At 59.5% G+C, this 57,671-nt stretch carries 45 protein-coding genes and 2 pseudogenes (2 of these 47 cut by a window edge); 13 read left to right on the top strand and 34 right to left on the bottom strand.

Translation table 11 applies throughout. The annotated features are described in order from the left end of the window. From ACUTSC_RS01765 to pspA, 5 genes are all read right to left on the bottom strand, one after another. On the bottom strand, window positions 1–398 hold the start of the coding sequence (locus ACUTSC_RS01765; RefSeq protein WP_038880359.1) for a YcjX family GTP-binding protein. It extends 1,000 nt beyond the left edge of the window; only the first 398 of its 1,398 coding nucleotides appear in the window; its start codon is at window positions 396–398; its stop codon lies beyond the left edge, outside the window. Then, the gene (pspD, locus tag ACUTSC_RS01760; protein ID WP_074181209.1) at window positions 379–645 is read right to left on the bottom strand and encodes a phage shock protein PspD; all 267 of its coding nucleotides are present in this window, start codon (window positions 643–645) and stop codon (window positions 379–381) included. Before pspD ends, ACUTSC_RS01765 begins: the two co-directional genes overlap by 20 nt. A gap of 96 nt (window positions 646–741) precedes the next feature. After that, window positions 742–1,101: an envelope stress response membrane protein PspC gene (gene pspC, locus ACUTSC_RS01755; protein WP_004930552.1), complete on the bottom strand. Its 360-nt coding sequence runs from the start codon at window positions 1,099–1,101 to the stop codon at window positions 742–744. Next, entirely contained in the window at window positions 1,101–1,328 is a 228-nt protein-coding gene (gene pspB, locus ACUTSC_RS01750; RefSeq protein WP_004930553.1) for an envelope stress response membrane protein PspB, read from the bottom strand. Before pspB ends, pspC begins: the two co-directional genes overlap by 1 nt. 63 nt (window positions 1,329–1,391) lie before the next feature. After that, window positions 1,392–2,057, bottom strand: coding sequence for a phage shock protein PspA (gene pspA, locus ACUTSC_RS01745; RefSeq protein WP_025303000.1), 666 nt, complete (start codon window positions 2,055–2,057; stop codon window positions 1,392–1,394). A gap of 184 nt (window positions 2,058–2,241) precedes the next feature. Here pspA and pspF point away from each other — a divergent pair, with 184 nt between their 5' ends. Next, window positions 2,242–3,249, top strand: a complete 1,008-nt coding sequence (pspF, locus tag ACUTSC_RS01740; RefSeq protein ID WP_197767331.1) for a phage shock protein operon transcriptional activator — start codon at window positions 2,242–2,244, stop codon at window positions 3,247–3,249. Between the two features lie 157 nt (window positions 3,250–3,406). Here the strand turns inward: pspF and ACUTSC_RS01735 are convergent, their stop codons facing one another. From ACUTSC_RS01735 to folE2, 5 genes are all read right to left on the bottom strand, one after another. After that, on the bottom strand, window positions 3,407–4,537 hold the full coding sequence (locus ACUTSC_RS01735; RefSeq protein WP_197767332.1) for an MFS transporter: 1,131 nt from the start codon (window positions 4,535–4,537) through the stop codon (window positions 3,407–3,409). A 30-nt stretch (window positions 4,538–4,567) separates the two neighbouring features. Further along, a complete protein-coding gene (locus tag ACUTSC_RS01730) occupies window positions 4,568–5,533 on the bottom strand; it encodes an SDR family NAD(P)-dependent oxidoreductase (RefSeq protein WP_445653050.1) in 966 nt (321 codons plus the stop codon). A 380-nt stretch (window positions 5,534–5,913) separates the two neighbouring features. After that, complete coding sequence (zigA, locus tag ACUTSC_RS01725; protein WP_197767334.1) at window positions 5,914–7,101, bottom strand: zinc metallochaperone GTPase ZigA; 1,188 nt, start codon at window positions 7,099–7,101, stop codon at window positions 5,914–5,916. A gap of 10 nt (window positions 7,102–7,111) precedes the next feature. Further along, window positions 7,112–7,672 carry a carbonate dehydratase gene (locus ACUTSC_RS01720; protein WP_049202409.1) on the bottom strand — a complete coding sequence of 187 codons (561 nt, stop codon included), beginning with the start codon at window positions 7,670–7,672 and terminating at the stop codon, window positions 7,112–7,114. Continuing rightward, window positions 7,662–8,588 carry a GTP cyclohydrolase FolE2 gene (folE2, locus tag ACUTSC_RS01715; protein WP_197767335.1) on the bottom strand — a complete coding sequence of 309 codons (927 nt, stop codon included), beginning with the start codon at window positions 8,586–8,588 and terminating at the stop codon, window positions 7,662–7,664. The genes ACUTSC_RS01720 and folE2 overlap by 11 nt, the downstream gene beginning before the upstream one ends. 204 nt (window positions 8,589–8,792) lie before the next feature. Between folE2 and sapA the strand changes: the two genes are divergently transcribed. From sapA to ACUTSC_RS01680, 7 genes are all read left to right on the top strand, one after another. Continuing rightward, window positions 8,793–10,442 (top strand): ABC transporter substrate-binding protein SapA, encoded by a 1,650-nt coding sequence (gene sapA / locus ACUTSC_RS01710; protein ID WP_197767336.1) that lies wholly within the window; start codon window positions 8,793–8,795, stop codon window positions 10,440–10,442. Further along, window positions 10,439–11,404 carry a putrescine export ABC transporter permease SapB gene (gene sapB, locus ACUTSC_RS01705; RefSeq protein WP_004930575.1) on the top strand — a complete coding sequence of 322 codons (966 nt, stop codon included), beginning with the start codon at window positions 10,439–10,441 and terminating at the stop codon, window positions 11,402–11,404. Before sapA ends, sapB begins: the two co-directional genes overlap by 4 nt. Further along, a complete protein-coding gene (gene sapC, locus ACUTSC_RS01700) occupies window positions 11,391–12,281 on the top strand; it encodes a putrescine export ABC transporter permease SapC (protein WP_004930580.1) in 891 nt (296 codons plus the stop codon). Before sapB ends, sapC begins: the two co-directional genes overlap by 14 nt. Continuing rightward, window positions 12,281–13,273, top strand: coding sequence for a putrescine export ABC transporter ATP-binding protein SapD (gene sapD, locus ACUTSC_RS01695; protein ID WP_019452674.1), 993 nt, complete (start codon window positions 12,281–12,283; stop codon window positions 13,271–13,273). Before sapC ends, sapD begins: the two co-directional genes overlap by 1 nt. 1 nt (window position 13,274) lies before the next feature. Beyond that, window positions 13,275–14,087 carry a putrescine export ABC transporter ATP-binding protein SapF gene (gene sapF, locus ACUTSC_RS01690; protein ID WP_197767337.1) on the top strand — a complete coding sequence of 271 codons (813 nt, stop codon included), beginning with the start codon at window positions 13,275–13,277 and terminating at the stop codon, window positions 14,085–14,087. Window positions 14,088–14,508: 421 nt separating this feature from the next. Next, complete coding sequence (locus ACUTSC_RS01685; RefSeq protein WP_197767338.1) at window positions 14,509–15,693, top strand: carboxymuconolactone decarboxylase family protein; 1,185 nt, start codon at window positions 14,509–14,511, stop codon at window positions 15,691–15,693. A gap of 454 nt (window positions 15,694–16,147) precedes the next feature. Beyond that, entirely contained in the window at window positions 16,148–16,696 is a 549-nt protein-coding gene (locus tag ACUTSC_RS01680) for an inclusion body family protein (RefSeq protein ID WP_033648460.1), read from the top strand. Between the two features lie 88 nt (window positions 16,697–16,784). On the opposite strand, the gene ACUTSC_RS01675 is transcribed toward ACUTSC_RS01680, so the two are convergent. Together ACUTSC_RS01675 and dacD are read right to left on the bottom strand one after the other, a co-directional pair. Continuing rightward, window positions 16,785–17,690: a LysR substrate-binding domain-containing protein gene (locus ACUTSC_RS01675; protein ID WP_197767339.1), complete on the bottom strand. Its 906-nt coding sequence runs from the start codon at window positions 17,688–17,690 to the stop codon at window positions 16,785–16,787. 64 nt (window positions 17,691–17,754) lie between these two features. Further along, entirely contained in the window at window positions 17,755–18,924 is a 1,170-nt protein-coding gene (gene dacD / locus ACUTSC_RS01670) for a serine-type D-Ala-D-Ala carboxypeptidase DacD (protein ID WP_197767340.1), read from the bottom strand. Window positions 18,925–19,206: 282 nt separating this feature from the next. Here dacD and ACUTSC_RS01665 point away from each other — a divergent pair, with 282 nt between their 5' ends. Continuing rightward, window positions 19,207–21,513 carry an FdhF/YdeP family oxidoreductase gene (locus ACUTSC_RS01665; protein WP_197767341.1) on the top strand — a complete coding sequence of 769 codons (2,307 nt, stop codon included), beginning with the start codon at window positions 19,207–19,209 and terminating at the stop codon, window positions 21,511–21,513. 15 nt (window positions 21,514–21,528) lie between these two features. On the opposite strand, the gene ACUTSC_RS01660 is transcribed toward ACUTSC_RS01665, so the two are convergent. Next, complete coding sequence (locus ACUTSC_RS01660; RefSeq protein WP_197767342.1) at window positions 21,529–22,383, bottom strand: LysR substrate-binding domain-containing protein; 855 nt, start codon at window positions 22,381–22,383, stop codon at window positions 21,529–21,531. 99 nt (window positions 22,384–22,482) lie between these two features. Here ACUTSC_RS01660 and gloA point away from each other — a divergent pair, with 99 nt between their 5' ends. Both gloA and ACUTSC_RS01650 read left to right on the top strand, forming a co-directional pair. Further along, window positions 22,483–23,010: a lactoylglutathione lyase gene (gloA, locus tag ACUTSC_RS01655; protein WP_197767343.1), complete on the top strand. Its 528-nt coding sequence runs from the start codon at window positions 22,483–22,485 to the stop codon at window positions 23,008–23,010. A 187-nt stretch (window positions 23,011–23,197) separates the two neighbouring features. Continuing rightward, window positions 23,198–25,132, top strand: coding sequence for an exoribonuclease II (locus tag ACUTSC_RS01650; protein ID WP_197767344.1), 1,935 nt, complete (start codon window positions 23,198–23,200; stop codon window positions 25,130–25,132). Window positions 25,133–25,196: 64 nt separating this feature from the next. On the opposite strand, the gene ACUTSC_RS01645 is transcribed toward ACUTSC_RS01650, so the two are convergent. Together ACUTSC_RS01645 and ACUTSC_RS01640 are read right to left on the bottom strand one after the other, a co-directional pair. Further along, on the bottom strand, window positions 25,197–26,507 hold the full coding sequence (locus ACUTSC_RS01645) for an MFS transporter (protein WP_197767419.1): 1,311 nt from the start codon (window positions 26,505–26,507) through the stop codon (window positions 25,197–25,199). A gap of 29 nt (window positions 26,508–26,536) precedes the next feature. Then, the gene (locus tag ACUTSC_RS01640) at window positions 26,537–27,700 is read right to left on the bottom strand and encodes an amidohydrolase (RefSeq protein ID WP_197767345.1); all 1,164 of its coding nucleotides are present in this window, start codon (window positions 27,698–27,700) and stop codon (window positions 26,537–26,539) included. A gap of 385 nt (window positions 27,701–28,085) precedes the next feature. Here ACUTSC_RS01640 and ACUTSC_RS01635 point away from each other — a divergent pair, with 385 nt between their 5' ends. After that, window positions 28,086–30,152 (top strand): carbon starvation CstA family protein, encoded by a 2,067-nt coding sequence (locus ACUTSC_RS01635; RefSeq protein ID WP_197767346.1) that lies wholly within the window; start codon window positions 28,086–28,088, stop codon window positions 30,150–30,152. A 104-nt stretch (window positions 30,153–30,256) separates the two neighbouring features. On the opposite strand, the pseudogene ACUTSC_RS01630 reads toward ACUTSC_RS01635, so the two are convergent. The 17 genes and pseudogenes from ACUTSC_RS01630 to ACUTSC_RS01550 all read right to left on the bottom strand — a co-directional run. Next, window positions 30,257–30,685, bottom strand: a pseudogene (locus ACUTSC_RS01630) (VENN motif pre-toxin domain-containing protein); the annotation flags it as partial. 137 nt (window positions 30,686–30,822) lie between these two features. Then, on the bottom strand, window positions 30,823–31,314 hold the full coding sequence (locus ACUTSC_RS01625) for an Imm42 family immunity protein (protein WP_443006776.1): 492 nt from the start codon (window positions 31,312–31,314) through the stop codon (window positions 30,823–30,825). Further along, window positions 31,299–32,252: pseudogene (locus tag ACUTSC_RS01620) on the bottom strand (VENN motif pre-toxin domain-containing protein); the annotation flags it as partial. The gene ACUTSC_RS01625 and the pseudogene ACUTSC_RS01620, both read right to left, overlap by 16 nt. A 36-nt stretch (window positions 32,253–32,288) precedes the next feature. Further along, window positions 32,289–32,591, bottom strand: coding sequence for a hypothetical protein (locus ACUTSC_RS01615; protein ID WP_197767348.1), 303 nt, complete (start codon window positions 32,589–32,591; stop codon window positions 32,289–32,291). Further along, complete coding sequence (locus tag ACUTSC_RS01610; protein WP_445653049.1) at window positions 32,588–43,186, bottom strand: hemagglutinin repeat-containing protein; 10,599 nt, start codon at window positions 43,184–43,186, stop codon at window positions 32,588–32,590. The genes ACUTSC_RS01615 and ACUTSC_RS01610 overlap by 4 nt, the downstream gene beginning before the upstream one ends. A gap of 67 nt (window positions 43,187–43,253) precedes the next feature. Continuing rightward, a complete protein-coding gene (locus tag ACUTSC_RS01605) occupies window positions 43,254–44,894 on the bottom strand; it encodes a ShlB/FhaC/HecB family hemolysin secretion/activation protein (RefSeq protein ID WP_445653048.1) in 1,641 nt (546 codons plus the stop codon). A gap of 337 nt (window positions 44,895–45,231) precedes the next feature. Next, window positions 45,232–45,600: a hypothetical protein gene (locus ACUTSC_RS01600; protein WP_443003738.1), complete on the bottom strand. Its 369-nt coding sequence runs from the start codon at window positions 45,598–45,600 to the stop codon at window positions 45,232–45,234. A gap of 415 nt (window positions 45,601–46,015) precedes the next feature. After that, window positions 46,016–46,420: an acetyltransferase gene (locus tag ACUTSC_RS01595; protein ID WP_443003739.1), complete on the bottom strand. Its 405-nt coding sequence runs from the start codon at window positions 46,418–46,420 to the stop codon at window positions 46,016–46,018. After that, on the bottom strand, window positions 46,417–49,272 hold the full coding sequence (locus ACUTSC_RS01590; protein WP_443003740.1) for a conjugative transfer ATPase: 2,856 nt from the start codon (window positions 49,270–49,272) through the stop codon (window positions 46,417–46,419). Before ACUTSC_RS01590 ends, ACUTSC_RS01595 begins: the two co-directional genes overlap by 4 nt. Next, a complete protein-coding gene (locus tag ACUTSC_RS01585; RefSeq protein ID WP_443003741.1) occupies window positions 49,272–49,697 on the bottom strand; it encodes a TIGR03751 family conjugal transfer lipoprotein in 426 nt (141 codons plus the stop codon). The genes ACUTSC_RS01590 and ACUTSC_RS01585 overlap by 1 nt, the downstream gene beginning before the upstream one ends. A gap of 149 nt (window positions 49,698–49,846) precedes the next feature. Then, window positions 49,847–51,340: a TIGR03752 family integrating conjugative element protein gene (locus ACUTSC_RS01580; RefSeq protein WP_443003742.1), complete on the bottom strand. Its 1,494-nt coding sequence runs from the start codon at window positions 51,338–51,340 to the stop codon at window positions 49,847–49,849. Beyond that, window positions 51,333–52,241: a TIGR03749 family integrating conjugative element protein gene (locus ACUTSC_RS01575; RefSeq protein WP_443003743.1), complete on the bottom strand. Its 909-nt coding sequence runs from the start codon at window positions 52,239–52,241 to the stop codon at window positions 51,333–51,335. Before ACUTSC_RS01575 ends, ACUTSC_RS01580 begins: the two co-directional genes overlap by 8 nt. Next, window positions 52,238–52,909, bottom strand: coding sequence for a PFL_4703 family integrating conjugative element protein (locus ACUTSC_RS01570; RefSeq protein WP_089181315.1), 672 nt, complete (start codon window positions 52,907–52,909; stop codon window positions 52,238–52,240). Before ACUTSC_RS01570 ends, ACUTSC_RS01575 begins: the two co-directional genes overlap by 4 nt. Further along, window positions 52,906–53,271: a TIGR03750 family conjugal transfer protein gene (locus tag ACUTSC_RS01565; RefSeq protein ID WP_086580534.1), complete on the bottom strand. Its 366-nt coding sequence runs from the start codon at window positions 53,269–53,271 to the stop codon at window positions 52,906–52,908. Before ACUTSC_RS01565 ends, ACUTSC_RS01570 begins: the two co-directional genes overlap by 4 nt. Before the next feature lie 11 nt (window positions 53,272–53,282). Continuing rightward, entirely contained in the window at window positions 53,283–53,648 is a 366-nt protein-coding gene (locus ACUTSC_RS01560; protein WP_197806342.1) for a TIGR03745 family integrating conjugative element membrane protein, read from the bottom strand. A gap of 63 nt (window positions 53,649–53,711) precedes the next feature. Continuing rightward, window positions 53,712–53,954 carry a TIGR03758 family integrating conjugative element protein gene (locus ACUTSC_RS01555; RefSeq protein WP_043143717.1) on the bottom strand — a complete coding sequence of 81 codons (243 nt, stop codon included), beginning with the start codon at window positions 53,952–53,954 and terminating at the stop codon, window positions 53,712–53,714. Next, entirely contained in the window at window positions 53,954–54,283 is a 330-nt protein-coding gene (locus ACUTSC_RS01550; RefSeq protein ID WP_445653047.1) for an integrative conjugative element protein, RAQPRD family, read from the bottom strand. Before ACUTSC_RS01550 ends, ACUTSC_RS01555 begins: the two co-directional genes overlap by 1 nt. Before the next feature lie 173 nt (window positions 54,284–54,456). Between ACUTSC_RS01550 and ACUTSC_RS01545 the strand changes: the two genes are divergently transcribed. Continuing rightward, window positions 54,457–55,086, top strand: coding sequence for a hypothetical protein (locus ACUTSC_RS01545; RefSeq protein ID WP_443003745.1), 630 nt, complete (start codon window positions 54,457–54,459; stop codon window positions 55,084–55,086). Window positions 55,087–55,184: 98 nt separating this feature from the next. Here ACUTSC_RS01545 and ACUTSC_RS01540 read toward each other — a convergent pair whose 3' ends face one another. Then, window positions 55,185–55,943, bottom strand: coding sequence for a TIGR03747 family integrating conjugative element membrane protein (locus ACUTSC_RS01540; RefSeq protein WP_443003746.1), 759 nt, complete (start codon window positions 55,941–55,943; stop codon window positions 55,185–55,187). After that, window positions 55,924–57,671, bottom strand: partial view of a type IV conjugative transfer system coupling protein TraD gene (gene traD / locus ACUTSC_RS01535; protein WP_443003747.1) — the 3' portion only. It continues 367 nt past the right edge of the window; only the last 1,748 of its 2,115 coding nucleotides appear in the window; its start codon lies beyond the right edge, outside the window — the gene reads right to left on this strand; the stop codon is at window positions 55,924–55,926. The genes ACUTSC_RS01540 and traD overlap by 20 nt, the downstream gene beginning before the upstream one ends.

Below are 57,671 nucleotides of genomic sequence, written 5' to 3'. Positions count from 1 at the left end.
TCGACGATCTCCAGGTACAGCGTGGAGGTGTCTTTGAAGTGGCGCAGCAGCGAGTCGTTGGAGCGGTAACGCAGCGCCAGACGGATTTCGCTGACGCCGCGCGTCGGCGTCGGCCAGGCCGGCGGCGTGCCGTAAAGCTGCGCCAGCCCTTCGTCATAGGTGAAACGCTGGATGCCGAGATCGCGCTGCGGGATGCGTTTGACGCCCAGCAGGCGCTCTTCGCGCACCGGTGAAAACAGCGGCATGCGCGCGCCGCTGTGCACATGCAGCAGTTGGTTGACGAAGGCGGTGATAAAGGCGGTTTTGCCGCTGCGGCTCAGGCCGGTCACCGCCAGGCGCAGATGGCGATCCATTCCGCGGTTGACCAGCGAGGTTAACTCATTTTGCAGTCGTTTCATTGCTCTCCTTGACGTAACGCCCGAATGCCTTGTTCAGGCCTTTACGGAACAGCGGTTCCAGCACCAGCGCCAGCACGAAGCGCACCGGTTTGCGGCCGACGGTCTTCAACAGCCAGCCGGCGGCGCCCGCCGGGCCATAGTTCAATAACGCTATGATGATGACTTTAGCCAATGTCTTCAACATTGCCGCCGTTCCTCGTTTAAATCCACCCGTTCTGGCGGTGTTCGCGACATCGATTTTATTCATGACAATGCCCTCCGGCACAAGACGATTAAGGTTACATTCACGGGATTACGGCGGCGAAGATGCCCGGCCTGCCCAGGCCGGGTCTCGCAAGAAGGGTTACAGCTTGCGGAAACGGCTCTGTACGCCGAAGGTATCGGACGTCACGTAGCGCTCGACCTGACGCAGCTGCTGCTCGCCGCTGCCCAGCTCATACTCCAGCTGATCGAGCAGCTGGCGCGGCGTCTTCTGATGCTCGCCTTCGAAGCGGCTGGCCGGCGCTTCGTCCAACACGAACACCAGCGCGATATAGGCCACCAGCGTGAAGAAGAACAGCCCGAAGAACAGCGACAGCACCACCATCACGCGGATCAGGCGCACCGGCACGTCGAAATAGTGGGCCAAACCGGCGCAGACGCCTTTCACCATACCTTCTTCGGGAACGCGATAAAGCTTTTTACTGCCCAGCGTGGTGCTCATCAGGACTGTCTCCAGTTCGGGTGTTCCGCATCGAGGATCTCTTCCAGCGCCTGAATGCGTTCACGCATGCGTTTGGCGTCTTCCGCCAGCTGCGCCAGGCGCTGCATTTCTTGCTGACTCAGCTGGATGCCGGTCTGTTGCCGATTGCTGTAATGCAGCCAAAGCCAAATCGGCGCGACAAACAGCACGAAAATTGTCAGCGGAATGGCAAGTAATAAAGCACTCATTGTTATTCCTTCTTATCGGGTCCTGAATTGGCGGCCACCTCCGGCGTGTGGCCGCGGTTCGCCTTACTCGGAACGGTTCATCTTGGCTTTCAGCGCCGCCAGTTGCTCACTGATGGCGTCGTCGGCCTTCAGCTCGGCAAACTCTTGGTCCAGCGACTTCTTTTTACCGATGCTGATGCTTTCCGCTTCGGCTTCCATGTGGTCGATACGGCGCTCGAACTGTTCGAAACGCGCCATCGCCTCATCCAGCTTGCCGCTGTCGAGCTGGCGGCGCACGTCACGAGAAGAAGACGCGGCCTGATGACGCAGCGCCAGCGCCTGCTGCCGCGCGCGGGTTTCGGTCAGCTTGTTTTCCAGCTCGCCGATTTCGCTCTTCATGCGCGCCAGCGTTTCTTCTACGGTCGCCACTTCCTGCGTCAGCGTGGCGATCAGATCGGCCACCTTTTGTTTTTCGATCAGCGCCGCACGGGCCAAGTCTTCTTTATCTTTGCGCAGCGCCAGTTCAGCTTTTTCCTGCCAGTCGCTTACCTGGTTTTCACCCTGCTCAATGCGACGCAGCAGCTGCTTTTTCTCCGCCAGCGCGCGCGCCGACGTAGAGCGAACTTCAACCAGCGTGTCTTCCATCTCTTGGATCATCAAGCGCACCAGTTTCTGCGGATCTTCCGCCTTGTCCAGCAGGGTGTTGATGTTGGCGTTCACGATGTCGGCAAAACGAGAAAAAATACCCATAATTCACTTCCTCTTGGTTCTGATGGCGTCTGAAGCGCCGCGTTAAGTCGTACAGCTTGCCCAAAGATATAATCAAAACCCGTGCCAACTTTTATATTACTGAAAAATAAAGAATATTATTTTTTGACTCTCTGCATGCTTGCTGTAGAGTGATTATTTTAACCAAACATTGGCGAATTTCATCATGAACGAGCAGCCAGAGAATTTGTTGGGCGAGGCAAACGCCTTTGTCGAAGTCCTGGAGCAAGTCTCCCAGGTCGCCAAGCTGAACAAGCCGGTACTGGTGATCGGCGAACGCGGCACCGGCAAGGAGCTGATCGCCCACCGTCTGCACTACCTCTCCAACCGCTGGCAAGGGCCGTTCATCTCGCTTAACTGCGCCGCGCTGAATGAAAATTTGCTGGACTCCGAACTGTTCGGCCACGAGGCCGGCGCCTTTACCGGCGCGCAAAAGCGCCATCTGGGGCGTTTCGAGCGCGCCGACGGCGGTACGCTGTTCCTCGATGAGCTGGCGACCGCGCCGATGCTGGTGCAGGAGAAATTGCTGCGGGTGATCGAATACGGCCAGTTGGAGCGCGTGGGCGGCAGTCAGCCGCTGCGGGTGGATGTTCGCCTGGTGTGCGCCACCAACGACGATCTGCCGGCGCTGGCGGCGGCGGGCAAATTCCGCGCCGATCTGCTGGATCGGCTGGCGTTCGACGTGGTGCAACTGCCGCCACTGCGCCAACGGCGGCCCGATATCATGCTGCTGGCCGAGCACTTCGCCATTCAAATGTGCCGCGAGCTGGCGCTGCCGCTGTTTCCCGGCTTTACCAAACGCGCCAGGCAAACGTTGCTCGAGTATGGCTGGCCGGGCAACGTGCGTGAACTGAAAAACGTGGTGGAGCGTTCGGTCTATCGTCACGGCGACAGCGACAGCCCGCTGGATGAGATCGTCATCAACCCGTTTGCGCCACGCGAGGCCACGCCGGTCGCGCCCGTTCCTGAAGACGCCGGCGCGTTACCGCCGCTGCCGCTGGATTTGAAACACTGGCAGCTGGAGCAGGAGAAAGCATTGATCGAAGCGGCGCTGCAGCAGGGGCGGTTCAATCAGCGCAAGGCGGCGCAGCTGCTGGGGCTCACCTATCATCAGCTGCGCGGCATGCTGAAAAAGCATGCGCTGCTGCAAAACGGCGAAGCGGACGAGGAATAACAACGTGAAGATGGGGTGCCGGTCTTTCCCGGCCGTCAGCTATTAACCCCAGGTTGAGAGATGTGGCCTGAGAACGGCCGCCTGGAAATGTCGGTCTTTCCCGACGGTCACTTCACTGCGCGGGGATGTCCCGCCGATGAATCACCTTCTTGCAAGATCACTGCGGTATTTTTCCTGCCCGGTAAATGACGCCGAGCGACAACGCGACGCAGACCAGAAAGGCATAACGCAGACCGAAAGTTTCGGATAAGAACCCGATTAACGGCGGCCCGATCAGCGTGCCCAGAAAGCCGATGGTCAGCACCGCCGCGATGGCGGCGCTTGGTGCCATGGAAGAAGACCTTGCAGCCGCCCCCGCAACCAGCGGAATTATGGCGCAAATGCCCAGGCCGACCAGGAAAAAACCGATTATCGATGTCACCAACCCCGGTAACCAGGTCGTTAGCGTCATGCCGATGAACGCCAGCATCCCGCCCCACTGCAACGTTCTTCTCACTCCGATCCGATCAACGAACCGGTTCAACATGAGCCGGCCGATCGTCATGGCCGCCATAAATACCGTAAAACCCAGGCCGATGTATTTTCGGTCGACCGAGACGACATCCTGAAAATAAACGACGCTCCAGTCGTACATGATGCCCTCACAAGCCATCGAGCAGAAAACGATCAGGCCATAGTTGAACAACGATCGGTCAGGAATGGCAAAAGCACGCCCGGTCTGTTCCAGCTCCGGTTTGTCGAACAACGCCCGCCGGCACAGCAAGGCGGACATCAACGCCACCGCCGCTATTCCCACAAAGTGCAGCGGCAAGGCGACATCCCGGCCGATCATTAATGCCCCGATCCCTGCGCCGACAAACCCGGCCACGCCCCATATGCCGTGAAAAAAGGGCAACCTGGTTTTACCGCTGACCGCCTCGGCGATGCTGGCCTGCATATTGTTCGAGACATTGACCGCGCTATAAGCGAACCCGGAGAAAAACAGCAATGCCTCCAGTTGAGGGACCGTCGCGGCGAAGGGCACCAGAAGCAAAAGCATGGCGTTGATCAGAATGGCCGCGACGCCGACCACCCTGCTGCCAAGTTTGGCGATCGCCCATCCCGATATCGGCAGAGACAAGACCACCCCGGCCGACATGGCGAACAGTACGCTGCCGAATACGCCGTCAGACAACGCAAGCCCTCCTTTGATCGTCGCCATCCTTGAGCTCAAACTACCGAAACACAGCCCCAGCATGAAAAACATGCTGGATATCGCCAAGTTTTTTTCTTTCATCATCGACATCATGGGCGCCCCCTTATCCGATTAGCGGCCTGCTCAGGCGAAAGCATCAATGCCGGTCAGCGATGCCGAAAGCGCCCACAAACGCTGCGCCTGTTCCGGGTCGATCGCGTATTCCTTCACGCCGACCAGTGCCTGGCTGTCGTGCGCGGCGATGCCGGCAATATCGCCATCCTCGCAGTAAAGCCCCCCTAAACCTTGCAATTGCGGTGAAGTGGCGGCCCACACCTGAGTAGCGGCCCCCTGCTCAGGCGTTTTAAGAGCGTCGGGATCGGCCGGATTGCCGTCTCCGTCCATCCAGCCCAGGGCTATCATCTCTGCTCTCGATATGTGCCGCTGCAGCGGCGTGGCGATACTGCCAGGGTGAAGACTAAATGTGCGGATCCCCCGCGAGCGGCCCAGAAGATCCAACCTGACGGCGAACAGGGCATTCGCCGTCTTCGACTGACCGTATGCCAGCCACTTGTCGTAACCGCGTTCGAACTGCACATCTTCCCAACGGATCGCCGAATGGTGATGCCCGGCGGAGGAGACGGTGACCACCCGCCCTCCATCGGCAATGGCCGGCCACAGCAAGTTGGTCAGCGCATAGTGGCCGAGGTGGTTGGTGGCGAACTGTCTTTCCCAACCTTGCCCCACCCGCGCCTCCGGGCATGCCATCACTCCGGCGTTGTTGATGACAATATCCGCCCGTAGGCTCGATGCGGAAAAGTCAGCGGCGAAGCGGCGCACGCTGTTCAAATCGGCGAGATCAAGTTCGGCGATCTCGACTCCGGCGCTCTGTCCTAACACCTCTTTGGCTGCCGCCGGTGCCCGGCAAGCAACGATGACACGTGCGCCGGCACCGGCCAGCGCCAGCGTCGTCTCCAGACCGAGACCTGAATGACCACCGGTGACGATGGCCTGCGAGCCTGACAGATCCAGGCCTGCGAGCACCTCGTCGGCGGTCGTTTTGGGCCCAAATCCTGACTTGATGGGGGTTTGTTGGGTAATCACAGGCATTCTCCTCACGGTTAACAGTGACCGGCCAAACGCAGCCAGCGCGTCGATGAGAAGAAGTATGAAATTCCGTCACGTGACTGTGAATGCATGAAACCCCGAACTTCTGTCGAGATCGTCCAGGTTACGCGGCGCAAAGAGAAGAGAAGTGGATCATGGCGGCTCGCCAAGCGAGATTTCCGGTCTTAGACAGGCAAAAAAAAAGCCAGCACCCGAGCTGGCTTAAAAAACACTGGAAGCAATGTGAGCAATGTCGTGCCTTCCACATCAGAGCCGCAAACTGTGGCCTTCCGTGAACTGCCAGGAGATGATAATAGTTATCAGTATCGTCTGTAAAGCACTTTGTTGAGAATTTTTCTCATTACCACACGAAGATTGCGCAATTACCACTCAGGGAACGGGTCTGCCATGTCCAGCCAATAGTCCACGCCGGCGGCCATTTCATCGTCGCTCAGCAGGCAGTCGTCCAGCAAACGCGCGATCGTCGCCTGCTGCAGATGCTGGCCGATAAACACCAGCTCCTGGCGCATGTCGCCGAACGGCTCTACCCATTTTTCCTGAATATGCGCCCGCGCTTCGGGATCCTGCGGCCAATTGTCTTGCGGGATAGCGCGCCAAAAGGTGCCCGCGAGGCCGTAGTGGGCGATGCCCCCTGCCTGGCTCCACTGCCCGGCCTGCCGCGGCCGCGTCGCCAGCCAGAAAAAGCCTTTCGAGCGCAGCAGCTTGCCGCCGCCCCAGTCGCCGTTAATCACGCGGTAAAACTTGTCCGGCGCAAACGGCCGCCGCGCCTGATAGACGAAGCTGCTGATACCGTAGTTTTCCGTCTCCGGCACGTGTTCGCCGCGCAGCTCTTTCAGCCAGCCGGGCGCCTGCTGCGCCTTTTCAAAGCTGAAGCTGCCGGTATTCAGCACCGCTTCCAGCGGCAGTTTGCCCGGCGCGATCGGCACTATGCGGGCATCGGGATTCAGGCTGGCCAGCAGCGCCATCACTTCGCCCTGCCGGGCTGGCGTCAACAGATCGGTCTTGCTGACCAGGATCACGTCGCAGAATTCAATTTGCTCAATCAGCAGATCCGCCACGCTGCGCAGATCGTCCTCGCCCAGGCTTTGGCCGGCCTCCTGCAGGCTTTGTGCCTGCTGGTACTGCTGGATGAAATTCACCCCGTCGACCACCGTCACCAGGGTATCCAGCCGGGCGAACTGCGACAGGCTTTCGCCCTTTTCGTCCTCAAAGGTAAAGGTTTCCGCCACCGGCAACGGCTCGGAGATGCCGCTCGATTCGATCAGCAGGTAATCGAAACGCCCGTCCTGCGCCAGCTCACGCACCGATACCAGCAGGTCTTCGCGCAGCGTGCAGCAAATGCAGCCGTTGCTCATCTCAACCAGCTTCTCTTCCTGGCGATCGAGATGCACTGCATTTTCCACCAGCGCGGCGTCGATGTTGACTTCGCTCATGTCGTTGACGATCACCGCCACGCGCATGCCCTGCCGGTTGTTCAGGATGTGGTTCAGCACCGTGGTTTTGCCGGCGCCGAGAAAGCCGGAAAGCACGGTCACGGGAAGTTGTTTCATGGGAGCCTCATTAAAATTCATTGCGTAATGCCTGGTAACCGCGCACCAGTTCGACGTTAGTGGCGGCCACTTCTTCCGAAAACTGCAGCGCGCCGCGATCGACCTGGGAATAGCGCGACAGGTCGCTGTCCGGCCCTACGCGCTCGGTCGAGGGGATATAGCGGTTTTCCGGCAGCGTCACGCCGTCCACCACCGCGTTGTAACGCACCACGCAGCCGGACTGGATGTGGCAGTTGAACAGCACGCTGTTGAAACCGATAAACACCCGATCGTCGATGCGACACGGGCCGTGGACGATGGCGCGGTGGGCGATCGAACTGTAACGGCCAATGGTGACCGCCGCCCCGCTCTTGGAGTGGATCACCACGCCGTCCTGAATATTGGAGTGCGAGCCGATGACGATCGGCTCCATGTCGCCGGCGGCGTTCAACTCGTCGGCGCGGATCACCGCATAAGGGCCGACGTAGACGAAATCTTCGACGATCACCCGGCCGCAAATAATGGCGGTGGGGTCGATGTAGGCCAGCGGCGAGACCTGCGGCAGATGGCCGCTGGGATTTTTACGCAGCATGGTTTTCTCCCCGCCAGCTCAGCTCCGCCACCGCATTGTGGGCATGCAGGCTCTCCTGATGCTCGACACGCAGTGAGAAGGCGCGATAATCGCACTGGCTGCGCAGCATGCGATACAGACGGCGCGCCGCGTCTTCGCAAAACATCAGGTTCTGACCGTTGGCCAGCGCGAAGGCCTGCTCATCGCGGCGTTTCACCAGCGTTTGCACCGGCGTGCCCAGCGCGTGTTCGATGCGGTCGATCAATTTCACCGGTTCGAACGCCCGTTCATTCTCGGGCGTTACGGTGACCCTGGCCCAGCTGCGCTGGCTGTGAGGGGTGGCCGGCATTCCCTGCTCCAACAGCCACTCGCTCACCTGACGTTGGCTGACCCGCTCCGCCGCCTGTTCGAAATCAAACTGAAACTGTTGCTGCGCCAACTGACGGCTGAGCGCCGCCGAACTCGGACAGGTAGAGGAGTAAGGTACACCGACGGTCAGCGCCAGCGTCAACGTATCCGTCAGGGTCGCCTCGATGCGCAGCGGGTAAGCCTTCCAGCCGCGCTGCGGCGACAGCAACGCCGGGCGCGACAGCAGCAGCTCGCCGCTGATCGCCAGGCTGGCACGATCGCTGTGTTCCGGCTGCGAATCCAAAAAGGCCTGCAGCGTTCGGCCGATGCGCTGCGGCGTCAGCTCGCCCTGCGTCAATTCGTCCAGCGCCAGATACAGCCGCGACATGTGAATGCCGCGTTCGCCCGCCGCTTCGGCGCGCAGGTTGATGCCGGCGTCGACTTTGGCCATCAGTGGCTTGCCGGCCAGCTCCAGCGGCAGCGCGATCCCTTGCATCCCGACCCAATCGAGCCCGACATCACTCATTTCGCCGCGCCATGCCTGAGCGTCCGGCAGCGAACGGCGTGGTGGAAGTGCAACTTCGTTCATACATCCCCTTGCGTTATTGTGACTTTGCCGAGGAACGGTAACATGATTTTGTTATGTTATAACATATCAAATAAATTTTTTTTCACGCCGTCGGGCGACCTGATTAATCAAGTCACAGAAAACTCAGCGATTTTGTTCAATGGATTGGGCTGCCGGTCAGAGTGCGATACACTAACGCTATTGCTGATTAACCCATGAGCCTCTATGCGTGGTTTACCCCTTTGGATAGTGTCGTTGTGCTTTACCGGTTCCGCCCTGGCCGCAACCACACCGCCCGCGCCCGCCGCGGCGCCGCTGCCGGACATTCGCCAGAGCGGCTTTGTCTATTGCGTCAGCGGCATACTGAATACCTTTAACCCGCAAATGGCCAGCAGCGGCCTGACAGTGGATACCCTGGCCGCCCAGCTGTACGATCGCCTGCTGGACGTCGATCCCTACACCTACCGGCTGATCCCCGAGCTGGCGCAAAGTTGGGAAGTGTTGGACAACGGCGCCACCTACCGCTTCCATCTGCGCAAGGACGTGCCGTTCCAGACCACCGCCTGGTTCACACCCACCCGCAAGATGAACGCCGACGACGTGGTGTTCAGCTTCGCGCGCGTATTTGACCAAAAACACCCATATCACGACGTCAACGGCGGCGAATACCCCTATTTCGACAGCCTGCAGTTTGGCGATTCGGTGCAGAGCGTGAGAAAGCTCGACGACTATACGGTGGAGATCCGCCTGCAGTCGCCGGACGCCTCGTTCCTGTGGCACCTGGCGACCCACTACGCGCCGGTGCTGTCCGCCGAATACGCCGACACGCTGACGCGCGAAGGCCACCAGGAGCTGATCGACCGCGAGCCGGTCGGCAGCGGCCCGTTCCTGCTCAATGAATACCGCTCGGGGCAATATATTCGCCTGGCGCGCAACGCCGCCTACTGGAAAGGCCTGCCGCGCATGCCGCAGGTGGTGATCGATCTGGGCGCCGGCGGCACCGGCCGTCTCTCCAAGCTGCTGACCGGCGAATGCGACGTGCTGGCCTATCCGGCGGCCAGCCAGCTGTCTATCCTGCGCGACGATCCGCGCCTGCGCCTGACGCTGCGCCCGGGGATGAACATCGCCTATCTGGCGTTCAACACCCGCAAACCGCCGCTCGACAACCTCAACGTGCGCCAGGCGATCTCGCTGGCGATCAACAACCAGCGGTTGATGCAGTCGATCTATTACGGCACGGCGGAAACCGCCGCCTCGATCCTGCCGCGCGCCTCCTGGGCCTATGACAACGACGCGCACGTCACCGAGTACGATCCGGCCAAATCGCGCGAGATGCTCCGGCAGGCCGGCGTCGGCCAGCTGAACCTGAAGCTGTGGGTGCCGACCGCCTCGCAGTCTTACAACCCGAGCCCGCTGAAAACCGCCGAGCTGATCCAGGCCGATCTCGGCCAGGTGGGCATCAACGTCACCATCGTGCCGGTAGAGGGCCGCTTCCAGGAGGCGCGCCTGATGGAGATGAACCACGATCTGACCCTGACCGGCTGGGCCACCGACAGCAACGACCCGGACAGCTTCTTCCGGCCGCTGCTGAGCTGCGCGGCAATCCGTTCGCAAACCAACTATGCTCACTGGTGTGACCCGGGCTTCGACGAGGTGCTGCAGAATGCGCTGCTGTCGCAGCAGCTGTCTCAACGCATCGACAGCTACCGCAAGGCGCAGAAGATCCTCGAGCAGCAATTGCCGGTGCTGCCGCTGGCCTCTTCCCTGCGGCTGCAGGCCTACCGCTACGACATCAAGGGATTGGTGCTGAGCCCGTTCGGCAACGCCTCGTTCGCCGGGGTGTACCGTGAATCCGCGCCGGAGGTGAAAAAGTGATTATCTTTACCCTGCGCCGCATTCTGCTGCTGCTGATCACGCTGTTCTTCCTGACGCTGGTCAGCTTCAGCCTGAGCTATTTCACGCCGCGCGCGCCGCTGAACGGCGCCGCCCTGCTGGACGCCTATCAGTTCTACTTCGTCAGCCTGCTGCACTGGGACTTCGGCGTCTCCAGCATCAACGGCCAGGCGATCAGCGAACAGCTGCGCGAAGTGTTCCCGGCCACCATGGAACTGTGCCTGCTGGCCTTCGCCCTGGCGCTGTTTATCGGCATTCCGCTGGGTATCATCGCCGGCGTGCTGCGCGGCAAATGGCAGGACACCGCCATCAGCACCTTCGCGCTGCTGGGCTTTTCGATGCCGGTGTTCTGGCTGGCGCTGCTGCTGATGCTGTTCTTCTCGCTGCACCTGGGCTGGCTGCCGGTTTCCGGCCGTTTCGACCTGCTGTATCAGGTGAAGCCGATCACCGGTTTCGCGCTGATCGATGCCTGGCTGTCGGACTCGCCGTACCGCGCCGAGATGATCGGCAGCGCCCTGCGCCACATGATCCTGCCGATCGCCGCGCTGGCGGTGGCGCCCACCACCGAAGTGGTGCGCCTGATGCGCATCAGCACCGACGACGTGCTGAGCCAAAACTACATCAAGGCCGCCGCCACCCGCGGCCTGTCGCGCTTCACCATCATTCGCCGCCACGTGTTGCACAATGCGCTGCCGCCGATCGTGCCCAAACTGGGGCTGCAGTTCTCCACCATGCTCACGCTGGCGATGATCACCGAAGTGGTGTTCAGCTGGCCGGGCCTCGGCCGGTGGCTGATCAACGCCATTCGCCAGCAGGACTATGCGGCGATCTCCGCCGGCGTCATGGTGGTCGGCACACTGGTGATCACCATTAACGTCCTGGCCGACATTCTGGGTGCGGCAACCAACCCGCTGAAACATAAGGAATGGTATGCCCTTCGATAACGTATACCGCGAGAAAAAGATGCCGAGCCCGCTGCGCTACACCTGGCGGATTTTCTACGGCGACGCGCTGGCGATGATCGGTTTTTACGGCGTGATCGCCCTGCTGCTGCTGTCGCTGTTCGGCAGCCTGCTGGCGCCCTACGCCCTGGATCAGCAGTTCCTCGGTTATCAGCTGCTGCCGCCTTCCTGGTCGCGCTACGGCAACGTGTCGTTCTTTCTCGGCACTGACGATCTCGGGCGCGACATCCTCAGCCGCCTATTGACCGGCACTGCCGCCACCTTCGGATCGGCGCTGGCGGTGACGCTGGCCGCAGCGTTCTGCGGGGTGATCCTCGGCGTGTTCGCCGGCGTCACCCACGGGCTGCGTTCGGCGGTGCTCAACCACATCCTCGATACCCTGCTGTCCATTCCCTCGCTGCTGCTGGCGATCGTGGTGGTGGCGTTTATCGGCCCCAAACTTGAACACGCCATGCTGGCGGTGTGGCTCGCCTTGCTGCCGCGCATGGTCCGCACCATCTACAGCGCGGTACACGACGAGCTTGAGAAAGAGTACGTGGTGGCGGCGCGGCTCGATGGCGCTTCCACGCTGCAGATCCTGTGGTACGCCGTCATGCCGAATATCGCCGCAGTGCTGGTGACCGAGTTCACCCGCGCGCTGTCGATGGCCATTTTGGACATCGCCGCGCTCGGCTTCCTCGATCTCGGCGCGCAGCTGCCTTCGCCGGAATGGGGAGCGATGCTCGGCGATTCGCTCGAGCTGGTGTACGTCGCACCCTGGACGGTGATGCTGCCCGGCGCGGCCATCCTCGTCAGCGTGCTGCTGGTTAACCTGTTAGGCGACGGTATGCGCCGCGCAATCAATGCCGGGGTGGAATAATGCCGTTACTCGATATCCGCAATCTGACGATTGAATTTATGACCGCCGAAGGGCCGGTCAAAGCGGTCGATCGCGTCAGCATGACGCTGACCGAGGGCGAGGTGCGCGGCCTGGTGGGCGAATCGGGCTCCGGCAAGAGTCTGATCGCCAAAGCCATCTGCGGCGTAACCAAAGACAACTGGCGCGTCACCGCCGACCGTTTCCGCTTCGACGACATCGATCTGCTGCAGCTGAGCCCGCGCGAGCGGCGCAGGCTGGTGGGCCACAACGTTTCGATGATTTTCCAGGAGCCGCAGTCCTGTCTGGATCCTTCCGAGAGCATCGGTCGCCAGCTGGCGCAGGCCATTCCGGGCTGGACCTACAAGGGCCGCTGGTGGCAGCGCTTCAACTGGCGCAAACGCCGCGCCATCGAACTGCTGCACCGCGTCGGCATCAAGGATCACGACGACATCATGGGCAGCTTCCCGTACGAGCTGACCGAAGGCGAGTGCCAGAAAGTGATGATCGCCATCGCGCTGGCCAACCAGCCGCGCCTGCTGATCGCCGATGAGCCGACCAACGCCATGGAGCCGACCACCCAGGCGCAGATTTTCCGCCTGTTGGCGCGCCTCAACCAGAACAACAACACCACCATCCTGCTGATCAGCCACGATTTGCAGATGATGAGCAAGTGGGCCGACCGGGTGAACGTGCTGTACTGCGGGCAAACGGTGGAAAGCGCCCAGTGCGAAGAGCTGCTGGCAGCGCCGCACCACCCTTACACCCAGGCGCTGATCCGCGCCATGCCGGACTTCGGCCGCTCGCTGCCGCACAAGAGTCGGTTGAACACGCTGCCGGGCGCCATTCCTTCGCTGGAACACCTGCCGATCGGCTGCCGCTTGGGGCCGCGCTGCCCTTACGCACAGAAGAAGTGCATCGAAACGCCGCGCCTGCGCCCGGTCAAAAACCACTTCTTTGCCTGCCACTTCCCGCTGAACATGGAGGAGCAATAACATGGAAACGCTGTTGGAAGTGCGCAACTTGAGCAAAACCTACCGCTACCGCACCGGGCTGTTCCGCCGCCAGCACGTCGAGGCGGTGAAATCGGTCAGCTTTACCCTGCGCGAAGGCCAGACGTTGGCGGTGATCGGCGAGAACGGCTCCGGCAAATCCACGCTGGCGAAGATGCTCTCCGGCATGGTGGAACCGACCGCTGGCGAACTGCTGATCGACGATCATCCGCTGGAATTCGGCGATTATCGCTATCGCAGCCAGCGCATTCGCATGATTTTTCAGGATCCGAGCACCTCGCTCAACCCACGCCAGCGCATCGGCCAACTGCTGGACGCGCCGCTGCGGCTGAACACCAGTCTGGAGCCCGCCGAGCGCGAGCAGCGCATCAACCAGACGCTGCGTCAGGTCGGCATGCTGCCGGATCACGCCTACTACTATCCGCATATGCTGGCTTCCGGGCAAAAACAGCGCGTCGCGCTGGCGCGTGCGCTGATCTTGCAGCCGAGGGTGATCGTCGCCGATGAAGCTCTGGCCTCGCTGGACATGTCGATGCGCTCGCAAATCATCAATTTGATGCTGGAGCTGCAGGAAAAACACGGTATTGCCTATATCTACGTCACTCAGCACCTCGGCATGATGAAACATATCAGCGACCAGGTGCTGGTGATGCACGAAGGGGAAATCGTCGAACGCGGCAGCACCGCCGAGGTATTGGCGGCGCCGCTGCACGAATTGACCAAGCGCCTTATCGCCAGCCACTTCGGCGAGGCGCTGACCGCCGACGCCTGGCGACGCGACGGCGGCCGTTTCTGAGCCACGGCTGTACATGCAAACCCGCTGCGGCGGGTTTTTTATTGCCGCGCGTGCCTGCCGCTTAGCGAGAAAGCGCACATACAAATTACATTCTTGTTATATATCCTTATATTTTATTCCTTTCAGTTATTGATTAGTCCGTAACATTATTTTATCTCGCCAGGGCGATCGGTGAGGATATCCCCTACGTTGAGCCTCTCATACGACAGGATATCGCACTGATGAACAGCCTTCGCCATCGCCGCCTCACGCAGTTTCTGCTCACGCTGGCCGCCGGTTTCTCTGTTTACGGCCACGCGCTGTGCTGCGATGAGCTGCGCTAAATCTGCCTTTCGCCCCGCATGCGGGCATGTTGACTCTTTGTCCAGCCGCCGCTGCCGCACGCACCGGTGGCTGTTGCTCATGATTAAGGATTGACCCTATGGAACGACTCCGTCGACAACATAATGCCCAGTGGTATCACGAAACCCAAAGCAGCGTGCGTGGCGATGCCCCGCTGGAGCCGCAGGCGGCTACCCTGCGCGATCGTTTTCTGCTGGGGCTGGGCGCCTTCGCCGATGAAGCGTTAAACAGCGCGCTCGGCGCCCGCGCCGGGGTATTCAACGCCTCGCTGGCCGGTTACCACGCCCTGTTTCCCGACCAGGTATCGCTATCACGATACGTGACATTGTCACCCTACGATCGCCTCAGCACCGCGCTGACCGTCGCTCAGGTGACCGGCGTGCAGTCCCTCTGTAGCCACTACGCCGCCCGCCTCGCCCCGCTGCACAGCCCGGATGCCTCCCGGGAAAGCAATATCCGTCTCGCCCAGATCACCCAATATGCCCGCCAGCTTGCCAGCCAACCCACGCTGATTTGCCGCAGAGCGCTGCAGCAGCTTGGCGACGTCGGGCTGAGCCCGGCGGATATCGTCACCTTTTCGCAGGTCATCGGTTTTGTCAGCTACCAAGCGCGCGTGGTGGCGGGCATCGCGGCGTTGGCCGGCCGACCGGCGGTGGTAGTGCCCGGTTTCCCGAACGTCGAAGACGCCGAGGGCGTAACCTTCAGCACCGAAGAGTTAAGCTGGACTGCGCGCCTGCCGCCAATCGACACGGAAGCCGCCGCCGCCGAACAGCTTGACGTGCTGGATCAGAGCCACCCGCAGGCGCGCGCCGAATCTTATTACCTGCTGCTGGCGCACGATGCCGCCGCACTGCGTGAGCGCAACGGCGTGTTTAACGGCATCAATGCCGAAGGATATGGGTTGTCGAGCCGATTGAAAGCGCTGGCGACGCTAGCGGTCTCGCGCATCAACGGCAGCCGCTACTGCGCGGCTACGGTGGCGCATGAATTGCAGGATGACGGATTGGTACAGGCGCTGTTCGCCGGGCTGCCTCAGGGATTGGCATCTACCGAGGACACGGTCAAACGTGCGGTGATCCACACCGCCACCGAGCTGACGCGCGCACCGGAGAAATTTACCCCGCAGAGCGTGCAGCCGTTGTTCAACAGCGGCCTGAATCAGGCGCAGGCGCTGGAAGTGATCCTCACCGCCGCACTCTACGCCTGGGAAAATCGCCTGCGCCAAACGTTGGGCGATGCGGAACCGACTCTGCCGGCGCTGTAACCTCTCACTGAGTTAACGGTTAACTTCGCCGTTAACTCACCCTCTTCTATTTTGGCTAAAAACTTCACAAAAAGATGAACCCATAAACTAAAAATCCGAAAAATCAAAATTTATTAGAATTATGATTCATTTTGTTCTGCCGCCTGCGAAAATAACGGATCGTCAAAATTATGTCTGCAAACAAAGCAATAGGCAGATTGCGCCATCGCTCAATTATGTAACCATTCTCATCGCAGAAGCAGTAAAACAAGGTTTTAACCCTGCTAATTAATAGGAAAACACATTAACACCTCTAACTTTTCAACAGTGGTCGCCTTGCTATTTAGTTTCTATGATTAAGCCGATAGCGACGTTGTCATTGCCCATTTAGAATATTCACAAAAAATAAGCGTTCGCCGTCAACCCCATTATTTTTTATTTTCCATCACAGCAAAAAATATTGTGAGGTAAACGTATGTCTGAGCAAGAACTTAAATCCAGCAACAGTATCGTTAACGTGATTGTCGTCATCGATACCGATGCCCTGATAGAAGCATTCGAGAATAACAACCCCAGTCAGGACTCCGGCAACCCAACAGGTATTGGCCATCAATACGCCTATATGGTCGTCACCTCCGATCAGGTGATCGGCGGCTCCGGCACGGCAGACCTGAACTTTAAAGCCAATGTCGGCGACGTCATTCGCTGGACTGGCACCTCAGAATCCGCCAATTTCGACGCCAGCGTGCTGATCTACGGGCTGCCGCAGTTCGGCAGCGGTACCCAGGTCTTTTCCAACCCGACCTTCAAAATGTACACCCGCAGTTCGATGATGCCGGCGCAAAATACCGTGTTCCCCGTCACCTTTACCAACCAAACCTATTGGTTCATACAGGCGGATATCAGCAATACCGGCACGGAAAATTATTGCATCCAATTTGGCCTTTATTATCGGCCAAACGGCGGCGATCAGAAATTACTGGGTTATTTCTATTGGGATCCGACTATTACCATCAGCAATTAACCTTATTCCGTCGACCGTTAGACAACAAATGATTATGGCCCCGCGGGGCCATAATCATTGCGGAAACATCGGGTAAACTTAAACGTCGCTATTCATTTCGCCGACGCAGCCACTCGCTGGCGGCGTCAAAGAATTTTTGCGCCAACGGCGTGGCGCGCTCCGCCATATCGACCACTACCGCTGCATGCCGCGGCATGGCGCCGATAGCTACCGGACGGCGTTGCAACTCCGGCATCAGCGGGGATTGCAGCTGGCCGCGCGGGAACAGCCCACAGCCCAGGCCGACGAAAATCCCCTCCAGCAGTTGGAAGATCGAGGCCGTCTCCAGCCGTGTGTGCAGCGTCAACCCGGCGTCGCGGAAGTGTTGATCGAGATAGCGGCGAAAATAACGCGTCGGCTCGGCGAGGCACAGCGGCAAAGCGGCCACCGCTTCCAGCGGCATTGGCGTATCGCCCACCAGCTTCGGGAAGTGTTGCGGATGAAATACCAGCTCGACGCCGGTTTCCACCAGCGGTTGCGATTGGAAATGCAGCTCCTTTAAGGTCGACAGCTCGAAAAAGCCGATGCCGATGTCGACGGTATGCGCCGTCAGCGCCTCCAGCAGCTGATCGGCGCTCAGCACCGCCAGCCGGTAATCGAGATGCGGGTAGCGCTCGCTGACCGCCTTGAGCATTTCCGATACCGAAATACTGCACTGCGGCACCACGCCAAGGCGCAGCGTGCCGTGCAAGCCGTGCTTGAGCGACTCCACCTCGAGCTTCAGCCCCTGGTAAACCGAGACGATCTCACGCGCCCACGCCAACACCCGCTCGCCTTCGGCGGTAAAACCGCCGAAATGGTTGCCACGGTTAATCAGCGATACGCCCAGCTCTTTTTCCAGATTTTTCAAGCGCATGGACAGGGTCGGCTGGCTGACGAAACTGGCCTCCGCCGCCCGGCCGAAGTGACGTTCTCGTTCTAAATTACACAAATAAATCAGTTGTTTAATATCCATAGCGCGGCTCAATGATCGGCATTCGCACCAGTATATCACCGGGCGCTGTCGCCCGCCCGGCGAGTCAGAGTTTCAGCTTCACGTAATCCACCAGGCGCGAGAACACGCCGCCCTGCGGCACCGCCTGCAGCGCCACCAGCGGCAGGGTTTTCACCACCTGGCCATTGTCGCTGATGCGGATCTCGCCAACGGTCTGCCCTTTGCCAATCGGCGCTTCCAGCCGTGCGGTATTGATTATGTACTGCGCCTTCAGCTTGTCCGCCTCGCTTTTCGGCAGGCTGAGCGACTCCTCTTGCGCGCTACCGACCGGTAACCGGTGATCCTCGCCGTACCAGACCGGCTCCTCCCCCAGACTCTGGCCGGCGCTGAACAGGTGTACGGTGGCAAAGTCGCGCAGCCCCCAAGTCAACAGCTTACGCGCCTGCTCCTCGCGCCCTTTAGAGCTTTTGCCGCCCATCACCACGGCAATCAAGCGGCGATCCCCTTCGGTGGCGGAGGCGATGATGTTGAAGCCGGCCGAGGCGGTGTGCCCGGTTTTCAGCCCATCGACGTGCAGCGTCTTATCCCACAGCAGGCCATTGCGGTTCTGCTGCGTGATACCATTCCAGGTCAGCGACTTCTCGCTGTACATATGGTATTCCGCCGGTTCACTCATGATGATGGCGCGTGCAATCACCCCCAGATCGCCGGCGGTGGTGAACTGCCCCGGCGCATCCAGCCCGTGTACCGTTTCGAAATGGGTGTTCTGCAGGCCCAGCTGCGCGCTCTTCTCGTTCATCAGCTTGACGAAGTTGGCCTGGCTGCCCGCCACATAGTCCGCCATCGCCACGCAGGCGTCGTTGCCGGAATCGATGATGATACCGCGGCTGAGATCGCGAACCGTGACCCTGTCACCTGGCTTCAGGAACATCAACGAAGATCCTTTGAACACCGGGTTGCCCTGCGCCCAGGCGTCTTTCCCCACGGTGACGACATCGTCAAGGCCAATCTTGCGCTGGTCGAGCGCGTGGTCGATCACCAACCCGGTCATGAGTTTGGTCAGGCTGGCCGGATTGCGCCGTTCGTCGGCATTGCCGGCGGCTAACACCTGGCCGGTAGTGTAATCCATCAAAACGTAAGAGGCGGCATCTATCGCCGGCGGGGTCACGGTAGGAAAATTGGGCGTCGTTTCCGCCGCCTGCGCCGCTAAAGGCAGCAATATGCCGCCGATTACCACTGATACTGAACGCTTCACGCTGTGTTCCTCAGGCCCGCAGGCTGAATAAAATGCCAATATAATCCGCGAGATAGACTGCATGAATTCACTTTCAGACGAAACCATTACTCTTTTGCAGCGGGTGTCTTTATGCAACCATTTGTTTACGGCACCGCCCGCCGGCGATAGATGCGCTCTATGCCGCCATTGCCCCATTCGATTAGACGCCACCCCGCGGCTCCCCTAAACTTGTGACATAAATACCCAAGACGCATAAAAAAGCGTTTACTTTTTAGCTACAACCACCTGCGAAGTGTCACCATGAAATTCAAACCGTCAATCAAGCCTTATACCGGCCCGGCGGGCGGCTGGGGTTCGCTTGAAGCCACCACCCGCTTTGTCCTCGACAGTAAACAAACGCTAAAAAACATGCGCAACCTGATGCGCGTCAACAAGGCTCGCGGCTTCGACTGCCCCGGTTGCGCCTGGGGCGACGACAACCACAGCACCTTCAGCTTCTGCGAAAACGGCGCCAAAGCGGTCAGTTGGGAAGCGACGCGCAGCGCCGTGGAGCCTGAGTTCTTCGCTGCCCACAGCGTCAGCACGCTGCAGCAGCAGAGCGACTATTTCCTCGAGTATCAGGGTCGCCTCACCCACCCGATGCGCTACAACGCCGAAACCGACCACTATGAACCTATCCATTGGCCGGACGCACTGGCGCTGATCGCCAAACACATCAACGGCATGGACAACCCGAACCAGATCGAGCTGTATACCTCGGGCCGCGCCAGCAACGAAGCGTCGTACCTTTATCAGCTTTTCGGCCGCATGCTCGGCACCAGCAACTTCCCCGACTGTTCCAATATGTGCCACGAGGCGAGCGGCGTTGGGCTGAAACAGAGCATCGGCGTCGGCAAAGGCACCATCCGCATCGATGACTTCGAAAAGGCCGATGCCATCTTCGTGTTCGGTCAAAACCCCGGCACTAACCACCCGCGCATGCTGCACAGCCTGAAAAACGCCGCCCGACGCGGCGCGCGCATCGTCAGCTTCAACACCCTGCGCGAGCGCGGGCTGGAAAGGTTCGCCGATCCGCAGGATCCGGTGCAGATGCTGACGCCAAAATCCTCGCCGATCAGCTCTTCCTATTACCAACCGAATCTGGGCGGCGATATGGCGGCGGTGCGCGGCATGGTGAAAGCCCTGCTGGAAACCCATCGTCAGCGTTTAGCCGCCGGCGAGCCCGCCCTGTTCGACCTGGCGTTTATCGAACGGCACAGCGTCGGCGTAGAGGCTTACCTGGCGCAGGTAGACGCCACCGAGTGGCAGACCATTACCGCGCAGTCGGGCCTGAGCGAGGCGCAGCTGCGCCAGGCGGCGGCCACCTATCAGGGCGCCGAACGGGTGATCTGCACCTGGGCGATGGGCGTGACGCAGCATAAACACTCTATTGCGACGGTGCGTGAAATTACCAACCTGCAGCTGTTGTTCGGGCAGTTGGGCAAACCGGGCGCCGGTTTGTGCCCGGTACGCGGCCACAGCAACGTCCAGGGTAACCGCACCATGGGGATCGACGAGAAGTCGCCGAAGGCGCTGCTCGACAGCCTGGAACGCCACTTTAACTTCACCGCCAACCGCGCGCTGGGCCACAACACGGTGGAAGCGATCGAAGCGATGCTGCGCGGTGAAATCAAAGTGCTGATCGCGCTGGGCGGCAACCTGGCCGCCGCGGCGCCGGACACCGAGCGCACCGCCCGCGCCCTGCGCAACTGCGATTTGACGGTGCATATCAGCACCAAGCTTAACCGCAGCCACCTGGTGACCGGCAAAGACGCGCTGATCCTGCCGACGCTCGGCCGCACCGAACTGGATATGCAGGCCAGCGGCTCGCAGTACATTACGGTCGAGGATTCGTTCAGCATGGTCCACGCCTCGGAAGGCATCGGCAAGCCGCTGGCGGAGACCCAACGTTCGGAGACGGCGATCGTCTGCGGCATCGCCGACGCGGTGCTGGGCACCCAGCAGCTGGACTGGCTGGAACTGGCCGACGACTATTCGCTGATCCGCGATCACATCGCCGCCACCATTCCCGGCTTCGAAGATTTCAACCGGCGCTGCGACCAGCCCGGCGGTTTCTACCTCGGCAATGCCGCCGCCGAACTGCGCTTCGCCACGCCGAGCGGCAAGGCAGAGTTCAGCGCCGCCGCGCTGCCGACCACCCTGTTCCCGCAACTGGGCAGCGAACAAGCGCCGTTCACCCTGCAAACGCTGCGCTCGCACGATCAGTACAACACCACCATCTATGGTCTGGATGACCGCTACCGCGGCGTTTACGGCCAACGTGAAGTGTTGTTCATCCATCCGGAGGATCTGGCGGCGCTGGGCCTGCAGGATGGCGAACGGGTAGAAATAGAAACCCTGTGGAACGACGGCGTGGTGCGTAAAGTGGATGGGTTCAAGCTGGTGAGTTACGACATTCCGCGTGGCAACCTGGCGGCCTACTACCCGGAAACCAACCCGCTGGTGCCGCTGGCCAGCTTCGGCGACGGTACCGGCACCCCGACCTCGAAGTCGATCCCGGTAGTGATTCGCCGCAGCGAACAGCAACCTTCACTGCGCATCGCCTGAAAACGCGCGCCCGGTTCACGCCGGGCGCGCCAATATCGCCAGAATGGTCTGCAGCTCGTCCGACAGCTGATGCCGTCGCCAGACGAAATACAGGTCGCTCCCCCCCTCCTCGCCCATTTCCACCACCTTCAGCCCCGGTGCCGGCAAGATCAGCGGCAGCAACGAACCGGGGACGCAGGCGACGCCACAACCGGCCTGCACGCAGGCCGCCATCGCGGCATAAGACTCCATTTCCAGCGTCATGCGCGGTTTCAGCCCGCGCGAGGCCAGCCAGTGATCCACCTTCAGGCGAAACGAACATTCGCGGCTGAAGGTGTAAAACTCCAGCGGTGCCAGCGTCGCGGCGTCGGGCTCCCCGGCATCGGCCGGCATCAGCAATACCAGCCGTTCATCGAATGCCTTTTGGCTGGCCAGCAGCGGATGTACAATCGGACCGTCGGTGATCGCCAGGTCAAGATCGCTGTCGATCAGCATGCGTTCCAGCACCAGCGAGTCGCGGCTCAGCACGTTGATGTGCAGATGAGGCTGTAAACGGCGCAGCCGGGCAATGCGCGCCGGCAAATGGCTGACCAGCGAGAAATCCAGCGCCCCGAGGTTCAGCAGCCCATGCTGATGCTCGCCGGCAAACAGCTGCTTGCTGCGCTCCGCCTGCGCCACGATGTCGCGCGCCTGCTGATAGAACAGCCGCCCTTTGGGATTGACGTACAGCCGGTTCTTGTCGCGGAAAAACAGCTCGCCGCCCAGCGACTCCTCCAGTTCGCGCAGCCGCAGCGTGACGTTGGAAGGCACGCAGTGCAGCTCGCGCGCGGCCGCGGCGATGGTTTTGTGCTCCACCACGGTGCAGAAAAACTTCAGCTGGCTCAGCTTCATCTATCATTCACTTTTAGTTAGTGTTTTAGTTAAAAACAATCACTTTAGATTAGCATCGATTTCACCTACAGTCTGCTGACACCCTGAGGAGGATCTCTGATGCCAATGAATGATCTACTGACGCTGCCCGGCGTGGCGGCCCAACCGGACGCGGTAACCGACGGTTACGTGTTCAACCACACCATGATCCGCGTGAAGGATCTGACCAAAGCGCTGGATTTCTACACCCGCGTGCTGGGCTTTACCCCGGTCTATCTGGAAACGTTCGAAGAAGCCGCGTTTACCATCTGCTACCTGACGCGCAGCCCGCGTGAACAGATCCCGCAGGACGACGATGAGCGCAAACGCTGGGCGCTGAGCCAGCCGGGCATTCTCGAGCTGACCCATAACCACGGCACCGAAAATCAGGCCGATTTCCACTACCACAACGGCAACGGTGAGCCGCGCGGCTTTGGCCACCTGTGCGTCACGGTGCCGGACGTGCGCGCCGCCTGCGAGCGGTTTGAGCGCCTCGGCGTCACCTTCCAAAAGCGCCTGCATGAAGGCCGTATGAACTACGTGGCGTTCATTCGCGATCCGGACGATTACTGGATTGAAATCCTGCAGCCGACGCCGCTGCGGAACTGATCGCCACCCGCCCTTCACCCCGGCCTTCGCGCCGGGGTTTTCCATCGATAGCACTCCGATTGACCATTCTTGCGCAAAATCGCGTGGCAACGCGGGGTTCCGTGACGTTAGGCTTGCTCGCAGCGGGTGATTCGCGTAAAACTGTCAGCCGCAAATCTTGCCACTCACAACCCATTCACTGGACGATATGTTTCAAGATAACCCGCTGCTGGCGCAGCTTAAACAGCAACTTCACTCTCAGACCCCGCGCGTTGAAGGCGTCGTGAAAGGGACTGAGAAAGGCTTTGGCTTTCTTGAAGTAGACGGTCAAAAGAGTTACTTCATTCCGCCGCCGTACATGAAGAAAGTCATGCACGGGGATCGCATTATCGCCACCCTGCACACCGAGAAAGAGCGCGAAATCGCCGAGCCGGAAACCCTGGTCGAGCCGTTCCTGTCGCGCTTTGTCGGCCGCGTGCAAAAGCGCGACGACCGTCTGTCCATCGTGCCCGATCATCCGTTGCTGAAAGATGCGATTCCGTGCCGCCCGGTGCGTGAATTGACCCACAACTTCCAGGCCGGCGACTGGGCGGTGGCGGAAATGCGCCGTCACCCGCTGAAAGGCGATCGCAGCTTCAACGCCGATCTGACCCACTTTATCACCGAAGGTGAAGACCATTTCGCCCCGTGGTGGGTGACGCTGGCGCGTCACAACCTGGAGAAAGAGGCACCGGAGATGCAGGCCCTCAGCGAGCCGGCCGCTGCGCTGGCGCGTGAAGACCTAACCGCGCTCGAATTCGTCACCATCGACAGCGCCAGCACCGAAGACATGGACGATGCGCTGTATGTGACCGACAACGGCGACGGTTCGCTGCAGTTGACCATCGCCATCGCCGATCCGACCGCCTACGTCGAACAAGGCAGCAAGCTGGACGATATCGCCCGCGTGCGCGCCTTCACCAACTACCTGCCGGGCTTCAACATCCCGATGCTGCCGCGCGATCTGTCGGACAACCTGTGCTCGCTGCGCCCTAACGAGCGCCGCCAGGTGCTGGCTTGCCGCGTAACCATCGCCGCCGACGGCGCGCTGGGCGATGATATTCAGTTCTTCGCCGCCGAGATCGAATCCAAAGCCAAGTTGGTATACGACGAAGTCTCCGACTGGCTGGAAGGCATTGCCGGCTGGCAGCCGCCGAGCGACGCCATCGCGCAACAAATCACCCTGCTGAAGCGCGTTTGCGACGCGCGCAACGCCTGGCGCCACCAGCATGCGCTGGTGTTTAAAGATCGCCCGGACTACCGCTTCGTGCTGGGTGAAAAAGGCGACGTGTTGGAGATCGTTACCGAGCAGCGCCGCAGCGCCAACCGCATCGTTGAAGAGTGCATGATCGCCGCCAACGTCTGCGCCGCCGTCGTGCTGCGCGATCGCCTGGGCTTCGGCGTGTATAACGTGCACACCGGTTTCGATCCTGCGCTGGTCGAGCAAGCGGTCACCGTATTGCAGGCCAACGGCGTGGAAGCCGAAGCCGACAAGCTGCTGACCCTCGACGGTTTCTGCGAACTGCGCCGCCACCTGGACGCGCAGCCGACCCAGTTCCTCGACAGCCGCATCCGCCGCTTCCAGACCTTCGCGGAGATCAGCACTACGCCGGGGCCACACTTCGGTCTGGGTCTGGAGGCTTACGCCACCTGGACATCGCCGATCCGTAAATACGGCGACATGGTCAACCATCGTCTGCTGAAGTCGATCATCAACCAGCAGCCGGCAGAAAAACCGCAGGATGACGTCACGGTGCAACTGGCGGAACGCCGCCGCCTGAACCGCATGGCGGAACGCGACGTCGGCGACTGGCTGTATGCTCGCTTCCTGCAGGACAAGGCCGGTACCGATACCCGCTTCAACGCCGAGATCATCGACGTGACCCGCGGCGGTCTGCGTGTGCGCCTGCTGGACAACGGTGCGGTTGCCTTCATCCCGGCACCGTTTATTCACGCGGTGCGCGACGAGATGCAGTGCAGCCAGGAAACCGGCACCGTGCAGATCAAGGGTGAAGTGGTTTACCGCCAGAGCGACACCTTGCAGGTCACCATCGCCGAAGTGCGCATGGAAACCCGCAGCGTGATCGCCCGTCCGGCGGCCTGAACGCCCGTCTGAAACGGCAGCTACGCAAAACGCCGACGGTGAAAACCGCCGGCGTTTTTTTCGGCTAGCGCAGCGGCTCGCCGCCGGTTTCTCGCAGCAAGGGCAGCACCGCCAGCGAAGCCAGCGTCGCCAGCATCAGATAGACGGCAGGCGCCAGCAGCGAACCGCTCAGCGCGATCGACTGGGAGGCGATGTACTGGGCGAAGCCGCCGAAGATCGCCACCCCGAGGCTGTAGACCAAGGCAAACCCCAGCGCGCGAATGCGCTGCGGGAACAGCTCCGAAATCATCAGCATGGTCGGCACCGACCCGAGCGTGGTCAACCCGACCAGTACCGCGACAATCAGCAGCAGCACCGCCGGGTGCGGCATCGCGCTCAGCCACCAAAAGGCCGGCAGGGCCATAATCAGAATCGCAATCCGCGACCCGCGGATCAGCGGCAAACGGCCGTAACGATCGCACCAGTGCCCGACCAGCAGACTGCCGCCGAAGGTGACGAGCCCCGCCAGCAGCATCGCGGCATAGCCGTAGGCCTGCGCCATCCCCAAGTATTTCACCGCGTAGGTGCCGAGATAATACATCGAGATGTAAGTGGCGACGGTGGCGCCGATGGTCAACATCACGCCGAGCACCACCGCCCGCGAGTGCTTACGCAACTGCACAGGCGGCTCGTGAGCCCGCGACACCGATGGCCGATCGCTTTCCAACCCGAGGCGCAGCCAGCAACCGAGCGGCGCCAGCGCCACGCCGATAAAGAAAGGAATGCGCCATCCCCACTCGGCCATGGCGTTCGGCTCGCCGGAAAGCGCCGGCAAGGCCGCACTGAGCGCCAGCGCGGTCACGCCGCCAACCACTGTGGCGATGCCCTGCGTCGCCAGCGACCAGCTGGAATAGAAGCCGCGCCGGTTGGGCGGCGCCGACTCCACCAGCAACGACATCGATGCCCCCACCTCGCCGCCCGCCGCCACGCCCTGGATCAGGCGCGCCGCCACCAGCGTGACGGTTCCCCAATAGCCGGCGCTGGCGTAGGTCGGCGCAAAGCCGATCATCGCCGTGCCCAGGCTCATCAAGGAAATCGTCAGGATCATCGCCGGCTTGCGGCCATGGCGATCGGCATAGGCGCCGATCAGAATGCCGCCCAGCGGCCGCATGAAGAAGCTGACGCCGAACGTGGCAAACGCCAACAGCAACGCCAGATGCGGATCGCTGGACGGCGGAAAGAACAATACGCTGATGTAAATAACGAAGAAGTTATAAATACCGAAATCGAAAAACTCCAGCGCATTGCCGAAGGAGGCGGCGAATATAACCTTTTTGCCACCGGCTCTCGGGGCCGATATTATTTCCGCCTGAGTTTCAGCCGTATTTTCACTCATCATTACCTTCCCTGTTATTATTTTCGAGTTTATTTTAAATACGCTTCCGCCAACGCTCCCCAATACTGGCTGCCGGCCGCCAGGCAGCCGTCGTTAAAGTCATATCCCGGGTTATGCACCATGCAGCTGCCTTCGCCATCGCCGTTGCCGATGATCAGGTAGCCGCCCTGCGGATGCGCATCGAGCATGAAGGCGAAATCTTCACTGCCCATCAGCGGCCGGGCGCCGTAGTGTGCGCGGTCATCACCGAACTGCTGCTGCGCCACGCGGTGGGCGAAACGGGTCATCGCTTCGTCGTTGACCAGCACCGGCGTGCCGTTAACGTGTTCCACCACCGCGTACGCACCGAAGCTTGCCGCCTGTGCCTCGATCAGCGCCGGAATGCGCGCCAGCAAAGTGGCGCGCGCCTGGCGATCCAGCGAGCGCACGCTGAGCTTGATCTCCGCGCTGTCCGGGATCACGTTGGCCGCCTCACCGGCCTTGATGCTGCCGACGGTGATCACCGCCGCCTCCAGCGGATCGATATTGCGCGAAACGATGCTCTGCAGCGCGACGGTGATATGCGAAGCCACCAGCACCGGATCGACCGTCAGCTGCGGGATGGCGCCGTGGCCGCCGCGCCCCTGCACCCGGACGTTGAACTGATCCATTGAGGCCATAAACGGGCCGTGCTGGAAGAAGAACTCGCCGAGCGGCATCCCCGGCATGTTGTGCATGGCGAAGATGGCGTCGCAGGGGAAGCGCTCGAACAACCCCTGTTCCACCATGCGCGCGCCGCCGTTCAGCATCTCTTCCGCCGGTTGGAAAATCAGATGCAGCGTGCCGTTGAAGTTGCGCGTTTGCGCCAGGTAACGAGCAGCACCGAGCAGCATGGTGGTGTGGCCGTCATGGCCGCAGGCGTGCATGCGGTTGGCCACGCTGCTGCTCCAGGGCTTGCCGTTATTCTCCTCGATCGGCAAGGCGTCCATATCGGCGCGCAGCCCGAGGCGTTTAACGCCGTCGCCCACCCGCAACGTGCCCACCACGCCGGTGCCCGCCAATCCGCGGTGCACCTCATAGCCCCACGAATTCAGATAATCCGCCACCAGATCGCTGGTGCGAAACTCCTCGAAACCCAATTCAGGGTGTTGATGAATATCGTGCCGAATGGCCGTGAGCTGCGGTAAATACCCTTCGATGATTTTATTTATCATAATTAAATTCCTTTCGTAGATTTATTATTTATTTTATGAATGATTTAACCTGCGGGTGAAAATAAAGGTATAACACGGCATGGATGATTTTATTTCGGCACGCCTCGACAGATAAAATAATAATCCGCCAGACGCCGTACCCGGATAAAAAACGACGATGATTCGCTGTACGCGCCGTGAAAATGCAGAATGAATAACTGCCCGGGGTTCTGTGGGCGGTAGCCTGCGCCAACGCGGTTTCATCACGTTGTTTTTACACTAAAACCCCACCTGCTTCACATTTCTCATCCGACCTGCCGCGGTTCGGCGGCAAAACTTCTACTGTTAAAACGTCATTCCTAATAACAACGTCGATTTTTACCTCTGTACGCCAAGGAGTTGTTCCATGAAAAACATCAGGTCAGGACTTATCTGGCTGCTGGTGGCGTTGGCCGGCGCCTTCGCCTTCGCCATGCTGGCGCTCAGCCGCGGCGAACACGTCAACGCCGTCTGGCTGGTGGTCGCCGCCGTCGCCTGCTACAGCATCGCCTACCGCTTCTACAGCCGGTTCATTGCCGACAAGGTCTTTGAACTGGACGACCGCCGTCTGACCCCGGCAGAACGCCACAACGACGGCCTGGACTACGTGCCCACCAACAAATGGGTGCTGTTCGGCCACCACTTCGCCGCCATCGCCGGCGCCGGGCCGCTGGTGGGGCCGATTCTGGCCGCGCAGATGGGCTTCCTGCCGGGGACCATCTGGATCCTGGTCGGCGTTATGCTGGCCGGCGCGGTGCAGGATTTCCTGGTGCTGTTCATCTCCACGCGCCGCGACGGGCGTTCGCTGGGGGAAATGGCCAAGCAAGAGCTGGGCGCATTCGCCGGGGTAATCACCATGCTCGGCGCGCTGGGGGTGATGATCATCATTCTGTCGGCGCTGGCGCTGGTGGTGGTAAAAGCCTTGGCCGACAGCCCGTGGGGGCTGTTCACCATCGCCGCCACCATCCCGATCGCCCTGTTCATGGGCATCTACATGCGCTTTATCCGGCCGGGCAAGATCGCTGAAATTTCGGTGATTGGCTTCGTGCTGATGCTGCTGGCGATCATTTACGGCGGCAACGTGGCGCAAGATCCCTACTGGGGGCCGTTCTTCACGCTGCACGGCACCACCCTGACCTGGGTGCTGGTGATCTACGGCTTCGTCGCTTCGGTGCTGCCGGTGTGGCTGCTGCTGGCGCCGCGCGACTACCTTTCCACCTTTATGAAAATCGGCGTCATCATCGGCCTGGCCATCGGCATCGTCTTCGCCATGCCGGAGATGAAAATGCCGGCGGTCTCGCGCTTCATCGACGGCAGCGGCCCGGTGTTCGCCGGCGCCCTGTTCCCGTTCCTGTTCATCACCATCGCCTGCGGCGCCATTTCCGGCTTCCACGCGCTGGTCTCCAGCGGCACCACGCCCAAGCTGGTGGAACGCGAAAGCCACATTCGCTTTATCGGTTACGGCGCCATGCTGATGGAGTCTTTCGTCGCTATCATGGCGCTGATCTGCGCCTCGGTGCTGGATCCGGGCGTATACTTCGCCATGAACTCACCGGCGGCACTAATCGGCACCACGGTGGAAAATGCTTCGCAGGTCATTAACAGCTGGGGCTTTATCGTCACGCCGGAAACGCTGGCGCTGATCGCTAAAGAGGTAGGTGAGAACTCCATCCTGTCGCGCGCCGGCGGTGCCCCGACCTTCGCCGTGGGCATGGCGCACATCATCAGCGACGTGTTCAACAGCCGAGCGATGATGGCCTTCTGGTACCACTTCGCCATTCTGTTCGAAGCACTGTTCATCCTGACCGCCGTCGACGCCGGTACCCGCGCCTGCCGCTTTATGGTGCAGGATCTGGTGGGCGTGGCGGTGCCGCAGCTGGCCAACAACCGTTCGTGGTTCGGCAATCTGGCGGGTACCACGGTGGCGGTAGCCGGCTGGGGCTTCTTCGTGTATCAAGGCGTGGTCGATCCGCTCGGCGGCATCAATACCCTGTGGCCGCTGTTCGGCATCGGCAACCAGATGCTGGCGTCAATGGCGCTGATCCTCGGCACCGTGGTGCTGTTCAAGATGAAAAAACAGCGTTACGCCTGGGTTACGATCCTGCCGACCGCCTGGCTGTTCGTGACCTCGATGACCGCCGGCTGGCAGAAGATCTTCCACGAAAAACCGAGCATCGGTTTCCTGGCGCAGGCGAAGAAATTCTCCACCGGCATTGAGCAAGGCACGATCATTGCGCCGGCCAAATCGCTGAAAGACATGGAGACCATCGTTTTCAGCAACCAAATCAACGCCGCGCTGTGCGGGTTCTTTATGCTGGTGGCGGTAACCATGCTGATCGCCGCCTTCTTCGCGATCCGCCGGGCGCTGCGTGCCGAACACCCGACGGCACATGAGGTGAGCGCCGCGCTGCGGGAGGAGACCGGCCGCGGCTGAGTCTCGCCGTTAGGAGAAACGGCCGGCCTCTTGAGCAATGCGCTGCTTGAGGGGTTGGGCCGTTAACGGACGACCGTTTGTCTGAAGATGTCGCCCCCAGGAATATTCTCTTCACCAACCCGTTTCTTGATTTCCGTCGCCAGGTACGGCGAGGCACCGCTCGCCAGCGCGCCCGCCAGGTTATTGCCCGCCAGCGCCGTCAGCGCCCCCGTTACCGCCTGCGCCGCCTTCTGCAGGTCGCTGCCGGTGCCGTATTGCCGCATCGCGTTGTCGTATGCCCGCTGCATCACCGCCGCATCGGTCGTCGGTTTACCGCTCTTCTCAAGCTGCTCCCTGGCCTGCGCCAGCGCCGCCGGGTCTTTCTGCGCCTTCAGCCCGGCGATATCGCCCTGCGTGCGGATGACGTCCATCGCCTGGCCGCCAATCTCCCCAATCAACTGCGCCTGTTTGAGCCGGTTCTGCTCCTTCTCCTTGTTGAATATCGGGCTGATGCTGCCGTCGTTGGCATGCTCGGTATCCCGGTTCAGCTGTGCGCCATTGGCTTATCGAAGCCGAAATCACCGACATGCAACAACTTCAACCCACCGCTGTACCCAATTTTATTTAGTTACAGTAATGATAGTTCAGAGCGTAGAAGCAATCCCTACCGCTTAGCCATGACTTATAAAAATCAAACAATAACCTCCGTTATTATTGTTTGGTCATTAACTCTATTGATTCTAAGATTATGAGCATCTGGCAAACTATTAATTAACGTTTCAACAGTCCCTCTTGGAAAGGTTTTTTCTTGGATTGTTTTTTCGAAATCAGTCGAGTAAAAAAATCGTTCAGAATCACCATCAAAACCCAACCAGAACACGCATCCATAATCCGACAGTTCACAAACATCAAGCCAGATCACATTCTCTGGTGCACCATCAGAGAAATCCAAGTCACCCAAAGAGATATTTCCAATATCCCTTACCCCATCACCTAATTGACTATTCAGACTATCTTTTAATGAAGATATAACAACATAAAGATCCGTAACCGTCCCTTTCCCAGGAATTAAGGTATCACCAACAATAAAATTGAAAAGACCGCTTGGGGAAGTCAATTCAAGCACATACTCTATCTGAATACCTATTTCCAAAGCATTTCCAACAATCATTTTATTTTCCACCCTTCCTGTTTTCTTAAAGCAGCCCTAACGTCATTCGGTAATTCAAGTTTATTTTTCGGATCCGCCGTACTACCAGACCAGTGAAAACCTCCTGTATTATCAGGAGAAAGTCTGTGTATATCGCCATTACTGTCTATTGTGTAACGAGCCTTATGCTCTTTACCTTTTATTGTCAACAGCACTGAATTTTCAAAAAGAAACAGTGAATTTTTAGGCTCAATTCCGGCATTAGGTCTATTGCCTACCCCTCCAAGGGTATGCTTGGAGTTTGACTGATAAACAAATCCATTGCTCGTTTTCACTGGTTCAGGTACAGGGATAGCGCTACCTTTCCCAGCCTTGCTCACCCCACCCAGTGCACTTAACGCTACACCTGCGATCAAATCCGCCTGAACCTGATCAAGACCATATTTGGCCATGATCTGCTCTGACACTTTATTGCTGGCAATAACCCCGTCGGCATCCATCTGGTGCGCCTAGGTCGCCGTCAGATCATAGACCATCTTGATCGGGATATCTTCACCCAAGGCACGATCTATAGCCTGCTTCACTGCCAGACTGTCCGCCAGGCCCTCACCGTACTTCTTCTGACAGGTTGTTGGGCTGCTTGCACAATCGCTGATTAGCTGTTGCTGCTGGGCGGTACTCAGTTCTTCGTACTTTTTAATAATCCCAGTACAGTCACCACCGCCAGCCTAGCAGGATTTCATTTCTGCCGACCAAGCATCTATCTGCTTACTGCTCAGATAGTTATTCTCCACCGCATTCTTGCCAGCCTGCCCGCCGGCAAGCCCCGCCGCCAACTGGCTCAGTGCGCTGACCTGCTGCTTCTCGCTTTCGCTCAGTTGCTCTGCCGTCTTGCCCGGGAACAGCTGCCCGGCAATGTAGCGCGCCGCCAGTTCACCGCCACCCGCGCCCAGTCCGCCTGCAGCGACCGAATAGACTGAGACTGATTCAGATAGTTATTCTCCACGTTAACTTTTCAATAAATGTCCTAATTGTTTCAGTGATTCCTGTATATCAGGATCTTCAGGATCAATGCATTCATTTCTAAATGCTGAAACTGCATAAACCTGCTCTAAGATGAACCAATATTCATGGAAATCGTTCTTCCATTCAACATCAACAGTTTGTAAGCAGAACAATAACCCTTCCAAATTATCAATCAGCTTTTTGAGTGATATTTTATCTGATGCATACAACGCCAACATTTCTCTCATCAGGGAAAGCTGTCGTTGATCGTATTCACTCAACTTCATAGTAGAGAGTAAGGTCATTGTTTAATTTTTCCGAAGTCGACAGTAACTACAGTTCCGGTTTTTGTATCTGTAATTACTGTTATGTTGTTATTACCATCGTAATATGCTGTTGTTCCTGCTCTTTTACCCGCCACAGCATTTTCTGGACGTATTGCATTTTCAACTGTCGTTGGTGTGATTCCTTGACGTTGCATACGATCCAGTGAGTGACTAGAGTAGTCCCGGTTGTTGATTATTGTTGGTTTATTTGAGCCATCAATTACATTTAGCGGGTTACCTTTCGAGCCAGTTGGGGTTTTTGCCGATATTTCATTACTAGCCTTATTAATCAGCCTCGATGCTTCAGCAACATCCCCTTTCTTCAGCGCCGTTTCTGCCGCCTTGATCACCTTACCTGCTGCATCTCCAGCCCCAGGAATGATGCCTATCGCCGCAACCAGATAATCCAAAGCACTCTGAGCTTCCGCAAAACTCTTGATATCCCCTACCACCGGCACAAAATCTGCACCTGTCGACAGGATATCTTTCAGCTCTTCCCGGCGTTCAGTATACATCTTCACCGAGCACACTTCCGCGCTCATTCCGGCACAGTTTTGCTGCTTATAGCGCTCGTTTTCTGCATCGACACGCTCTTCGGCTACCTGCTGAGGAGTCTTACCCTGAGATACAGCGTCAACAATATCACTCAGTGCGTTATTCTCCACCGCATTCTTCCCGGCCTGCCCGCCGGTCACCGCTCCCGCAGTATCGCCCGTCACCAGCCCGCCTGCAAGCCCTGCAGCCAGCTGGCTCAGTGCGCTCACCTGCTGCTTCTCGCTTTCGCTCAGCTGCTCCGCCGTCTTGCCCGGGAACAGCTGGCCGGCAATGTAGCGCGCCGCCAGTTCCCCGCCGCCGGCGCCCAGTCCGCCTGCTGCGGCCGACTGGTTGTTCAGCTGCGCCGTCACTGCGCCCAGCACCGCGTGCGCCATCGCATTGGCGGCGATGTTGTCTTCACCGACCCGCTTCTTGATTTCCGTCGCCAGGTACGGCGAAGCACCGCTCGCCAGCGCACCCGCCAGGTTATTACCTGCCAGCGCCGTCAGCGCACCCGTTACCGCCTGCGCCGCCTTCTGCAGGTCGCTGCCGGTGCCGTATTGCCGCATCGCGTTGTCATACGCCTGCTTCATCACCGCCGCATCGTTCGTCGGTTTGCCGCTCTTCTCAAGCTGCTCCCTGGCCTGCGCCAGCGCTACCGGGTCTTTCTGCGCTTTCAGCCCGGCGATATCGCCCTGCGTGCGGATGACGTCCATCGCCTGGCCGCCGATCTCGCCGATCAGCTGCGCCTGCTTGAGCCGCTTCTGCTCCTTCTCCTTGTTGAATATCGGGCTGATGCTGCCGTCGTTGGCATGCTCGGTATCCCGGTTCAGCTGCGCCACATCCTGCTGCTGTTTGCCAGTGTCGCGGACTATCAACGTTCCCTCACTGACGCCGGCCTTTGTCGTGCCCTCGGCGTGCCCGCTGTGGTTAGCGCCCGACAGCATGCCGCCGGCCGTGTTGGTCAACAGCTCCTTGCCCACCGGCCCGCCGGTGCTGAAGCTGCCGCCGCTATGCGTTGCGCTGTAGTCCGCCTGGTTGTGGATGTCCGTCCAGCCCAGCGTGCCGGTATCGAGGCGGTTCTTCTCTTTGTCCGCTTGGCTTGCAATAACGGCGCCGTCGAGCTGGGTGTGTTCTTTGACCTTGACGTCATACCCGCCCTTGCCGGCAAACAGCCCGGTCTGCTCTTTTACCGAGTCGAAGTTGCTGTGCAGCTTGTCCTTGCTGGCGCTTACGTTGGCTGAGCCGGTCATCGAGCCGAAGGTGAAGCTGCCGCCCGCGCTGGCGTTTTGCTGTTTGGCGTCATAGCGGTCGCTGTCTTGTTGGCTTTGCAGCGTCAGGTCACGGCCCACGTCGACGGTAACCTTTTCTCCGCTGGCCTGCGCGCCGGTCAGCCGGGTGTCGCGGCCGCTGGTCAGGTTGAGATTACTGCCCGCATCCAGGGTGGTTTCGGCATGCGTCAGGCCGTTGCCGTTCTCATGCCCCTTGCCGGCATTGACGCCGGCCGAGACGCTGATGCCATAGCCGCCCGAGCCTGCGCCGATGCCGACACCGACGTTGCCGCCTTTGCTGCTGTTCTTGCCGACGGTGCTTTCGCTGTTCTGCGCCGACTGCAGGGTAATGTCCCGCGCCGCATCGAGCGACAGGTCTTTGCCCGCCTTCAACTGGCTGCCGGTGATAGTGATATCGCCACTCTGTGCGTTGTGACTTTTACCGGTTGCCGTTATCGACAGGTTTTGCCCGGCGGTAAGCGTGCTGCCCTGCGACTGGCGGCTGTCGGTGCAGGTTTCGCTTTTCGACGACTGGCTGCCGTAGGAGGCGCTGATGCCTACCGTGTTGGTGGCACTTTTCCCCGCATCTGCATTGAGCTTGTCGAGTTCAGCAGCCTGTGCAGCCTGCACGCCGGACAGCGCCGCCTTGGTGTTTTGCAGCGCATTCAGGCGCCCATCGCCTTCTTTTCGCGCCTGCTGCGCCGAGCTGACGGCGGTGTTGAGCGCGCCGCCTACGGTGCCCGACAGCGCCACGCTCAGGCCGCTCTGCTTCTGCTCGAAGGTTTCTTTGCGCGTGCGCTGATCGTAGCCGGGGTCGATAGTCACGCTGTCGCCGGTCAACGCCAGGTCCTTGCCCGCCACCAGGTCGGCGCCGCCAATGTGCAGTTGGTTGCCCGCCGTGATATTGACGCTGCCCTGGCTGCTGCCGACGGTACTGACGCTCTGGCTCTGGGTCCGGCCTTTCTCGTCGATTTCGTGTTTGCTCGACTGCTTGCCAATGGTGAACCCAATACCGCCGCTGCCCAGCAGGCCGCTCTTTTTATTCTCCTCCAGCCGGTAGTGCGTGTCGGTCTCGGTGGCTGCGCCGATATCGACGTTACGGCCGGCCTGCAGGTTCACGTCCCGGTCGGCGGCAATGGCCGAGCCGGTAACCGTCAGGTCGTTACCGGCGTTGACGCTGACGCTGTTGCCGCTCAGCAGGCTGCCTTTCTCGCGCGTGGTCGCGTCATTGGCGATACTGTGGCTGCTGCTTTTTTTCAGGAAGCCTTTTTTCTGAGACCGCTCTTCACTGAAGGTCGACTCGCGTTCGGTGGCGGTATTGAGGGTCACATCCTGCTTCGCCTGCAGGGCAACGGTACCCTGCTCGCTGTGCAAGGTGCTGCCGGTGACCGTGACGTCGCCTTCACGCCCGATCACGGTCACGCCCTCGCGCCCGTTGAAGGTGCTGCCGATGCTGATTTCGCGCTCGGTTTGTTCGATGCGACGGCTTTTGGTTTTGCCCTCGCGTTTGTTTTCGCTGTCCTGGTCCTGCGTGCGGGTGCGCGCGTCTTTAATGGTCACGTCCCGCGCGCTGACGCCAATACGCCCCTCTTTACTGTCAATCTGCGCGCCTTCGGCCAACAGGCGGTTGCCCGCCACCAGGGTAACGCCCTGGTCTCCGCTGAGTGCGCTTAATGTCAGGCGCTCTTCCTGGCGGTCGTTGCTGACTGATGAAGTACGGCTGTTGGCGTCCAGGTGCGTGGTATTGGTGGTGCTTTCGGCCCTGATGTTGATATCGCCGCCGGCCTGCACGCGGGTGCTGCCGGCGGCGCTGGCCTGGCTGCCCGTGAACGTGACGTCTCGCCCGGCATTGAGCGTGAGGTTGCCGCCGGCGTTAAGCTCACTCCCCTGAGCCTGCTGCCATTCGCCGCTGACATGCGCCATCCGGGAGCCTGCCGCTTCCGTGCCGCCGCGGGTGCGGTTACCCATTGAACCGGAGATAACCTCAAGATCGGCGGTATGGCTGCTTTTCGCGGCGGTGATGGTCAGATCGTTACGCGCGCTCAGGCTGAGCGTATCGGCCGCATCCAGTTTCGCCCCCGTGAGCGTGATATCGGTGCCGCGCAGGCGAATATCGCCGGCGCTCATGGTCGCCTGGCGCAGCGCATCCTGCAGGTTAGTGCTCATGGCCAGACTGTCGGCCTGCACGTCAATGCTGCCGGCTTTGATGTCGCCGCCCTGATGCAGGAACTGCCCGGCGTCGACCGTCAGGGCTTTGTCGGCAAACAGGTTGCCGGCATTGGTGATGCTGTTTGCCGAGAGTTGCAGGTCGCCACCGCCAATCACCGCGCCATCGCCGGTCAGGCGCAGCGTAGTCTGTGCCAGGTACACCTTCGGTACCCACACCGTTTGCGGGCCGCCTTCCGTTTGCACCGTCTCGCTCACCAGCCAGACGATATCCTGTTGCAACGCTGCAATTTGCTCCGGCGTCAGGGCCACGCCCGGCACCAGATGGAAGTCCTGGGCGACTTTACTGCCGTTGTTCATCAGTTGCTGATACTGCTCCATCGCATCCCAGCCCTTGACGGACGGTTTGCCGGTCAGCGCCAGCACCTGCTCGCGCACCAGACGCTGCTCGTAAAAGCCGTCGCCCAGGCGCTTATGGGTCTGCGCGGGGTCATACCCTACGCGTTCTAGCATATAGTCGCTGCTGATAAAGTTGTCGCGGCGGGTAAAGCGTTCATCGGTCACCACCAGGAACGGGCTGCCGGTCGCCGTATGCTGACTAAACAAGCCGTTATTGGGGATGGCGGTGGCCACATTGCCCAGGTGCTGTAACTGCGTCAGCGCCAGCTCAGACGGCAGCAGTGGGCGCCCCAGCGGCGAGGACGGCGTGGCGCCCGGTCTTGTCATTTGCTCGCCCGGCGCCAGCGTCGTATCGCCGTCAGGTCGGGCAGCGCCCTCTACCGTGAAGGCCAGCGGATTGCGCTCAAGCTCGGCGCGTTCGGCATCCACCGCCTTTAACGCCGCATCAAGTTGACTGATTTGCGCCTGATTGACCGTGGTGTTGGTGATGCGGGCTCCGTTGATGGTGACCGTGCCATTGCCGGTGATCACCCCGTCAACGGTCGCCAGCGCCGTGGTTTCGTCCCGGTTGAACGTGGGGTACCAGTGATGCGTGTCCTTGTCATAATGGTCAACGATAGCCGCCTGGCGCCGCTCATTAACCGAGTAACCGCGGTTGTCCACGCTGCCGCCGCCGTCCTGCGTCAGATTGCCGTTGGCGGTAATGACGCTGGCGTCATTGAGCAACGCTCCCGTGATGCGCAGCACCATGTTGCCGCCCGCCAGAATACGCGCGCCGATCCCCTCACTCACCAGCTTGTCGCGCGTCACCGTGCCGCTCTCGGTACGTTCGCGGAAGTTGTTGTAATCGGTGATGAACGGCGCGCTGTCGATATCGACATGCTTTTCGGGATCCCAGGTCATCACCTGCGTCCAGTCGTGCTCCCAATGGAAGCCGTTTTGATAAGGCGTCGGGATGGTCGCCAGCTGATTGCCCCCACGCGTTTCATAGAACGTCATCGCATAGCTGCCATCGGCATTCGGCTTGAGCGCCAGGTAGTTGACCCACAGGTCGGTCAATTGGCCCTTATTGTCCTTGACCCGCACCTGTGCGCGCTTGCCCGCCGCATCAATGGCCAGCAGAGTGCCGTAGCGGTTGGTTTGCGCCGCCGAATCATCCTGGAATGTCAGCTGTTGGGTAGTCGGCGCCAGGGTGCTTTTGTCGGGATTGACCGCCGAACCATAAGAGCGCCAGTAGTAGTTGTAGCGGTGCCATTTGTAGTCGCTCTTCTCCGCGTCACGCTCAATCACCAGCCCTTCGCGCAGGTTGTTCAGGCGACGGACCTCGACGGTGGCGTCACCGTCTGCTTCGATAAAGCTGGCCCGATTTTCAATCAGGTCATCGCTGTGCAACTGCAGGCGGTCGGCGCTGTAAATCAGCGCGCCCTCCCGATTGGTCAGTCGCTCACCGGCCTGCACCGTCAGGCTGTGGGTCGCCGCCATCACCGCAGGCGCACCGTGGTTGTCGATAATGCGCCCGTTCACGGTGATGTCGTCGCCCATCAGCGCCGCGGTGTTGTCCAGGGAATCGACGTTCAGCGTCATGCTGTCCGCCTCAAGGCGCCCGGTGTTTTGCAAGGCTCCGGTCGTCAGCCGCAGCGTTTTGCCCACCAGCGTCGCCGGATTGGTGATGCTGGCCGCAGTGAGCGCCAGATTGCCTGGCAGCAACCAATCCGCCAGGTTGGTAAAGGCGCCGCTCAGGGAGAACGTCACCGTGCCGTTACTGCTGATCGTTTCGCCGGTCTGATGGGTGTAGTCCTGCTGCGCGGACAGCGTCAGCGCCTGCAGCCCCAGCAGGGTACCGTTCTGATTATCCAAGGTACGCGCATGCACGGTGAGTTGCCCGGCGCTCTCCACGCGCCCGCCCTGGTTGAGCAGCGCCAGCGGCGAGTCGGTCTGTGACCGGTCAGTATTGATATTGAGGTTGCCGTTGGCCAGGATACGCCCCTGGCGGTTGTCCAGCTGCGTTACCCCCGCGAGGGTCATCTGGCCGCTACTCTGCAGGCGGCCTGCGGTATTGTCGATATCATGAGAGGTGATGTCGGCGCGTGTGGTGCCCAGTATCAACCCGCCATCGCGATTGTTCAGACGGTCGGCCTGTAGATTGAGAGCCGCCTGGCTGCTGAGCGTGCCCTGACCGCTGTTATCGAGCGTCCCGGCCTTGAGCGCCAGCCCCTGGGTTGACACTAATTGCCCACCCCGGTTGTTGACCTGCGCCCCCTCAAGGGTGAGCGAGTCACCGCTGTGCACCTTGCCGTGCTGATTGTTAAGCCGGTCGAGTCGGTAGATACCCGCCCCCTGACTGATGAGCGTACCTCCGGCGTTGTCCAGCTGCTTTGATGCCACCGCGATGCCGCCGCGGCTGCTGAATACGCCGCGTGTATTATTGATACCGGCGGCCGACACCTTCTGGTCGCCATTGCTGCGCACGGCACCGTCGGTATTCTCCAGCAAGCCAAGAATACGCAGCGCTACGTGTTGCTGGCCGTCTATCGTCCCGCCGGCATTATTCAGCGTTTGTGCGTCAAGCGCCAGCGCACCGCCGCCCTGTATTTTCCCGCCGCGGTTGTCCAGCCCACCGTTCAGATTGAGCCGCAGCTGCTTCTGGCTGTAGAGTTGCCCCGCCTGTGCGTTATCAAGGCTACGGGCGGCAATAGTCAGCGCCTGGCCCGCCAGCCACTGACCACCCGCGTTATTGATGGCGCCGGCATGTTCGCCATCTTTGGCGCCTGCAACAGCAAGCTGCCCCTGCGCCGAGACCTTGCCGTTGCGATTATCGATATCCTGTTTGATGCGCAGCGCCAGGTTTTGTGCCGATTGCATCACGCCCCTGGCGTTATCCAACCAATCAGCCGCCAGCTGTGCTTCCTGCTGGCTCTGTACGCTGCCATTCGTATTGTCAAAACCGCCGCTTCTGGTCCGCCAGCTCCCCTGGCTGCCCATCCAACCCTGCGCGTTGACGATATCCTGCGCCTGCAGCATTTGAGACGACTGACTAAAAATCCGCCCCTGGCCGTTATCCAGCTTGCCGGTGAACTGCATATCCAGGCTGCCCAGCGCGTTGATGGCGCCCTGAGCATTGAGCAGACTGGCGGCACGCACCTGCGTGCGGCCATTGCCGGTCAAGGTGCCGCCCTGATTGTCCCAGCCGCCGGTCAGGTTCAGGGAAAGCGCCTGCCCGCCGAGCACCACACCGGCGGTGCGGTTGGTCAACTGCCCTCCCTGCAGAGACAGGTCGCCACCGCTCTGCAGGGAGCCGCCATCATTATCGAACAGGCTGGCTGCACCGCCGTTAACGGCAAGGGCTTGCTGCGCGGTCAGTTTGCCGGTGCGATTGAGGATATTGCCTGCGGCGTCAAGCGTCAGGTTACCGCCGGACTGCAGCCGCCCGCCGGTATTGTCAAGCGACTGCGCGCTGGCGGTGACCTGCCGGCCACCTTGTGCGGTGCCACCCTGGTTGTCCCAATCGCCATCGGTGTTGACGGCGAGTGTGCTGCCGCCTTCAAGCCAGCCGGCGGCGTTGCTCAACCCTTGCTTCGCCGTCAGGTTCGCATCCTGCCTGGCGACCACCTTGCCCTGAGCGTTATCGAGGCGCTGCGCCGTTAGCGTGAGCGACTCGCCGCTGATTTCCCCCTCGCGGTTGCCAAGCACACCCGACGTAGTGAGAGAGAGCCTTTGCCCACCCAGCAGCTTGCCGGCCTCGTTGTGGACGTCTCGCGCTGACACCGTGGTTTGCCCATTTCCCTGCACCCTACCGTGATGATTGTTCAGCTCGCCCTCACTGCTCACCGTCAGCATCTCACCGGCGCCCAGCAGCCCCTGCGTGTTGTCCAGCCCCTGACGGGCATGCAGCTCAAGCCGTTGTCGGCCAATCACCTTGCCCTGCGTGTTGTCGAGACGGTCAGACTTCACCGCCAGCACCGCGGCGCTGATTTCGCCGCCACAGTTACTGGCATTACCCGAGGTCGTCAGGGTTGATGCCTGGCCGGACAGCAGCTTGCCACCGTCGTTGTTGAGGGTCGTTGCCGTTGCCGTGACGGCCGTTTCGCCTTGCGCCGTGCCGCCACGGTTGTCCCAGTCGCCGGTATGGATATCCAGCGCCTTGCCGGCGCCCATCAGGCCGCGTTGGTTATCCAGGCGGCTGGCCGTCAGGTCGAGATTGCCCTGGCCGATGATCTGCCCCTGCGCGTTATCCAGCCGTTGTACCGCCAGACGCATGTCATCGCCACTCAGGGTGCCGGACTGGTTATTCAGATCGCTACCTGCCTCAAGCGCCAGGCCGTTCCCGGCCAGCAGATTGCCCCCGGCATTATTCACCGCGCCATCAGCATGGAGCGTGAAGCCCGCCTGGGTTTTTACCGTGCCGCGCTGATTATCGAGGCGGCCGGCGTCGAGGCGAAGAGCTCCGTTGCTGCCCATCGTGCCACCGCCATTGTCGAGCAGGCCACCCACTCGCCAGTGCTGTGCCGTTTCCCCCAGCGCCACCAGGCGACCACGCTGATTGACCAGCCGGCCGGCCGAAAGCAGAAGGCTCTGCGTCTCGATGGTGCCGTCACTGTTATCCAGTGCGCCTGCCAGGGTGAAACGGCTTTCACCGTCACCGGTCTGTGACCAGGTCGCCTGTTGGTTGGACAGGTTGTCGGCATCCACCGTCCAGCGCCCGGCCTTGACCCTGGCCTGCTGCGCATCCACATTTCCCTTCGTGCTCACGGCCAGCTCACCGCTGTCTACGGTGGACTGGCGCAATACCACCCCGCCCTCGCGGGCCGTCAGCGCGGTACGGCCGGCTCCGACCTGCGCGCCGCTGATATCCACCCGCCGCCCGGTCGCGTTGACGTTCTTTTTACTGAGCAGACTGCCACTGGCGCGAATTTCGCCCTGGCTATCAAGCTGCAGATTGGCATCATGGACCAGCGTGCTGTCGGCATTACTGCCCGCCAGCAGGTGGCCACTGCTTTGGATGCCGCGCGCGGCATTCAGGTGCACATTCCCGGCCGCCGCCAACGTACCGGATTGCGTTAACATTCCCTCGCGACTCTGCACGGCCAGTTGGCCACCGCTATACACTTTCCCGTGCGTCTCGATGTCGCCTTTTGCCGCCAGCTGAATATCGCCGCCGGCCTGCGTGGCCGCATCCGGCGCACCAGAGCGCCAGCTGAGCTTGCCTTCGCTGCTCACGGTGAGCGTTTTGCCCGCCTGGACCTGTCCGCCCTGGTTACGCACGCCGACGCCGGCTTCAGTGCCAATCATGCGGATACTGCCGCTGTACATGCCGCCCATCTGCCCCATATCGATGGCAAGCTCAGGCCTGGCGCTGCCGTCGCCCGAAAGCGGCGCAGCGGTTTTGCCGTCCGCGCTCACGCGATTGCGGCCAGCCACCAGCGTCACGCCTTCTTTAGCCCAGACGCCGGCGTTGACCTCCACCGCGCGCGCCAGAATGTCGACGTACTCGGTATCATGACGGGTATCGCCGTTGAGCCCACCGCCCTCGATGCGCACCACGCCACGCTCGACCTGGTAGCCCGCCACACTGCCATCGGCGTTCAGTTGCGGTTTACCGGTGGTCAGCGTCATGCGTCCGGCGTTGATGGTGCCGCAGCCGTTGCAGACAATGCCGGCGGGGTTGGCCACAATCACCTGCGCCTTGCCGCCGGCCACTTCCATAAAACCGCGCAGCTGGCTGGGATTGTTGCTGTTGACTTCGTTGAGGATGACGCGAGCCGGCGCGGAATTGGGATTGAGATTAGGGTTACCCTGGATCATCCCGGCCATCTGGGTCGCGGTCATCACCGCCGAGTTGTTGAGGATGGCGCCTTTGGCGTCGACGTCGAACTGCTGATACTGATTATGTGAAACCCCAGCCTGGTTGGGGGCGGTGATGTTGACCTGCGGCAAGCCGTTCTGGGTATTGATGACCTCCGGCCGCTGGGAAGGATTGGCACCGCCGTCCGCGACAATGCCGTCTGCCATGACGGGGCCGGCGAACATCAACAGCCCAAGCAGCCACACTGACCGACGCACGGTGACCCACAGACGACTTCCACCCGTTATTCCTGAACCGATGCGTTGCCCCGGCTCGCTGCTGCAGCTGCGGGCCAGTTCGGACACCACCCGCAACTCCCCGTGGGTGCGGCTGAAGATAATGCGATAGCAATGTTTGTTCATAGGTCACATCCGTGAGAAAAGTCAGTCCGTTCAGGTCAGCGCAGCAACGCTGCCGGTATCGCGATGTTCAAATTTCCAGATTTACGCTAAAACCCGCGGTCGCGCCGGAGGTGTGGAACCCCGCAGGCTTGTAGAGCGGAACGCCGGCAAACAGGTCATAGCTGAATCGCCCCCACAGCGCGCCGCGCACGCCGAGCGCGCTGCCCGCCAATTGATGGCCAACCAAGTGGCGGGTGTTTGGGCCGTCCACCCGACCGTAGTCGGCGGCCAGATACAATTCATGCCCGCGAGAAAACACGTTCCAGGCGATTTCATTGCGCCACAGCAGGCCCTTTTCGCCGGACAGCATCTGTTCGCCGTCAAAGCCACGCACCGTGTAACGCCCGGCAATGGCCATCCGCTCCTGCGGCGTCAACGCATTCTGGCTCCACTGGCCCCGCACGCTGGTATAAAACCGCCAGGGCTGCTCACCCCAGGAGAAAGGCCGGTTGATGCCCAGGTCGCCGAGCAAAATGCCGGTACGCGCACTGCCTTCGTGACGCGATTCTTCCGGCGCAGGCAAGGCATTGAACGCCCCGGTACCCCGGCGCCAGTTGATATTGGCGTCCAGCGTAGTGGTACCGAAGTAGCTGCGCTGATTCAGCCCCAGCTCCCAGCCGGCGGTCCGACGTTTTTGCGACACAATATCAACGTCGTCCATGGCGTTAGTCGAGTGCTTGCGGTAACCGCGCAGGTTGAGCGTTAACTTGTGCGACTGGTCGCGGTACAGCAACCGGGAGACGGTCAACTGCATGTTGTCGCTCTTGCCGCTGTAGCGCAGCACCTCATTGGCGTTGGGGATGTTCTGGTGATAGGTGTAGTCGTTGTAATTGGCCGAGAAAGCCCAATATCCCACCGGGAAAAAGTAGTTCAGCGTATGTGAACGGTTGCCGAACGGCCCGTGCTGAAACACATCCTTGCCGATGTTGGCGTAAAACAGGTCATTCTGTGCAAACGGCGCATCGATAGCCAGAGTGGCCGAACCGAGATAACGCCCGGTACTTTTGGAGCCGCTGTCGTCAAGCCCCAGACTGAGCCGTATCGGGCGCCCCTCATGCCAGTTGACCTGCAGGTCACTGGTTCCGTCCTCGACGCCGGGTACGATTTTAATATCGGCATTGGCGCTGGGCACCCGTCTAAAGTTCTCCAGCCCCTGTTCGATATCACGCAAGTTGAGGATATCACCGCGTGAGGCCGGAATAGCGTTCCACAGCCGCCCACGCCAGGAGACCGGCTCCTCAAAGCGGATGTCACCAATACGCCCCGGCTGCAACGTCAGCGTCAATACGCCCGTGGTCAAGTCCTGCTCCTGCGCCATCACGCGTGTTGTGACATAGCCCTTGGCCAGTATGACGTTTTGCACCTTGTTGATGGCAAGCACAATGCCCTGACTGCCCAGACAGCGGCCCCTGGCATCCGCCGCGGCGTCCAGCGCCCACTGAAAGCGAGCGGCCGACTCCCCGACCAGGGTAAGCCGGTTGATGGTGAAGCAGGGGAACTCATTGACCGGGTAATCCGGCAACACGGCCTCGGGGCGGGAAAGGCGCGCATCGGCCTGTGGGGTGTTCTGTTCAAGCAGGGCGCGCTCACGTTCCTGCTGGCGCTGCTGCTCGCGGGCATCAATAGCGGAAGCGGCTCGCTCCGGGGTATCAGAGGGCGTGGCGGCCATGCCCGAGAAAGTGCTGGCGAAAAGAACACCAGCGAGAATGTGGCTTAACGCCTTCGATGTGGATCCGTTCGAAAGAAAAGTCCTTTTCATGAAAATCCATTTCATAAAGTGTAAAGGTATGTAATTTTTGGCGCATTATCCGCCTGTGAGATCAAAAAGCAAGCAAGTCGTGTTTTCGGGAGGAATGATATCGCCTGCGTTGTCAGTTGGGTCACATACAATCCTACTGTGCAGTCAACTGTGCCACGTGTTACATCCTGCAGCGTATAAACACGCTGATTCTCTTCGCGTCACGGTGCTTAGATTCAGGATCTAAACTTCATTCGATACCTGATTTTTAATTATCACGCTCCAAAAACTCAGCCCCCAACCATGCAGAAGTACCATTACGCGTTTTTCCCACATTCAACAAAAATACTTGCCCATCCAACCCGGCTTCAGAAAAGTCAATACCACCATCTTTTGGGGTATAGCGACGAGAACCATTTTTCGGTCGAAATGCCGAGAGACGGTATCGTTGGCCATCATCTAGGGAGGTAAAGTAACAGACAAGGTGGCCCGAGGACGTGGTATTCGACCAGACTTTGAAATCGAGTCGAGCGGCCCAGTCGCCGACAGGTACGGACTGCCATGCATAGCTACCCGGATCCATTCCCGCATACAGTGCACCGTTATAGCTAAAAGCACGAAGAACGCTCTCATTCATAAAGCCGCCTTAAATCATGGAGGAAATAATACTGACAATCAGAGAGACAACAAACAGAATGATCAGGAGCCCAACAAGCACCATAATAAAATAACGCAATCTGACCAGCAAAAAGCCAATGGCAATTAGAGGGGATCACGGTAACAAGGAAACGAATCAACTTATGCCACTCTGGGTTCACAAAGTAAGAGTGGACCAATATCCCCGTACCGATAGCACCAATGAGAAACAGTCCACAAACCCAGCGCCAGTCCATTTCTGCATCATATTCTTCCTGTGATAAAAATCGGTTCCCTATTCGATATCTCGCCATAATGTTACCTTCCCTATATACAATAAACCGGCCAAAAGGCCGGTAGAAAGCGACATACAATGTGAAAGAAATAAAAGCCTTCGGGTTCATTGTAGACCAGAACTAATTGATCCGAAACCGCCCACACAGCTCGCTCAGGTGAAGAAGCAGGTACACCACATCCGCCGCGTCCGGCACAGTGACATACCAGCGCGGGTGATCGTACTCCTCCGGCTGAGGCCACAACGTACTGCCGTTCACCGTGATCAACACATCGATGCAACGCCCAAGGCGCCCCTCAAGATGCAGTGCCACACTGGTACGACTCCCAATACGATGCGGGTGGGCGGTAAGTTGGATCGGTCCCAGCAGCCTATCGCGGATAGCCGCACAGAACGTCTCAAGCGCCAGCGCATCCGTTTCGCTTAAGGTGGCCACGCCCTGCGGAGGGAGGGTAAACAACGACGGTTCACGACAGACCAGGCCATGTGGTCGAACAACCGGTTCCGGGTATTTCAGCGCCATCATGCAGCCCGTGCCTCCCCGTTCGCCGCCAGGCCGCGCAGGCGATCAAGCTTTTGCGCTACCCTGCGCGCCGCCTCGAGCTCACTGCAGCCAAATTCCTGCATCAGCGCGCGGCGTTCGGCCTTCTCTTCTTTCTCGGTCATCCCCAGCGCCAGATACAGGCTCGGCGGTACCGCACGGAACAGCGCCTCGAGTTTTTTCGACAGCACCACACCTTCGGTATAGCAACCAGACAGCTTGCTGGCCGACAGCAGCACCGCCTTTTGCTCTTCAGTCAGCGCCTTGAAGCGGGCAATGTCGTTGACCTCCTCCGGCGGCATCGTCAGACAAACCCACCACTCCGCCATGTTCAGCATTTTCTCGGCAATATCCGGAAAGTCTTTCAGGTTCTGCGTGGCCAGCCACAGCCAGGCGCCGAGCTTACGCCACATCTTGACGATTTTGGTCATATACGGTGCCAGCAGCGAGTTCACCGTCACAATGTGTGCCTCATCCACCGCGAACACGATATCCCGCTCCGAGTACTGGTCTCGTTCGGCAATGTTGTTGATGGTATTGGTCAGGCTCACCATCGTCAGCGCCATCTGCGCCTCATAGCCTTCGCGTGCCAGGTGCCCCAGGTCAATCAGGGTCACATCCGCCTCTGGCCACAGGCTGCCCTCACGGTTAAACAGCTCTGCTTCAAAACTGCCTGCCTGGGTAAACATCCCGAGCGACTCCGCCATTTCGGCCGCTTTGGCCCGGCGCTGGACGTTACGGATATCACTCCCTTCGTCTTTGGATATGGCGTACAGTGCCTTCTGCAGGTCTGCCGGCAACATCTGCCGTCCTTCGTCATAGGTCTGCCGCGCTGCCATCAGCAACGCCTCACGGATCATCGCGCGGTCGGCGCGTTTCAGTTCATGTTCTTCCTTCGCATCGCCGCCGGTGATCATCATGCGCGCCGAGATTTCCATTTCTCCCAGGTAATCGCGCTTATCTTCATCCTCGTCGTCATCGGCATCGATGTCCGGCAGGTCATTTTCATCCAGGGCCAGCGAGGTTAACGCATCGTCGACGAGTTTATGCGCGTAGGAGAACGGCGGCAGCGAGACGCCACTGCCCGGTTTGATACTCACCTTGTTGACACTGAGCCCCAGGCTTTCGAAATAATCGGCCAGCAGTCCGAACGAGTTCCCCGCTTCGGCAATAAACAGTCGCGGCCGGTGTAGTGCCATCAGCTGCGACAGGGTCGCGCACAACGTCGCCGATTTCCCCGCGCCGGTCGGACCAAAATACAGCATGTGCGCATTCTGACTCCGGTCGTGCTTGTTGAGCGGATCAAACGTCAGCGTATCCCCACCGCGGTTGAAGAAGCTCATGCCGGGGTGACCGGTCCCGGTTTCGCGGCCGGTCACCGGTAACAGGCCGGCCAGATGCTGTACCCAGGTCAGGCGGGTGTACCAGTGTTTCTTGTCCGTCTCTGGGTTAAAACACATCGGCAACGCCCGCAGGTAGGTATTGAGCGGCGCCACATCAAATTCCGGACGAACCGGCTGCAGGCCGGCGCCAAGCAACACGTTGGTGAGCTCGACACGTTTGTGATTGAGCGTGGTAAGATCGCCGGCACGCAGCAGGAAAGTGATACCGGCACGGTACAGTTTGTGGCGATTGCCCAGGTACTCTTTCACCTGCGCCACGTCCTGGCGCACGCGGCCAGATTCAGTATTTTCACCGACGGCATTTTTGACCAGTCGATTGAAGTCATTCTCCAGCGTGTCTTGAGGCTGCACTACAATCGTCATGCACACTATCGTCCCTTCCGGGAACAGATCCATCAGCGCATTGATTTTCTTTTCGCCGCGTTTCATTTCACCTGTGATTGTGCCCGGTTCCGGCGGACGGCGCAGTTTCTCGACCGGGATCGCGCAATGCGCCTGGTTATCGAACCACCATACACCGTGGTCAGGATCGGATACGGGCGGGGTGAACAGCAGGGTTTCGGCAAAATCATTCTGCACCGGCATCGCGCCTTCCGGCGTGTCACGGCTGTCAGAATAGGCGGCATCGCGGTACAGCGTCTCTTTATCCACCCACTCTGGGCTGGGGTTAAAATGACGTAGCAACCAGTCATGGACCTGCGCCCCGTTCTGGCGCACGCAGGCAACGCCGGCACCGGCCAGGGCACCGGTCACGCGCTCACAGGTCTGATTCAGCATGGCAATCGGTGGCATCGGATCATGATTGCTCTTACCAATCCAGCGATAGACCACCATGCGGGTCCGTCGCTGCTGCCCACGCCACGGTTGGTCTGTTATCAGCGTATCTTTGAACAGGCCTTCCGGACGGGCAATCCCGCGCAGATGGCGCTCGGTCTCTTTCAACCAGTCTTCAGTAAACGCACTGCCCTGCGCATGGGGTTTGACATACTGTCGCAGCCTGTCGATATACGCCTCGACATTGTTCTCGTCCTGGCAGAAGAACTGCACGATCCAGGGGTTTTCATCATGCTCGTCAAACGAGTCCTGCAGGGCATCCTCAACCGTGTCACGCATCTGCTCCAGGCGATCGTCCGTCCGCCCTTCGGTCGCCACCGGCGTGATGTCAAACACAGCGCCGACAGATACGCCGTCATCGAGCAGGATACACTGCTCACGGTCGAGAAACTCCGCCCAGGGCAGGTAATCAACGATGGACGGATTGGCGTGATACACCTGCTGCTCATCCTTTACCGTCATCTTGCCCTGGCGCCGGAATGGCTCACGGCCGTCGACAGACAGCGGCACACCGTCCTCGGTCACGTTCAGTGCGCCCTGGGCAGCAGCCGCCGACTTTTTACGTGTCAGGCGCTTTTTATCAAACAGGGAAAACCGCATCAGTAAGCCTCCGTCCGTTCACCCGGCATCGCATACTGCACCTGGCTGTAGAAGGGAAACACGGTGCTGTAGCCCGGCACCGGTGCGTTGCCATCCGCCAGGTGCGGGAACACGTACATCACCAAGTCGGGATTCGGCAGGCGCGGGAACTGCTGGCTGATTTCGCTTTCCTGCGTGCGGCTGTAGCTGCGATCGCTCGCGGCTGTTGCCTGGCTTTCGCTCTCGGTGAGCGGTCGGCGCAGGCTGTCGCGCGCCGCCACCGCATTGCGCGCCGTTCCGCCGCCATCAGCACCCTGCCACAATTCCAGCATCGAGCTGTCGCCCGGTGGCAGCATTTCCTCTTTCGACGTTGAACAGCCGGTCAGTGCGATAGCGCCGACCATCACCGCGACGGCCATAACTCGATTAAACAGATTTTTCCGCATGATTATCATTCTCTTATAAGCAAACACAGCAGGAGCAGCACACCCAGCCAAAACGCGCTGCAGGACAGCAAAACCAGCGCCCAACTCTGTGGGCGACTCATCCTTTCGCATTGACGCCACAGCATGCCTTTTCTCCTCCGAATGACGCGTTAATCCAGCCCGCCGGTGTTGCCGTCTTCGCCAGGCAGGCTGAAGTCGTCGTAACGCACCTTGCGCCCTTTGGTCTCAAAGTCGATCGCCAGCTGGCGAGTAATGTGCACGGCCAGCTTCTGGCCCGGCGGAACGTACACGGCGTCGAACATCATGCCGTAGCGCTCACGCACCCAGTCGGCGGTCTCTTTCATCCCGCCTGACAGCGCCTTGCCCAGCACGGCCTGGCCGGCATTACCGGTCATGGTCGAGGTGATGCCATTCACATTGTTTTGCGTGGTGTATTGCCCCTGACTGATCCCTTCCCCGGCGGCGCTGGCGGCCGACAAGGCGGCGATCGTCGGCAGGTAGGTCGAGGCATTGGACTTACGCTCTCCACCGATGCACGGGATACCGTTGTCATCGGAGATCCAGCCGATGCCGGCGGTGGTGCTGACATCCTTGCCGTTGTTGGCGGTGTTATTGCCGCCCGCCTTCAGGTTCGTGTCAGGCTTGGGCAGGGTGCGAACCGTCCCGTCCGCAAACACAAAGGTGATGCTGTTGACCTGGCCGCGCACACACGACAACGTCCAGTCCCCGCTGGCGGTCCCCGAGACAATCGCACCCTCGACGTCCGGCAACTCGATGCCGTTCGCCGTCAGGTTGTCTTTGCCAATCATCAGCTTGAACGGGTAAGGGTCAGTCACCGTGCCGTTGATCGGCACGCGGCCCAGCAGCGCCGTCATGGCGCGGCTGCCCACCAGGGTGGAATTCTCAGGCAGGGTAAACACCGGCTCGGCGTTCTCCTCCCCTTTTTCATTGGTATGTCCTTTAACCTGCTGCTCATAGGCAGCTTTTTGGCGTGTGATCGCATTGTCCAACAGGAACGACGTCGGGAACTGCGGGCCGTCTTTGACGCTGTTCGGATTACGTGGGTCGGGTTCTTTCATGTCTTTCGGTCCGACCCACATCAAGCCATCCTGACCAGGAGCGGCACCACCGTCCCCGGCGCCCATGCCATCCAGTCCCAGCCCCAGCGGAATATCACTGTCGCTTTTTGCCTTGTCCCTGTTTGCACTCAACTGCTCGGTCAGCGTCTGGATTTTTCCCATCAGCGTTTGCTGCTCCTGCTGAAGCTGCTGCTGGCTCTGCTGCGCTTGTTTTTGGAAGCCGGCCACGGCCTCATTGACCTGACCGGACACATTGGTATTGCGCTTGCGAAGTTCTTCGTTTTCTTTCAGCACTTTATCAATGTTTTTCTGCAGCTCGGCCTGCTGGGTTCGGGTAGTACGCAGGGTGCCCACCAGGGTACGCAGCGTGTCCTCCGGGGTATCCCCCTCCACACCCAGCGCCCGCAGCTCTTCCGGCGACATGCTGGCCAGCACGTTATGCGCCTGCTGAGTCTCCTCCTGTGTTTTACCGCCGCTGCAGGCCTTAAGCCCGACGAGGATCGCGGTAGCCAGCACGCCGAACACAATCACTTTCGGCAACATGTTGGATTTCACATCAGCCATGGTTTGCCCCCTTCTTCGCCGCTTTTACGGCTTTGCGAACCGATGATGGCTCCGCGACAAACGCGCTATCCGGGCGACCGGACGTGACCAGGTACAGCGTGGTAGTGTCTTCCGGCGTGCCAACGGGTCCCAAATAACGGTGCTGGAACGTCGCCGTTACAAACTGTCCCTGCAGTACCCGGGGATCGAGCGTGATTTTGCGGCTGGCGGTGTTTTGCACCTTCAGCGCCACCACGTTGCGGCTGCCAATACCCCAGCCGCCCAGCGGCGTGATGGCCACCGGCTCTGACGGGTACAATGTGGTAATACGTTTAGGTAGGTGCGGGTTGACCGGATGAATGCCGGGCACCGCTTCAACCGTGCGCACCGGGCCGTACAGGCTCTGTGCCGCGTAACGCGTCAGGACGACCGGCAGCGGCGCGTTGTATTTGACTTTTTTACGCTTCGCCTGGGTGCCGTTATCCGCCCCGGGCGCCGCGTTGTTTCCCCCTGAAGCAGCAGACGTGTCATTACTGCTGCTGACCGAGGTCACGTCACCGCTGTAGACAATGCGCACCGGTTCGGCCGGGCCTTTGTCCGATGCCGTCACATCAAGGAGAATAACCTCCCCGTTTTCCACGTCCTGCAGTTGCAGACGGGTTGAAGGGAAAGCGGCATCCGCTTTCAGATAAACCGCGCCGCCACTGCTTTGCACTCGCAGCTTACCGTTCAGCGCCGGCGGGAAGCCGACGCGGACATTTTTATCGGCAAACAGCACCCGCTCCTTGCCGACGGCCAGCGGGATTTGCAACGGGATACGCTCCCATTTCATCAGCTCTTCCGCCTGGGTAACCGGCACGCTGAACGTCGCCGCCAGGGGAAGTACACTCAGGGAAAGCGCCAGAACACGTGCTTTCATCATTGGAAGACTCCTTTTTTCTCAGGCGCGGGTTCCGCCGGCGCCGCAGCAAGACGCTGTGGCATGCTGTCGTAACAATCCAGCGCCAGACCAAATTCATTACGCTCCGGATCCCCTTCTGCGCGCACCACTTTCAGCGGGTAACGTGTCAGTGCGCGTTTCACCGGTTCGCCGGCAAAGGACTCATCCGCCACCAGGTCAAGACGCACTACCCAGTTATCACGGCCTTTGACCGTCACCGGGCTCTGGTTATAGCGGCCGTTGTAGCCGTGTTCGGGGATTTCGAACACCACGCGCGTTCTGCCGGCAAGCTCACCGCTTTCGCTACGCTTTTTGGCATCCGCTTTCAGAAAGCGCTCACACGACGGCGTCAGGTACGGTGACAGGCCATTGATTTTTCCCGGGTAATCCACCTCACCGTTCTTTGGCCAGGCATTGAGTTGCTGGAAGATATAAAAACCGAAGCTGTAGATCGTGGACGGTGGCACCTCCCACCAGGCGCGGGTAGAACCACTGCGCAGGTCTGGCGGGTTATGGATAGTCAAATTATCTGGCGCCCGCATCCAGCCGATACTGGCCACCAGAAGGAAAACGACCAGCACACCGCAGGCAACACGCAACGTGAGAATGTGCTGATCGCGGTTTTTAACCGCATGTCTGAAACGGCTCATGTGGACCTCTTAACAACGCGGCTGCGACGCAACGACCAGCCCTGTTTGTCGATAATCAGGGTGGGATCCCCCCACCCCATGCGACGTTTACGCGCCTCGAGGCGCTGCCAGATATAATTCTCCGGTTTACCGCGCTTCAGACGCGTCAACCGGCTGCCCCCAAACCAGATGACGAGAAGCGGCGTCACCAGCATGCCGGTGGGTATCACGACCCAACCGGCAAGGGGAAGAAACGGCAACGACACGAGCAGACCCAGCCCTACGCCCGCCAACGCCGCCAGTCCCATCTCCGGGGTGGTGAATCCCCGGAAGACGACAGGCTCTGCGTTAAGACGGTCAGGTAAGAATCGGATAGTCTGCATGGCGGGCCACCTTAGAACAGGATTTCGGCGGACTTGCCAACCAGCCAAATAACGGTGACCAGCAGCACCACACCAACCAGCACGATGGCGCCGAACTTGGCCCAGGTCGCCTTCTGATCACGGACCTCGGCAAAGGTATGGATCGCAGCGTTGGCGACAATCAGGAAAGCCACCGCAGCGGCGACCAGACCGATAATAACGATCCCGTCCTGGAAATAGCCTTTGATGGTATCCATCAGACCACCGCCACCACCGGAGGACGGAGGTTCAACCGATGGCAGAGCCGCCTGCACCGGCTGGCTGGTGACATACGCCAGGGAAGTGGCTACTGCGGCACGCGCGCAGAGTTGACGGAAAAGACGAACTACAGCATTCATAAAACATTCCTTATGGGTGTGTGAAAATAACATCGTGAAATACGGTCCAGCGCCTCTCGCAGGTCAGCTGGCAAACATCCAAATTGAAACAACCAGCAACAGCACAGTTTTGATGACGAAGTGAACCAACGCCCCATTGCGTACTTTTTCGTTACTCCAGCCCTGGTAAACATCAACCAGAGCCCAGGCTGCCCAGACAAACAGCACCGCCAGTAACCCACCGATGCAAATCAGCGACAGGATATTGACTTCAACGCCGCCGCTGGCAGCCTTGAAGGCCTGTTCCTGCGCCGCATTCATGGCCATCAAGGGCGCTCCCGACGGTAGTTGCCGGCCACCGCACTGCCATCACGCGGTTGGGCACGCGAGGGTTCCAGATAGCGGTCAATGCCGGCATTGATGGTTTTGAGATCGGCGGTAGCGCGGGCATAGTCGAAGAAGAAACGAACACGCTCGGACGGGGCGGCCTGAACGGCGGCAACACGCGCACGTTCAAGTGCTGCCTGCACCTGGATCAGCATCCGCTGGGCAGAAGCCAGCTCATCTTTTTCAGCGGCAAAGGCAGGCAATGCAGTCAGCAAAGTCAGCCCCAGCACACAGCCGGCGCCGAGACCACGAACAACGGGGATAGGCATACACAAGCACTCCTTGATGATTTAGGGTGCTCTCAGGGTGCGACAGATGGGGCGGGAGGTCAGCGGATAACTCTTTATGGAATTTTGATAATTTCCAAAACAGAGTAATACTCAGCAATGTGTTACAAATCAAATTAGTTCAGCCACCTAAATACTCAAAAGGCCATAACGAAATGAGTTTAATTGACATATTCACCAAAATAATACTACCTACACTAACAATCTTATTAGCTGCAATAGGGCATAAAGAGAAATGGGGCGTGAGAACAGACCACCTTTTCGAAAGGTACTCAAGGTTAAGCAAATTTACATTCGAACTTGGTAACCAGCTAGGTGAACAGAGACTGAAAGAAATTGCAGGAGAGTATGGCTACGCGGCAATATTAAGAGAGAAAGGGTTAACACGAGATGAAAGATACACCTTACTTAACATGCTCAATCCAGTTGAAGGCATCGAGGATTATCATACTTGCTCAAACTACCTAAAAATTAACGTAGTAGACAGAACTTTTGTTTGGAAAAGACAACGCTACAACAACACACTTTATAAAAAAATAGTATCAATAACAACATCATCAATCTATTTTATAGGTGCAGCAATGCTATTCAGCCCAATATTTTACCAACCTTTTAGAGATTCAATAATAGGTGATATCTTCAGAAAATTAACAACTAACGCGCAGATAGGAATAACCATCTACTTAACCTTATCAGGTTTATTCCTTGTCATTATCAGCCTAAACAAAATGTCAAGATTATATAAAGCAGGTGAGTTAATAAAAAAATCCTTTATCGCACACTAAGTTAGTTAAGAACTGTCGCGCCGCGAGCGGCTTGTCTGCTGACGGCAGCGCACAAAAGCCAGTTTTGTACGCCGCCGTCCAGCCTGGATTTCAGGCACCTACAAATATTTCTTAAACGACGCTGTCGTCACTGTCACCGCAATGCCGAGCAGGATAGCGGCCGGCAACAACAGCAGATTGGGGTATACCGCTGTTGGCCAAGACAAGTACAGCATGCAGGGGATATACACCGCCGGTTTCACCATCCGCTTGGCGTGGTGGTACACAAAGCTCGACTCATAGCCGGCACCGTAGCGCCGAATATCACGCCGCCCCAGCCCCTCGGTCAGCGCAACCAGCATCACCAGGATAAACAGCGGGATGGACAGCACCAAAATGGTCACACGTACCAGGGTGATGACGGTGACGTACACCGTCGCCATCAGGTACTCTTTAAGCGTGGTAGCCAGCCAACCACTCCAGCTGTTCAGTTCCCTGGCAACCGCATTCTGGCTGTGTACCTGGGTGTCATACGCCTGCTTAATCCAGTCCAAAAAGCCACTGTCCACGAAGGTCCACTGATACGCCATCATGATCCAACGGGTGACGGTCACTGACGGTTCAGACAGCAGCAGGCTGCGTGTAAACTCAGAGGACAGGTACCCCAACTCGGTGTTCATCACCGCTTCACTGTGCGATGCGCCAAGATCTGGCCAGAAGAAGGCCATCCCGACATATTCGATCACCAGGCTCACCAAAAGCGAAGCCAGGAACATCCCGATCAGCATCCAGGGCCAGCCCCACAGCACGTTGTAAAACAGCCCATGCTTACGGGGTTGTACGGGCTGCTGAGGTTGATTATTCACCGCTTGCGACATTCAGCCCCCCTTTGATGGCAACATCCGGCATTACCGTGCTGGCAGACCACCAGGACTCGCTGGTACGGTAGTTTCGCTGCATCTCCTCGGCAATCTTCTGCAGGTTGGCCGGCATCAAAGCATCATCCCTGTCACCGTTGGGCAGTGGCATCCGAATTTTCCACAGTTGACCACCTTCCAGCAGCGCGAACGCCTGCCCTTTCGGGAGGTTAATCACATCCGCCGGGGCAAGCAGAGGGGCTTTCACAGTACCGACGCGGTCCTGGGTATTGGAGGTAAAATCCTGTCCCTTCTCCACATCGGACGTATCGGCATGCCCTGATACCAGGGTTTTGGTGTAGATATCCACTTCCGGCAACTGTGTGGTAAGTAACTGCGCGGTCCGGTTCTCACGCACGCGCAGCATAATCAGGGTATTGAAGTTCCCCGTTACCTGAGCCGCCTTGGCGGTACTGCCGATGCGTGCCTCGATATCCGACTCGGTTTGCGTGTAGGCCGTCACCTGCATACCGGCGCCACCGCCTTTGTTGATAAGCGGAATAAATTCGTCCCCCATCAGCTCGTTGAACTCGTCACAATGCAGGTTGATCGGCAGTTTACCGTCTGCCCGGGTCGGCAACCCGCCGTGCATGCCGTGTTTATAGATATGACCGGCAACCGACACCAGGTCGGCAAACATGCTGTTGCCGACGGCAGAGGCGACCACCCCGTCCGACAGGGCATCCAACCCCACGTAGACAATACCGCGCTTGCGGATAACTTGTTCCCAGTCAAAAATGGGCCTCGGGTCGCTCATATCCATATAGTTCGGCGCCAGGAGCTCGGCGGTCTTGCCGGTGGTGAGTTTTTCCAGCAGCGGCAACAGGGACGCCACAATTTTATCGAAGTAAGTACGGTCATAACGGACGGCTGACCGCAGGCCATCGAGAATGGGGTCATACAGCTGCTTGCCGGCCTCGGAACTCAGCGCGATTTCCACCGCCATGATTTTTATCGCGTTCGGCTGGCCCTGCATATTTCGCGGGACATCGTCCTCCGTCAGCACCTGCAGGCTGTTGTCGATTTGTTGCTGCAGCGCCGGCATACGCGCTTCAATCACTTTCTTTGCGTAGGTCTCATACAGCTCGCTGATGTTGTTCACGTAACGGGTGATCAACTGATAGTCCGGACGCTGACCCAGCGCGACCAGGGCACGCGCCACAATATTGACGAATCGCCAGGCAAACTCACGAAACGCCGCACTGTTGCCCTCCCCGCTCAACTGCCCGGAGATACGGCCAGCGACCTCGGAGACGCGTTCAAAGCGCCCGACGGCGTTATAGCGTGCCGAGATATCCGGCCAGCCCAGATGGAAGATGAACAGCTCATCCCCGCGGCCGACACGGTGGGCTTCAGCCCAGACCCGGCGAAGCAAATCCGCATCGCCTTTTGGATCAAACACGATGATGATATCACCGCGGCGAATATCCTGGGTGATCAGCAGCTCCGCCAGGCGGGTCTTACCGACACGCGTAGTGCCTAACACCAGGCTGTGCCCTACACGTTCGCCCAGCGCCATCGAAACATCGAGCTCATCGGGTTCGATGCCGTGAATGGCAGGGTTGCCACCTACCGGTGGCAGCGGCCGCACCGGGTTCAGCGGGGAGTCTTTGCGCAGCAGCTGGGACAACCATGGCAGGGTGTATTCAGTTTTGAGCTCCAGACGGCGCGCCATCTGGTACAACTGCG

It is taken from the genome of Serratia sp. TSA_105.2 (genome assembly GCF_052692115.1).
This window is presented reverse-complemented; position numbering and strand designations above follow the sequence as displayed.

What these genes read in the sequence shown, in the direction of transcription:
- ACUTSC_RS01565 (WP_086580534.1), bottom strand. Translation starts at nt 53,271, where the DNA reads ATGCAGACTATCCGATTCTTACCTGACCGTCTTAACGCAGAGCCTGTC.
- ACUTSC_RS01575 (WP_443003743.1), bottom strand. Translation starts at nt 52,241, where the DNA reads ATGATGAAAGCACGTGTTCTGGCGCTTTCCCTGAGTGTACTTCCCCTG.
- ACUTSC_RS01550 (WP_445653047.1), bottom strand. Translation starts at nt 54,283, where the DNA reads ATGCCTATCCCCGTTGTTCGTGGTCTCGGCGCCGGCTGTGTGCTGGGG.
- ACUTSC_RS01660 (WP_197767342.1), bottom strand. Translation starts at nt 22,383, where the DNA reads ATGAAGCTGAGCCAGCTGAAGTTTTTCTGCACCGTGGTGGAGCACAAA.
- pspF (WP_197767331.1), top strand. Translation starts at nt 2,242, where the DNA reads ATGAACGAGCAGCCAGAGAATTTGTTGGGCGAGGCAAACGCCTTTGTC.
- ACUTSC_RS01545 (WP_443003745.1), top strand. Translation starts at nt 54,457, where the DNA reads ATGAGTTTAATTGACATATTCACCAAAATAATACTACCTACACTAACA.
- ACUTSC_RS01685 (WP_197767338.1), top strand. Translation starts at nt 14,509, where the DNA reads ATGGAACGACTCCGTCGACAACATAATGCCCAGTGGTATCACGAAACC.
- ACUTSC_RS01560 (WP_197806342.1), bottom strand. Translation starts at nt 53,648, where the DNA reads ATGAATGCTGTAGTTCGTCTTTTCCGTCAACTCTGCGCGCGTGCCGCA.
- ACUTSC_RS01570 (WP_089181315.1), bottom strand. Translation starts at nt 52,909, where the DNA reads ATGAGCCGTTTCAGACATGCGGTTAAAAACCGCGATCAGCACATTCTC.
- ACUTSC_RS01605 (WP_445653048.1), bottom strand. Translation starts at nt 44,894, where the DNA reads ATGGCCGCCACGCCCTCTGATACCCCGGAGCGAGCCGCTTCCGCTATT.
- pspC (WP_004930552.1), bottom strand. Translation starts at nt 1,101, where the DNA reads ATGAGCACCACGCTGGGCAGTAAAAAGCTTTATCGCGTTCCCGAAGAA.
- sapC (WP_004930580.1), top strand. Translation starts at nt 11,391, where the DNA reads ATGCCCTTCGATAACGTATACCGCGAGAAAAAGATGCCGAGCCCGCTG.
- ACUTSC_RS01650 (WP_197767344.1), top strand. Translation starts at nt 23,198, where the DNA reads ATGTTTCAAGATAACCCGCTGCTGGCGCAGCTTAAACAGCAACTTCAC.
- ACUTSC_RS01600 (WP_443003738.1), bottom strand. Translation starts at nt 45,600, where the DNA reads ATGAATGAGAGCGTTCTTCGTGCTTTTAGCTATAACGGTGCACTGTAT.
- pspB (WP_004930553.1), bottom strand. Translation starts at nt 1,328, where the DNA reads ATGAGTGCTTTATTACTTGCCATTCCGCTGACAATTTTCGTGCTGTTT.
- ACUTSC_RS01610 (WP_445653049.1), bottom strand. Translation starts at nt 43,186, where the DNA reads ATGAACAAACATTGCTATCGCATTATCTTCAGCCGCACCCACGGGGAG.
- ACUTSC_RS01595 (WP_443003739.1), bottom strand. Translation starts at nt 46,420, where the DNA reads ATGATGGCGCTGAAATACCCGGAACCGGTTGTTCGACCACATGGCCTG.
- ACUTSC_RS01675 (WP_197767339.1), bottom strand. Translation starts at nt 17,690, where the DNA reads ATGGATATTAAACAACTGATTTATTTGTGTAATTTAGAACGAGAACGT.
- ACUTSC_RS01645 (WP_197767419.1), bottom strand. Translation starts at nt 26,507, where the DNA reads ATGAGTGAAAATACGGCTGAAACTCAGGCGGAAATAATATCGGCCCCG.
- zigA (WP_197767334.1), bottom strand. Translation starts at nt 7,101, where the DNA reads ATGAAACAACTTCCCGTGACCGTGCTTTCCGGCTTTCTCGGCGCCGGC.
- ACUTSC_RS01735 (WP_197767332.1), bottom strand. Translation starts at nt 4,537, where the DNA reads ATGATGTCGATGATGAAAGAAAAAAACTTGGCGATATCCAGCATGTTT.
- sapA (WP_197767336.1), top strand. Translation starts at nt 8,793, where the DNA reads ATGCGTGGTTTACCCCTTTGGATAGTGTCGTTGTGCTTTACCGGTTCC.
- ACUTSC_RS01730 (WP_445653050.1), bottom strand. Translation starts at nt 5,533, where the DNA reads ATGCCTGTGATTACCCAACAAACCCCCATCAAGTCAGGATTTGGGCCC.
- ACUTSC_RS01680 (WP_033648460.1), top strand. Translation starts at nt 16,148, where the DNA reads ATGTCTGAGCAAGAACTTAAATCCAGCAACAGTATCGTTAACGTGATT.
- pspA (WP_025303000.1), bottom strand. Translation starts at nt 2,057, where the DNA reads ATGGGTATTTTTTCTCGTTTTGCCGACATCGTGAACGCCAACATCAAC.
- folE2 (WP_197767335.1), bottom strand. Translation starts at nt 8,588, where the DNA reads ATGAACGAAGTTGCACTTCCACCACGCCGTTCGCTGCCGGACGCTCAG.
- ACUTSC_RS01555 (WP_043143717.1), bottom strand. Translation starts at nt 53,954, where the DNA reads ATGGCCATGAATGCGGCGCAGGAACAGGCCTTCAAGGCTGCCAGCGGC.
- sapD (WP_019452674.1), top strand. Translation starts at nt 12,281, where the DNA reads ATGCCGTTACTCGATATCCGCAATCTGACGATTGAATTTATGACCGCC.
- gloA (WP_197767343.1), top strand. Translation starts at nt 22,483, where the DNA reads ATGCCAATGAATGATCTACTGACGCTGCCCGGCGTGGCGGCCCAACCG.
- ACUTSC_RS01635 (WP_197767346.1), top strand. Translation starts at nt 28,086, where the DNA reads ATGAAAAACATCAGGTCAGGACTTATCTGGCTGCTGGTGGCGTTGGCC.
- ACUTSC_RS01720 (WP_049202409.1), bottom strand. Translation starts at nt 7,672, where the DNA reads ATGCTGCGTAAAAATCCCAGCGGCCATCTGCCGCAGGTCTCGCCGCTG.
- ACUTSC_RS01540 (WP_443003746.1), bottom strand. Translation starts at nt 55,943, where the DNA reads ATGTCGCAAGCGGTGAATAATCAACCTCAGCAGCCCGTACAACCCCGT.
- ACUTSC_RS01585 (WP_443003741.1), bottom strand. Translation starts at nt 49,697, where the DNA reads ATGCGGAAAAATCTGTTTAATCGAGTTATGGCCGTCGCGGTGATGGTC.
- sapF (WP_197767337.1), top strand. Translation starts at nt 13,275, where the DNA reads ATGGAAACGCTGTTGGAAGTGCGCAACTTGAGCAAAACCTACCGCTAC.
- pspD (WP_074181209.1), bottom strand. Translation starts at nt 645, where the DNA reads ATGAATAAAATCGATGTCGCGAACACCGCCAGAACGGGTGGATTTAAA.
- ACUTSC_RS01590 (WP_443003740.1), bottom strand. Translation starts at nt 49,272, where the DNA reads ATGCGGTTTTCCCTGTTTGATAAAAAGCGCCTGACACGTAAAAAGTCG.
- ACUTSC_RS01665 (WP_197767341.1), top strand. Translation starts at nt 19,207, where the DNA reads ATGAAATTCAAACCGTCAATCAAGCCTTATACCGGCCCGGCGGGCGGC.
- ACUTSC_RS01580 (WP_443003742.1), bottom strand. Translation starts at nt 51,340, where the DNA reads ATGGCTGATGTGAAATCCAACATGTTGCCGAAAGTGATTGTGTTCGGC.
- ACUTSC_RS01640 (WP_197767345.1), bottom strand. Translation starts at nt 27,700, where the DNA reads ATGATAAATAAAATCATCGAAGGGTATTTACCGCAGCTCACGGCCATT.
- ACUTSC_RS01615 (WP_197767348.1), bottom strand. Translation starts at nt 32,591, where the DNA reads ATGACCTTACTCTCTACTATGAAGTTGAGTGAATACGATCAACGACAG.